This is a genomic window from Irregularibacter muris (genome assembly GCF_024622505.1).
In the GTDB taxonomy this organism is placed as follows: domain Bacteria; phylum Bacillota; class Clostridia; order Eubacteriales; family Garciellaceae; genus Irregularibacter; species Irregularibacter muris.
This window is the reverse complement of the sequence record NZ_JANKAS010000007.1, coordinates 1-57,671: the sequence shown is the minus strand read 5'-3', so window position 1 is coordinate 57,671 and position 57,671 is coordinate 1. Positions and strand designations below refer to the sequence as shown.

Annotated in this window: 50 protein-coding genes (1 of these 50 running past the window's edge); 2 read left to right on the top strand and 48 right to left on the bottom strand. The window is 34.2% G+C overall.

Going from position 1 to position 57,671, the window contains the following annotated elements; all coding sequences use genetic code 11:
* The 20 genes from NSA47_RS09050 to NSA47_RS08955 all read right to left on the bottom strand — a co-directional run.
* A protein-coding gene (locus NSA47_RS09050) for an HAD family hydrolase (protein ID WP_257531151.1) crosses the window boundary here: on the bottom strand, nucleotides 1-49 show its start. 749 nt of this gene lie to the left of the window's left edge; 49 of the gene's 798 nt are visible here — the first part of the coding sequence; it begins with the start codon at nucleotides 47-49; the stop codon falls past the left edge of the window.
* 175 nt (nucleotides 50-224) lie between these two features.
* Nucleotides 225-1,223: a Gfo/Idh/MocA family protein gene (locus tag NSA47_RS09045; protein WP_257531149.1), complete on the bottom strand. Its 999-nt coding sequence runs from the start codon at nucleotides 1,221-1,223 to the stop codon at nucleotides 225-227.
* Nucleotides 1,224-1,263: 40 nt separating this feature from the next.
* Nucleotides 1,264-2,166: a glycyl-radical enzyme activating protein gene (locus NSA47_RS09040; RefSeq protein ID WP_257531146.1), complete on the bottom strand. Its 903-nt coding sequence runs from the start codon at nucleotides 2,164-2,166 to the stop codon at nucleotides 1,264-1,266.
* 11 nt (nucleotides 2,167-2,177) lie between these two features.
* Nucleotides 2,178-4,457 (bottom strand): pyruvate formate lyase family protein, encoded by a 2,280-nt coding sequence (locus NSA47_RS09035; protein ID WP_257531144.1) that lies wholly within the window; start codon nucleotides 4,455-4,457, stop codon nucleotides 2,178-2,180.
* Nucleotides 4,458-4,831: 374 nt separating this feature from the next.
* Entirely contained in the window at nucleotides 4,832-5,950 is a 1,119-nt protein-coding gene (locus NSA47_RS09030; protein ID WP_257531142.1) for a mannitol dehydrogenase family protein, read from the bottom strand.
* Between the two features lie 14 nt (nucleotides 5,951-5,964).
* Nucleotides 5,965-6,735 carry a glucose-6-phosphate isomerase family protein gene (locus NSA47_RS09025; RefSeq protein ID WP_257531140.1) on the bottom strand — a complete coding sequence of 257 codons (771 nt, stop codon included), beginning with the start codon at nucleotides 6,733-6,735 and terminating at the stop codon, nucleotides 5,965-5,967.
* Between the two features lie 16 nt (nucleotides 6,736-6,751).
* The gene (locus tag NSA47_RS09020; RefSeq protein ID WP_257531138.1) at nucleotides 6,752-8,515 is read right to left on the bottom strand and encodes a class I mannose-6-phosphate isomerase; all 1,764 of its coding nucleotides are present in this window, start codon (nucleotides 8,513-8,515) and stop codon (nucleotides 6,752-6,754) included.
* Nucleotides 8,516-8,601: 86 nt separating this feature from the next.
* The gene (locus NSA47_RS09015) at nucleotides 8,602-9,618 is read right to left on the bottom strand and encodes a zinc-dependent alcohol dehydrogenase (RefSeq protein WP_257531136.1); all 1,017 of its coding nucleotides are present in this window, start codon (nucleotides 9,616-9,618) and stop codon (nucleotides 8,602-8,604) included.
* Between the two features lie 12 nt (nucleotides 9,619-9,630).
* The gene (locus NSA47_RS09010; RefSeq protein ID WP_257531369.1) at nucleotides 9,631-10,899 is read right to left on the bottom strand and encodes a PTS transporter subunit IIC; all 1,269 of its coding nucleotides are present in this window, start codon (nucleotides 10,897-10,899) and stop codon (nucleotides 9,631-9,633) included.
* Between the two features lie 111 nt (nucleotides 10,900-11,010).
* Nucleotides 11,011-11,307 carry a PTS sugar transporter subunit IIB gene (locus NSA47_RS09005; RefSeq protein WP_257531134.1) on the bottom strand — a complete coding sequence of 99 codons (297 nt, stop codon included), beginning with the start codon at nucleotides 11,305-11,307 and terminating at the stop codon, nucleotides 11,011-11,013.
* A complete protein-coding gene (locus NSA47_RS09000) occupies nucleotides 11,300-11,782 on the bottom strand; it encodes a PTS sugar transporter subunit IIA (RefSeq protein ID WP_257531132.1) in 483 nt (160 codons plus the stop codon). Before NSA47_RS09000 ends, NSA47_RS09005 begins: the two co-directional genes overlap by 8 nt.
* A gap of 56 nt (nucleotides 11,783-11,838) precedes the next feature.
* Entirely contained in the window at nucleotides 11,839-14,739 is a 2,901-nt protein-coding gene (locus NSA47_RS08995; protein WP_257531129.1) for a sigma 54-interacting transcriptional regulator, read from the bottom strand.
* A 783-nt stretch (nucleotides 14,740-15,522) separates the two neighbouring features.
* A complete protein-coding gene (gene dapA, locus NSA47_RS08990; protein WP_257531127.1) occupies nucleotides 15,523-16,416 on the bottom strand; it encodes a 4-hydroxy-tetrahydrodipicolinate synthase in 894 nt (297 codons plus the stop codon).
* A complete protein-coding gene (locus NSA47_RS08985) occupies nucleotides 16,409-17,350 on the bottom strand; it encodes a phosphoglycerate dehydrogenase (protein ID WP_257531125.1) in 942 nt (313 codons plus the stop codon). The genes dapA and NSA47_RS08985 overlap by 8 nt, the downstream gene beginning before the upstream one ends.
* Before the next feature lie 26 nt (nucleotides 17,351-17,376).
* The gene (locus NSA47_RS08980; protein WP_257531124.1) at nucleotides 17,377-18,219 is read right to left on the bottom strand and encodes a PTS system mannose/fructose/sorbose family transporter subunit IID; all 843 of its coding nucleotides are present in this window, start codon (nucleotides 18,217-18,219) and stop codon (nucleotides 17,377-17,379) included.
* A complete protein-coding gene (locus NSA47_RS08975; RefSeq protein ID WP_257531121.1) occupies nucleotides 18,219-18,980 on the bottom strand; it encodes a PTS mannose/fructose/sorbose/N-acetylgalactosamine transporter subunit IIC in 762 nt (253 codons plus the stop codon). Before NSA47_RS08975 ends, NSA47_RS08980 begins: the two co-directional genes overlap by 1 nt.
* Nucleotides 18,981-19,001: 21 nt before the next feature.
* Nucleotides 19,002-19,493: a PTS sugar transporter subunit IIB gene (locus NSA47_RS08970; RefSeq protein WP_257531119.1), complete on the bottom strand. Its 492-nt coding sequence runs from the start codon at nucleotides 19,491-19,493 to the stop codon at nucleotides 19,002-19,004.
* A 38-nt stretch (nucleotides 19,494-19,531) separates the two neighbouring features.
* On the bottom strand, nucleotides 19,532-19,942 hold the full coding sequence (locus NSA47_RS08965; RefSeq protein WP_257531117.1) for a PTS sugar transporter subunit IIA: 411 nt from the start codon (nucleotides 19,940-19,942) through the stop codon (nucleotides 19,532-19,534).
* Nucleotides 19,943-20,112: 170 nt separating this feature from the next.
* Nucleotides 20,113-22,959 carry a sigma-54-dependent transcriptional regulator gene (locus NSA47_RS08960; RefSeq protein ID WP_257531115.1) on the bottom strand — a complete coding sequence of 949 codons (2,847 nt, stop codon included), beginning with the start codon at nucleotides 22,957-22,959 and terminating at the stop codon, nucleotides 20,113-20,115.
* A gap of 221 nt (nucleotides 22,960-23,180) precedes the next feature.
* Nucleotides 23,181-23,867: a GntR family transcriptional regulator gene (locus NSA47_RS08955; protein ID WP_257531113.1), complete on the bottom strand. Its 687-nt coding sequence runs from the start codon at nucleotides 23,865-23,867 to the stop codon at nucleotides 23,181-23,183.
* Between the two features lie 182 nt (nucleotides 23,868-24,049).
* Here NSA47_RS08955 and NSA47_RS08950 point away from each other — a divergent pair, with 182 nt between their 5' ends.
* The gene (locus tag NSA47_RS08950; RefSeq protein WP_257531111.1) at nucleotides 24,050-25,984 is read left to right on the top strand and encodes a PTS fructose transporter subunit IIABC; all 1,935 of its coding nucleotides are present in this window, start codon (nucleotides 24,050-24,052) and stop codon (nucleotides 25,982-25,984) included.
* Between the two features lie 282 nt (nucleotides 25,985-26,266).
* On the opposite strand, the gene NSA47_RS08945 is transcribed toward NSA47_RS08950, so the two are convergent.
* The 23 genes from NSA47_RS08945 to ftsE all read right to left on the bottom strand — a co-directional run bounded on the left by NSA47_RS08945 (nucleotide 26,267) and on the right by ftsE (nucleotide 50,151).
* Nucleotides 26,267-26,695, bottom strand: a complete 429-nt coding sequence (locus NSA47_RS08945; protein ID WP_257531109.1) for a hypothetical protein — start codon at nucleotides 26,693-26,695, stop codon at nucleotides 26,267-26,269.
* A 98-nt stretch (nucleotides 26,696-26,793) separates the two neighbouring features.
* Nucleotides 26,794-27,435: a ribulose-phosphate 3-epimerase gene (gene rpe / locus NSA47_RS08940; protein WP_257531107.1), complete on the bottom strand. Its 642-nt coding sequence runs from the start codon at nucleotides 27,433-27,435 to the stop codon at nucleotides 26,794-26,796.
* A 4-nt stretch (nucleotides 27,436-27,439) separates the two neighbouring features.
* Nucleotides 27,440-28,780 carry a PTS galactitol transporter subunit IIC gene (locus NSA47_RS08935; protein ID WP_257531105.1) on the bottom strand — a complete coding sequence of 447 codons (1,341 nt, stop codon included), beginning with the start codon at nucleotides 28,778-28,780 and terminating at the stop codon, nucleotides 27,440-27,442.
* 12 nt (nucleotides 28,781-28,792) lie between these two features.
* Nucleotides 28,793-29,077, bottom strand: a complete 285-nt coding sequence (locus NSA47_RS08930) for a PTS sugar transporter subunit IIB (protein WP_257531103.1) — start codon at nucleotides 29,075-29,077, stop codon at nucleotides 28,793-28,795.
* Nucleotides 29,074-29,544 (bottom strand): PTS sugar transporter subunit IIA, encoded by a 471-nt coding sequence (locus NSA47_RS08925; protein ID WP_257531100.1) that lies wholly within the window; start codon nucleotides 29,542-29,544, stop codon nucleotides 29,074-29,076. The genes NSA47_RS08930 and NSA47_RS08925 overlap by 4 nt, the downstream gene beginning before the upstream one ends.
* Before the next feature lie 49 nt (nucleotides 29,545-29,593).
* Entirely contained in the window at nucleotides 29,594-31,558 is a 1,965-nt protein-coding gene (locus tag NSA47_RS08920) for a BglG family transcription antiterminator (protein WP_257531098.1), read from the bottom strand.
* A gap of 226 nt (nucleotides 31,559-31,784) precedes the next feature.
* Nucleotides 31,785-32,297, bottom strand: a complete 513-nt coding sequence (locus tag NSA47_RS08915) for a YjbQ family protein (RefSeq protein WP_257531096.1) — start codon at nucleotides 32,295-32,297, stop codon at nucleotides 31,785-31,787.
* 3 nt (nucleotides 32,298-32,300) lie between these two features.
* The gene (locus tag NSA47_RS08910; RefSeq protein WP_257531094.1) at nucleotides 32,301-32,996 is read right to left on the bottom strand and encodes a triose-phosphate isomerase; all 696 of its coding nucleotides are present in this window, start codon (nucleotides 32,994-32,996) and stop codon (nucleotides 32,301-32,303) included.
* Between the two features lie 42 nt (nucleotides 32,997-33,038).
* Nucleotides 33,039-33,869 (bottom strand): class II fructose-bisphosphate aldolase, encoded by an 831-nt coding sequence (locus tag NSA47_RS08905; RefSeq protein WP_257531092.1) that lies wholly within the window; start codon nucleotides 33,867-33,869, stop codon nucleotides 33,039-33,041.
* 263 nt (nucleotides 33,870-34,132) lie between these two features.
* On the bottom strand, nucleotides 34,133-34,864 hold the full coding sequence (locus NSA47_RS08900; protein ID WP_257531090.1) for a phosphatase: 732 nt from the start codon (nucleotides 34,862-34,864) through the stop codon (nucleotides 34,133-34,135).
* A gap of 109 nt (nucleotides 34,865-34,973) precedes the next feature.
* Nucleotides 34,974-36,083, bottom strand: a complete 1,110-nt coding sequence (locus NSA47_RS08895; protein ID WP_257531088.1) for a mannitol dehydrogenase family protein — start codon at nucleotides 36,081-36,083, stop codon at nucleotides 34,974-34,976.
* A 90-nt stretch (nucleotides 36,084-36,173) separates the two neighbouring features.
* Nucleotides 36,174-37,256 (bottom strand): PTS fructose transporter subunit IIC, encoded by a 1,083-nt coding sequence (locus NSA47_RS08890; protein ID WP_257531087.1) that lies wholly within the window; start codon nucleotides 37,254-37,256, stop codon nucleotides 36,174-36,176.
* Nucleotides 37,257-37,270: 14 nt separating this feature from the next.
* Nucleotides 37,271-37,591: a PTS fructose transporter subunit IIB gene (locus tag NSA47_RS08885; protein ID WP_257531084.1), complete on the bottom strand. Its 321-nt coding sequence runs from the start codon at nucleotides 37,589-37,591 to the stop codon at nucleotides 37,271-37,273.
* Nucleotides 37,588-38,052 (bottom strand): PTS sugar transporter subunit IIA, encoded by a 465-nt coding sequence (locus NSA47_RS08880; protein ID WP_257531082.1) that lies wholly within the window; start codon nucleotides 38,050-38,052, stop codon nucleotides 37,588-37,590. Before NSA47_RS08880 ends, NSA47_RS08885 begins: the two co-directional genes overlap by 4 nt.
* A gap of 160 nt (nucleotides 38,053-38,212) precedes the next feature.
* Nucleotides 38,213-38,827, bottom strand: coding sequence for a bifunctional 4-hydroxy-2-oxoglutarate aldolase/2-dehydro-3-deoxy-phosphogluconate aldolase (locus NSA47_RS08875; RefSeq protein WP_257531080.1), 615 nt, complete (start codon nucleotides 38,825-38,827; stop codon nucleotides 38,213-38,215).
* A gap of 79 nt (nucleotides 38,828-38,906) precedes the next feature.
* On the bottom strand, nucleotides 38,907-39,824 hold the full coding sequence (locus tag NSA47_RS08870) for a sugar phosphate isomerase/epimerase family protein (RefSeq protein ID WP_257531078.1): 918 nt from the start codon (nucleotides 39,822-39,824) through the stop codon (nucleotides 38,907-38,909).
* Between the two features lie 311 nt (nucleotides 39,825-40,135).
* Nucleotides 40,136-43,084, bottom strand: a complete 2,949-nt coding sequence (locus tag NSA47_RS08865) for a sigma 54-interacting transcriptional regulator (protein ID WP_257531076.1) — start codon at nucleotides 43,082-43,084, stop codon at nucleotides 40,136-40,138.
* 94 nt (nucleotides 43,085-43,178) lie between these two features.
* Complete coding sequence (locus NSA47_RS08860) at nucleotides 43,179-44,534, bottom strand: MATE family efflux transporter (protein WP_257531074.1); 1,356 nt, start codon at nucleotides 44,532-44,534, stop codon at nucleotides 43,179-43,181.
* Nucleotides 44,535-44,689: 155 nt separating this feature from the next.
* The gene (locus NSA47_RS08855; protein WP_257531072.1) at nucleotides 44,690-45,940 is read right to left on the bottom strand and encodes a PDZ domain-containing protein; all 1,251 of its coding nucleotides are present in this window, start codon (nucleotides 45,938-45,940) and stop codon (nucleotides 44,690-44,692) included.
* Nucleotides 45,941-45,951: 11 nt separating this feature from the next.
* On the bottom strand, nucleotides 45,952-47,166 hold the full coding sequence (locus NSA47_RS08850) for a S41 family peptidase (RefSeq protein ID WP_257531070.1): 1,215 nt from the start codon (nucleotides 47,164-47,166) through the stop codon (nucleotides 45,952-45,954).
* Nucleotides 47,167-47,336: 170 nt separating this feature from the next.
* Nucleotides 47,337-48,557 (bottom strand): murein hydrolase activator EnvC family protein, encoded by a 1,221-nt coding sequence (locus tag NSA47_RS08845; protein WP_257531068.1) that lies wholly within the window; start codon nucleotides 48,555-48,557, stop codon nucleotides 47,337-47,339.
* A gap of 21 nt (nucleotides 48,558-48,578) precedes the next feature.
* Entirely contained in the window at nucleotides 48,579-49,481 is a 903-nt protein-coding gene (gene ftsX / locus NSA47_RS08840) for a permease-like cell division protein FtsX (RefSeq protein ID WP_257531066.1), read from the bottom strand.
* The gene (ftsE, locus tag NSA47_RS08835) at nucleotides 49,465-50,151 is read right to left on the bottom strand and encodes a cell division ATP-binding protein FtsE (protein ID WP_257531064.1); all 687 of its coding nucleotides are present in this window, start codon (nucleotides 50,149-50,151) and stop codon (nucleotides 49,465-49,467) included. The genes ftsX and ftsE overlap by 17 nt, the downstream gene beginning before the upstream one ends.
* A gap of 391 nt (nucleotides 50,152-50,542) precedes the next feature.
* On the opposite strand from ftsE, the gene NSA47_RS08830 reads away from it, so the two are divergent.
* The gene (locus NSA47_RS08830; protein WP_257531063.1) at nucleotides 50,543-51,124 is read left to right on the top strand and encodes a 5-formyltetrahydrofolate cyclo-ligase; all 582 of its coding nucleotides are present in this window, start codon (nucleotides 50,543-50,545) and stop codon (nucleotides 51,122-51,124) included.
* A gap of 109 nt (nucleotides 51,125-51,233) precedes the next feature.
* On the opposite strand, the gene NSA47_RS08825 is transcribed toward NSA47_RS08830, so the two are convergent.
* The 5 genes from NSA47_RS08825 to NSA47_RS08805 form a co-directional block, all read right to left on the bottom strand.
* Nucleotides 51,234-53,660: a Lon protease family protein gene (locus NSA47_RS08825; protein ID WP_257531061.1), complete on the bottom strand. Its 2,427-nt coding sequence runs from the start codon at nucleotides 53,658-53,660 to the stop codon at nucleotides 51,234-51,236.
* A gap of 194 nt (nucleotides 53,661-53,854) precedes the next feature.
* On the bottom strand, nucleotides 53,855-54,514 hold the full coding sequence (locus NSA47_RS08820) for a peptidoglycan-binding protein (protein ID WP_257531059.1): 660 nt from the start codon (nucleotides 54,512-54,514) through the stop codon (nucleotides 53,855-53,857).
* A gap of 179 nt (nucleotides 54,515-54,693) precedes the next feature.
* Nucleotides 54,694-55,638 (bottom strand): transketolase family protein, encoded by a 945-nt coding sequence (locus NSA47_RS08815; protein ID WP_257531057.1) that lies wholly within the window; start codon nucleotides 55,636-55,638, stop codon nucleotides 54,694-54,696.
* Nucleotides 55,638-56,468, bottom strand: a complete 831-nt coding sequence (locus NSA47_RS08810; protein WP_257531055.1) for a transketolase — start codon at nucleotides 56,466-56,468, stop codon at nucleotides 55,638-55,640. Before NSA47_RS08810 ends, NSA47_RS08815 begins: the two co-directional genes overlap by 1 nt.
* Nucleotides 56,469-56,479: 11 nt before the next feature.
* Complete coding sequence (locus NSA47_RS08805) at nucleotides 56,480-57,313, bottom strand: YitT family protein (RefSeq protein ID WP_257531053.1); 834 nt, start codon at nucleotides 57,311-57,313, stop codon at nucleotides 56,480-56,482.
* Between the last annotated feature and the right edge of the window lie 358 nt (nucleotides 57,314-57,671).

Sequence of the window (57,671 nt, the reverse complement as noted above, 5' to 3'; positions counted from 1 at the left end):
CAGAATTTAGCAGGGTACCATCCAAATCCAATACAACCATCTTGTACATGAGAACACGCTCCTTATCCTTTTATTCGTTAACCTATATACCCCACTTCACTATAGTTCCTCAGTGATAACCTTTTCAAGTTTTTTAGATATAGAAAATATCAATAGATTGTTGCATCCCCAAAGTCAATATCTCTTTACCCATCCCATGAATTGTTTTTGATTATTTTCTATTCTCAAAGGCTTTTCTGTTCTATATCTGCGGGATATATAATTCCTACCTGTTTTCTAGCGCTATCTAGAACCTCCATAACCTGAAGGGATAAATGTAGAGTGTTCATTTCTGATTCTATATTCCTATTTTTTATAGACTCTATAAATTGATAGGTCTCATAGTACAGGATATCTTGACTTTGCGAAATAGTTATATCTTCACGTTCTCCATTTCTATAATTAATTATTATCTTTTCTGGGGTATGAATTTTATCTATAATCATATTGCCCTTTTCCCCTTGGATTTCAGCTTCAATGGAAGAATCAGTTATTTTAGAGTGAATGATCACTCCATTCATATCATCATATTGTAATAGAAGATTCCCTTCTCCATCTACTCCCGACTTCAATATTGTTCCACTGGCTTTAATATCCTTTGGTATTCCAAATAGAGTAATAAGGGGATATATACAGTAGATTCCTATATCCATGAGGGAACCATTAGAGAATTTCTTATCAAAGGTATTCGGATTCTCACCTGCCTTATAGAGGTCATATCGTGAAGAATACTGACAATAGCTAGCAAAATACTTGTGAATTTTCCCTATTTTACACAAATTATCCTTTATGGCCTTAAAATTTGGCAGATAAATACTCTTCATGGCCTCCATTAAAACTACATTATTTTCCCTAGCCGTGTTTATCATTTCAGTAAGTTCTGTTGTATTAGAGGCAATGGGTTTTTCACAAAGTGTATGTATATTGTTTTTTAAAAATAATATAGCCTGTTTACTATGATAGGAATTAGGACTGGCTATATAAACGGCCTCTAATACATTGCTGGCGGCCATTTCTTCTAGATCTGTAAATACATGTTTTATCCCATACTTCCCTGCAAATTCACTAGCCCTTTTTTCCGTCCTAGAATAGACAGCATTTAACTGAAAATCTTTTACTAAGGATGCACATCGAATGAATTCCTCTGTTATCCAGCTTGTACCAATTACTCCAAATCGTATCATCTTTATTCCCCCCTTTTACTTTAAAAGAGGACGACTTTCATCATCCCCTACCTATCTTTTGCAATCCCATTTCCTTTAATTTTTTAATCCAGCCCTCCACTTCCTGCTCTTCTGGCATATAGGCTTCACTAGCAGCATAACCGTCTCCTATTTGTTCAACTTTGCTCTCCCCCAGATTGTGGTAGGGCAATATCTCTACCATAACAATATTCTCATGAGCCTTTGCCAATTGGTAAATGGATTCTAGATGTTCATGGGATAGATTATAATTGGGAATAATGGGACACCTTAGAATAATTTTTGCTCCTTTGTAAAGCAATAAATTAAGATTTTTATCAATTAAACCTCTATCTACCCCTGTTAATTTCCTATGCAATTCATTTCCAGTCACCTTATAATCAAATAAAAACAGATCAATATAGGGTTCTATTTTATCAAAATCCTCACTTTTACCAAAACCACTGGTTTCTATTGTCACATGAATTTCTCTTTTCTTAGCAGACTTTGCTAACGCAAAAGTAAAGTCAAATTGACTCATTGCTTCTCCGCCTGAAATAGTCAGCCCTCCATTAGAATTATCATAGTAATTTTTATCCTTTATTACTATAGATAATACTTCTTCTACATTCATTTCTTTACCATATATTGATAAAGCCTTCGCGGGGCATGCCTCAACACACTTTTCACAAAGCACACATTTTTCATAATCTATTTTGTGTCCTTTCTCTGTGACCTCATGTACATCATATTCACAAACCTCTTGACACCTTCCACATAGAATGCAATGTTTTTTTATAAAGGAAAGTTGTGGTTTCAATTTTTTTGATTCAGGATTATGGCACCATAAACAATCCAATGGACATCCTTTTAAAAATACAGTAGTTCTAATTCCCGGTCCATCATTGATACAAAATCTTTGAATATCAAATACTGTCCCTTTCATAGGATTCCTCCCTAATCATTTAAAGTCCGTGCCAATACCTCTTCTTGCACATCCCTATCAAGATTCACAAATCTAGCACTAAATCCCCCCACTCTGACCAATAGATTTGGGTATCTTTCTGGATGACGGTAAGCCTCTTCTAATTCTTCTCTTCCCACAACAGAAACCATTAGCTGAGGCCCTCCATTAGCAAAATAAGTTTTGAAAAGTGCTTTAATAACTTCCCGTTTATTATTAAACATCCCCTTACTAAATTTAATGTTCTGAACAGAGCCGGCATGGATATCTGCTCTTAATTTTGCTAGAGAATTTAGCATGGCAGTGGGTCCATTTTTATCTGCCCCACTTTGAGGATTGTTCCCATTGCTCATATACATTCCCGTTAACCTTCCATCTGCTGAAGCACTAGTTCCTCTACCCCACTCGGTATTTACTTGATTATTAATCATCACTACAAGATAAGAATCTAAACCTACCTTTTGAGCTGCATTACTAACACCACTACATACATATTCATGCAACTCTACTGCGATAGAGTCCACATAATCCTCATCATTTCCATATTTAGGAGCATCCAATAATTTATTTCGTAGATCCTCATATCCCTTGAAGTTATGGTTCATAGCTTTCAAAACCTCTTTCAAGGAATATTTCCTATCTTCAAAGACAACCTTTTTAATGGCACTGAGGGAGTCTGCGGCATTAATATTTCCATAGGTTTCATTGGTTCCTCCAAGGTATCTTACCCCTCCATCTAATAAAGATCTTCCTCTCCCTAAACAATCCTTTGTCAGCAAACTGGTAAATAGAAAGGAACACTCTTGATTCATCACTTTATAGGAAAATGCCTGTGATTGAGCTGTTCTATCAATATAATAATCTAACAGCCTTTTATATTGATGAAAAACATCTTCAAATGTTTCCATTTGGTCATAGGAAAGCAATTGAATTTCTCCGCTTTTATCTAAGCCATCCCATGGATCAATACCAGCATTTAGTGAAATGTTTAAAATTTTTAATAGGTTAAGACAGGTATTAGGTGTGCCTACACTCATACCAGATAGAACGAATTCTCCACATCCAAATGGCACATAGTGCTGAGCGGTTTTCTCATCTTTTTTCATAGATTTCATTACTGCAGGAATATTAATATCATCATTATAGAGTACAGGATAGGTTGTTCCCTCTCCTATAGAATCTAATGCCGCATTGTAGATTTTGTCATTCATTCCTTCATAAATTCTCAAGGTAAATTGGGGTTCTGTATCTTTATTTTCCTTTACGGCCTGTATAGCCAATTTACAAAAAATATCAGCTATCTCTGGATTTCTTCTCCCCCTTCCTCCAATGACTACCCGACCATTAACGGTTGTTTTTCTTGCCTCTATTAATTTGAATAAGGATTTGATCATTTCCTTAGCCTTATTTTCAGTAATTCTCCCGATTTCAAGATCTTTTACCAGAAGCTCCCCTAGATAATCATCCATTCGTCCATAATTTACTACCGAGGAAAGCAAACTATAGAGCCAGGAAAGTTGCACTCCCTCCATGAAAGTTTTTGGTTTATCTTTTTTTATATTATTTAAGGTCTCTATCACTATACCCATTTCTTGTCTTCTTTTATCATTCCTTTTTTGTTCTTCTGTTGCAAGGTGGATATGATAATCAATGGTTTTTATTAATAGGTTTAGTACTTCCTCAAAGGCATGATATAGAATAAGAGACTTTTCATCCTGAATTTTTGTTTTATAATGATTTATTTCTTTCCTTAATCCAGGAATTCCTAAATCTATCAATTTGTTATAATCTAAATACATCCCGCTTAGTCTGGCTGTAATGATTGCAGGATATCTGTTATCTACAAATTTTCCTAAGGTTGTTCCCGTAAGCGTTTCCTTAAAGAAAATACTTCTTGTATCATGTATTTCCCAATATTCACGTAATTTTTCTACCCTCTGCCTCTTGGCTTCATCTGTTAGAGAATCTTTAAATTGATCCAATTTATTGAAGTTACAATAATGTCCCACTCCGCCAATGGATGTTACACACCCAAAACCTATAGGCAAAGCATCTAATCGTCCAATAACAAGATCACTCTCCTCTATTTTTCGAAAAAGTCTTGGATAGAGAACATTTAAACATCTAATTTCTCTTACTTCCCTAGGCGCATCTAAATTTTCTCTATGGACATTTGTATATTGTTCCATAATTTCCAATTGCTCATCAATTGCTTTCTCACATTCTATTTTTATATTTACTTCAACTTGTTCTGCATACACATTCTCCTCCATATAATCCCTCCAATGAAAATTTCTTACTTGCATAGTAACATACTATATATAATTTGTAAATACAAATATATAGGTACAATATTAGAAGGATGTATTTCTATTATAAGTAAAGATAAAGTCTATATGATTGTGTAAAAAAATGAGCCATAAGCTCATTCTCCTTGGTTAGAATATCTCTACTACACAAATACTAAACTAGGGAAAATAAATCATGACTCAATTTAATATTACTGACATTTTTATTGTCTTGTATGACTTAGAATCGGAGGAAGAGATAGCTTTCATAATTAGTGTGTTGGCACTTTATGCCTGTGGAGTGTCCGTTATAGTATATATACTTTACACCAAATCACTTAAGTCATATAACTGAATTTTTATATTTCATCTTTTAAAAGTTCTTGTGTCATCTTAAAAATATCTCTTCCATCTTCATTGCTTGCCCAGAGTTCTTTTAATTTATCTAAAAGATCTCTCCTAGAGAGTGGGCTATCTTTCATTTTGTTTTCCGTAAAAATAAGTTCTTTTAAGAAGGCTACTCCCTCTTCAATCTCAATTCCATTGTTTTTTGCTTGGATCAAGGGGGATAAAAAACGTTCTTCTAAAGATAATTTGGGGATAATATTTCGTGCAACAGTGTGTAAATCCCGTAAGATATTATTATTTGTAAGCCGATTACGATAACAATTTGCCCATTTATCTAATTCATCCTCATCAATTTTATATACATTCCTTAATAACGTCTTTAATAAAGTAATAAATGGCTTAACAATATCATTAATTTCATTACTTTTAGCAGCATCATGTAAATATTTTATGCCTTTGGATAAAGCAAAGAAACTAATTGCATCAGCATATGAATTCATTAAAAAACGTTTTCTTGCAAAATGAATATCAATATCTGAAACCGATGTTATATATTTAATTCCGGTGTTAGGTAATTGTTTTGCATCAACACTACATTCATAAAACATTTCACTTTTAATAAGATTTAAGTCATCTGTTGCTGAACAAATTCGATCAACAATAGTATCTGGAATACAAATTTGTGAAATTCGTGTTTTTTGCTCCATGGTAAGATCTTGTTTTAGAAGTAGTTCCTGAAAATATGAACTTACATGCTCTATATTTTCACAGCAAATCACTTTCTTATTGCTTATATCTTCATCTTTCCAGGCTTTTACTAATATTTTAGCTACATGCTTTAAATTTTCTCTACGTACTGACGTAGTTACAGTATCTACTTCTTGCAGAAGTGAAATTAATCGCTCTTCCTGTGAGGTACAAGATAAGACGTTTTGGACAAATATTTTTCGGTAACGATTTTTTTTCGCATCTGTAATGTCGAGAGTATAAGACATGTTTTCTTTGATGTTATGAAGAAGTGCTTCATTGGTATCCGCTAAAATAACCTCATATCCGCTTCCTACTATTAGTGGTATGACTAACCCTCTCCCTAATGCACCCCCACCAAAATGAATGATTGTATTGCTCATAAACTTGCTCCTTTCTAAGGACAAAATCCCTTCCAGATATCTCTAAATAATTGTGGCTGAGTTACAAATGAAAAAAGGTTATGGTTCTTCTCATATTGGGTATAGATTGGAATTCCTTGTTTTAGCTTAAACTCTGGATAATCTCTAGCTTCCTTAATTTCTAGAATAGTATCTGTGTATTTTGAATTTTGTTCAAATAGAATTTTTTCATTTCTTACCTTGGGATAAAATGCTATTCCATTATGTGCACGGATGTCCTTATATTCAAATCCATAGTCTCGGATGCACCATGCCCCAAACAACATTGGCTCATCTATAGAATCATTAATGGTACAATGGGCCCAACCAGGTGGCACAATTACAATTTGACCAGCTTGTGCATGTACTGCAAAGCATCTACCTGGATTATCTGTTGCATACTCTTGCATATAGATACAAGCCTCTCCAGACCATATCTCATATACTTCAGGAGTGGAACAATTACATGATTTAGAAATTGCATGAACATGTCCCTGACTTCGAATTGGTTCATCTCCTATTGTTCCACCTTGAAAAATCATTGCACCATATAACAAATTACGGTTTATTAGGTCTTCTCTATTCTCTTCTTTTCCAACATCCATCGCTACAGCATAAATAATCTCAGGTCCAGAAACATTTGGGTCGCTCAAACTCTCTCGAATATCATTAAGCTTTCTTTTTTCTGTTTTGGGTCCAAAAACACCATCTCCATAAATAAATTCTAGATTATCTAGATCTACTTGTATATTAAATCCTGTTTTCAAGTTTTCAACCTCCTTATTAGACTCTCACACGTGCCTGAATGACAGCTACTTTTTTCCCTAGAGATTTTCCATAAGGTGCTATTCCATATGCCTTTACACTTTCAGGGATAATAAAAGTTTCGGCATAATGAACAACAAATGGTTCAAAGTCTTCATTAGAAGATGTAATAATTGCTTCTTCACCCTCAACTAAATTCAACATATTGACCGATTCATGACAATTTATACATATTCTTTTATCAAACCAATACCTTCTTGTCTCGATAAACTCTAATTCATGAAGACCTGTTTTTTCAACCTTTTTATCCTCGTCCTCTTCCACAATGTCTACACGATTTAAAAGATTTTGTTTTACCCACTTCTCTGTACGATCAAATTGAATAGCCTTAGCCCCATGATTAATATTAATAGGTCTAGGCTTTCCATCCAAACCCACTCTTCCCCAGTCCCATAATTTCATTGTGAAAATATAGGGAGTAGCTGAAATTTCAAGTACCATAGCATTTTTACCTGAACAATGAATAGTTCCTGCAGGAATTAAAACATGGTCATGTTTCTTAATAGGAAATTTGTTGATATATTTTGTATCATCAAACTCCCCATTTTTCTGTGCTTCTTCCAGTGCAGGAATAAGCATTTCTTCTTTAATCCCCTCTTTTACACCTAGATATACACAAGCATCTTCTTTAGCGTCTAAAATATAATAACTTTCATCCTGGGTATAGTGCATTCCAAAATTATCTTGAATATATTCTGTAAGAGGATGTACCTGAAGACTTAGGTTCCCACCACCCATTGTGTCTAAAAAATCAAATCGGATAGGAAACTCTGTCCCAAAGCGCGCATGCACTTTTGCCCCAAGCAATAAGTCAGGTTCCCTTAATACAATATTAATACAAGGAATCTCCACTGTTACTTCATTAAATTTTAAATGTACCGCATTTTCTTCAGGAATTCCATCAAAGCACCAAGCAAGGTTGTTTTTGTCACGTTCTAAGTCACATACTTCTTCCATCCATCTACCGCCCCAAATACCTTCTTCAAAATAGGGTACCAATCGAAAGGGTTGTTTTGCTATTTGTTTAATGCCCTCCTGTAGTGCCATTCCAGTAATCATATTAGGACGATTATCTTTATTGGTGTCAATCAAATAATCAATATCTTCAAACATATCCATCTTGTGTCGATCAAATACTCTCCACTCAATGAAATATGCACGCTTATATTTTCTTAAATAGTCTTCTTCAAAATTTCTTACACCCCAATTATCCAGTTCATTCGTTTGATAACGTAATTCAATCTCCCTCCGTGACAAATCCCCATAAATTAAAATGTCTCCTCTAGTAACTAGTGATGCCCCCACGCCATATACTAAAACCAACTTGCCTTCTGCATTTTTAACTCTATTCTTTAATAACTCTAATTTTTCTAAATTAAAGAACTCCGATAGCTTATGGACAGATAGAACTCCAAATACTCTATCATCGGTTATATTTCTTTTTAATTTTGGATATAAAATGTTTTCTGGTAGCTTTGCATCCTCGCAGAAAATAATTTCATCCGGATTTAGTTGTTGTATCAAATTCTCCTCTATTTCAGCTTTTCGAACACCATGATAATAATCAATAACCATAACAACTTTATCTTTATTTTCTGCTTTGATTTGCTTTTTAAGTTCCATAACAATATTTGAATATCCATTAAATGCCTCATCATCATACCCATGAATTCTTGTATATGGAAATTTTTCATAGTTTGATTCTCTATTCTTGAAATACATGTAATCCTTCCTTTCTTTGTATTAATATTACTTCATCTCAAAAATGCAGGGATGAAACCCTAAGAATCCATCCCCTATACTTTATTTTATTTATCCATTATAATTGAAACTTTCATGCATCTTGGACTCTGAGCTATCTCAAAGGCTTTTTGTACATCACTCAGATGAAAATTATGCGTAATAATTTTAGCAATATTGTAGTCATCATTTTTTAATAGTGAAATTAATTTTGGATATGTGTTTGCATAGCGATAGCTCCCAATTATACATAGCCCCTTATATACGATTTGTTTAAAAGTCTGCTGTAATCGTTGATCTGTTACCCCCACCTGTACCAAAGTACCTCCATAACGCAAGTAATTCATAAAGGTGTTAACAACCTTTGTATTGCCTGTTGTATCAATTAGCGCATCCAAATCCAGAATATCTGAATTTTTGTATTCTCCTTGAATAAGAAATTGCTCCTTTTTTAATCCGAGTCTCTCTCCAAGTCTTTTCTTATCATTATGAAGATCTATTAAGCAAACCTTTTTTTGAGGATACATAATAGATATTAGTTTCCCAACAAGCATTCCAATAGAACCTGCGCCTATTATGGCAATGTTTGAACAGTTTTCTAATGGGAGCTTCTCCATGGCTGAATAAGCCACAGATAAAGGTTCTAAAAGAGCTCCCATCTTAAAGCTTAAATTATCTGGCAATTTAAACACAACTTTTGCTGGCCATGAAACATATTCTCTTAATGCTCCTGTTATTCCTTTACTGGCCATGAACGTCAACTTTTCACAAAAATTATAGCGTCCAGTCCGACAATAATAGCATTTACCACACCAGTTTGATGGTTCTATTGCAACACGATCTCCCACCTTTAAATGTGTAACCTTTCTACCTACCTGCCTCACCACCCCCGCTGCCTCATGTCCTAATACTAAGGGATAGGCTAAATGATGGGGTAGGTGTTGTGACTTAAAGTAATGAACATCCGAACCACAAATTGTGACTACTTTAATTTGAATTAGAACATGATCTTCGCTTTCTAGTGTTGCTTTATTAGCCTCTTCTACTGCTATTCTTTCAATGTCTTTCAATCGAGCTACTTTCATAACAGAGCCTTTTTAATATCCGAATAAATGTGCTATTTTTACTAAAAGCCACAGTAAAAAGTTTCCTCCTTCTTCCCAATTAGTAAATAATGCTCCATCTGCAATTTGATCAGTAAACAGTCCAGTTAATTGACTTGCTTCAGTGATAATACCTGCCATACTAGAAGCAATTAATGTAGTAGGTATAATCCATAGGGTGGCAACAATAACAGTGTGCACAACATTTCCTTTAGTATAAGGAACCATTCCACCAACCCAGTAAGGCATAGCCGCTAAAGATGCAACTGCAAGAAAATTACTCCCAGGAAGAATTGCTGTAACTAAAACAGAAATAGGAAACATAATAATTACAGTAGACATAACCGATGGATCACCTAACAGAATAGCGGGATCAACAGCAATCATTAATTCACGATCTGGAAATTTTTGTCTCATGAATTTTGATAATGCATTAGAAATAGGAATAATACCTTCTGCAATTAGAGACAACATTCTAGGTAAAATGACTAATACTGCGGCTAACTTTATAGATAACTGCAGGGTCTCAGTCACATTAAATCCACCTACAATACCCATTACGATACCCATAAGAGCTCCAACAACGGCCATCTCACCAAGGATACCAAATTTGTTTTTGATTTCTTCTGGAGATGCTTTAATATTCCTTAAACCTGGGATGCGTTCAATTCCTTTCATCACTATTTGTGCAAAAGATGCAGTGAAGGTTCCAGATGTTGCTACAACAGAGATCCCCTCAAGACCATTAAACTCTTGAATTCTTTCTGCATGATAATCAGCTAAAAACATGTTAATAAGTAGAAGAAGTAGACCGGATCCAACACCTATAGTTATGCTACCTGTAAGTGCCCACATTAAAGCAGCAATAAACTCACCATGCCAAATATTCCACATGTCAACCCACAATGTTTTTGTGAGCTTTAACAGTACACATACTAAATTAAGTGCAATGATCCCTAATATTACCCAAATAACTCCAGGCCAAGTCCAGGCAATAGATACATTTCCATAACCAATATCGATTACATTGTAGTTCACTCCTAATCTATCGGATAATGCAAGCGTTACAGGTGTCATAGCGTTAATAGATAAATCAATTATCAGATTTAATCCTGTAAGTCCAATACCAAAGAATATGGCGCTACGTATACTCCTAGATAAACCGCCTTTAAAGATCATACAAAGCGTAAACATAATAACAGGAACAAATACAGTTCCACCCAAACCAAAAAACCAATCAAAACCCGCTTTTATTGCATCCATCACGTTCATATATTTCCCCTCCCATACTTTAATTTTTAGGATTCAGATAATACGAAAAAAATCTATTGATAATTATAAGCCATTTTGCCATAGTTCTAATTATAATTTTTACTAATTATCCTTTAGAATATCTGCGACTTTATCAATTGCTTTTTCCATCCCATAGTCATCTCCTATTAAAAATGCAATGGCATTCACAACTGGAAATGAATATTGTTGACGAATATTCATCGTGGATACTAAAACTGAAATCTGATTTTGAAATCTTTCGATATCATCAATCCTTCCGGTCTTTACCTGGACCTCATTAACACCCCTTTTTTTTAACCCTTCTTCAATACCTTGTGATGCAATCACCGATGTTAGAGTCCCTGCACCACATACTACTAATACCAGTTTTTTACTCATCATCACTACCTCCTACCAAACATTGTTGTAAAACTTGCACAATTTCATGCTTGTTTTCTGTATGGACCAACTGTTGTATACTTGCTTCATTTTGGAAAATTTTGATTACATGTCTTAAAATTTCAATATGTTCGTGTCCACCAGCTGAAGCTAATAATACAACCAAAAATACATTTACAGAATCTTCAGGTTCATCCATTCTACGAAAATCTACCCCTTGCTGAAGCGTTGCTATTCCAATACATGATCTATTAACATGAATAGATTCTGTGTGAGGAATGGCAAAATTATATTGACCACATTTTAATCCTGTAGGAAAATCTTCTTCGCGCTTTAATACTGCTTCATAAAAAGTATCTTTAACATAGCCATATTTCTTCATCCTTTTACTTAATTCATACAATACCTGTTTACTATCTTTTGCATCCATGTGCGGTAGAATCAGATTTTCATTTATCTCAATATTGCCATTCAATTATGAATCACCCCCTTTTTTATCCATGCCATTAAATAAAGCAAAAACCGTACCAATTAAATGGACGGTTTTTTTATGTTCAATATTATTTCTTTTATCTCTTCCACTTTTGTTGCTTCTAGAAGCTGCTGATATACGTTTTTATCTGTACATACTTTAAATAAATCCCTCGTATATGTACTTGAATCTTCTTTTAATGCAGGCATAAAAATAATACGAGTTTCAAAGTCTTTTTCCCAAAGAATTGGCTCTTTCAACCGCACAATCGAAACGGCAGGTTTTGTGACATGTTCTGGAAACCCGTGGGGAATAGCAAAATACCCTAGCACAGTACCCTCCATAGCTTCTCGTTTATATACATCTAAAAGATATTGTTCCTCAACAAAACCTTGTTTTATCAAGGCCTGAACTTGTAAATCAATTATATTATTTTTAAATACTTTTTCTTCTTCACAAAAAATAAGTTCATCAAAGAGTAATTCTTTTAATCTGCTCTTAGTTAATTTTTCTTTTGAAAATTCTTGTAAGATTGTGCGAAGATCTTGATCATTTCCATAAATGATGTCTTTTAAAGGAAAGAAAGGTATACCTGAATGCTCTACATTGATGTTTCCAACAATAGCAATAACATTGTTTTTCCACTTTATTTTTCCCAAGTTTTTTTCTATTCCTTCCTCACTCATAGCACCAATTGGTATGACTTCTACCTTAGCGTTTTCTTCTTTAACAATTTCTTCTATTCTACCTTTTATAATTAGTGCACTTCCATGTCCTGTCATGCATGTTGTTATAATTACAGGCTTTAACGGTGATTCACTCTGTATATTTCTATGGAAATTAATCATTCTTTCTGCATTAAGAGCTTCCTCAAGATCATCTAAAGTCGTTTCAGAAATAATAGCTCTTCGAATTGCATCAATAACCATTACTGTATCAACACGGGAAATTGTTCTAACATCAATTCCAGTATTCTTACTAATCGTATCTCCGAATGTAACTAGGGAACCCATATCCGTTAGAATAAGACATCCCCGCCCCTCATCAAGTTGCTCAATGACATGTTGTGTCTTTATCAATGCATCCTTTGGTGACTCATCTAATGCTACTTTTATGGCTATCGCCATATTCACATTTAATAACTTATTGGCTACCTCCGCCATAGCAATTCCAACATCACCATGTGTAAGAACAATCACAACAATCCTTGACTCTGATTCTTCCTTTTTTTGAGAAAAAGTCTTTAAGTACATAGCAATAAATGCTATTTCCTCGTCCGGAAATTTGATATTCAAGTCACTTTCATATTGTAATGCCATTTTTTGGGCTGTCTTGAACTCTAAAGGATAATTATTTTTAATTTTTTCAAGTTGTGGATTGAATATTAACTTATTATTCTTAAGCCTCTCGAAGGCTGCACTAACATGAAGGCATAAGGGAGAATAGATACTTGTACTAAGATTATTAATGCTTTGCTTAGCAAGAATCATGGATTTACGCACGGTTCGAATAATCTGAGTTCCCACAATGTCATCAATATTTCTTTGATTTACATTTTTGTCCTCATATTTTTTAAATAAATGCTTAAGTTGCTTATTCATTTCTCCATCAATAAGTTCATAAATTTCATCTTTATAGTAACCACTTTCCATTAGCTCTTGATACCTATTTTCTATGACTTGATAAATATTGCTATCTTGAAGTGGTAACTCTAAATCCATCTTATTTTCAGTTTTAATATTAGATATAATTAAATCATTTTCTATATAGCAAGATATTCCCATATTTTTGGTATTTAAATTTGATGCTATATTTTTTACATAGCTAGGTAAATCCTCTACATCAATGGTTAACTCATATTTTTCTTCAGCAATATATTTCAGAAAGCTATGAGCACAAGCAACTTGAATATCGCTTCTTAGCTGTCCAATATTCCCCGGGCAAAGATAACATAATAAATATTTTAAAGCTTCTTTTTTCACAATAATTCTTCGATTAATACGCAGTGCTTCTTTCTTCAAAAATTGTTGTATAATCATAAGTCGCTCTGAAAGGGGACGCTGTGACAATGGTGGAATATCAATAACCATTGGAATTCTTCTTCGAAAAGTTATAAGTAGTGAAGAATCTAAATCTTCAGTTGTTGCAGCAATAAGCATAAAATTCATTTCATGGGAACTCTCTGTTTCACCTAATTTTCTATAAGATCCCTTATCAATCAAATAAAATAACATTTCCTGCCCTTCGCTAGGCAAACGATGTACTTCATCTAAAAATAAAACTCCATTATTTGCTTTTTCTACAATCCCCTCTTTGTCATCGTAAGCACCAGTAAATGCTCCTTTTTTGTAACCAAATAATTGTGACATTAGAAGTTGGGGATTATCAGCATAATCTGCACAGTTAAAAATAATAAATGGACTATCTCTCTCTAGTCTACCAACTGAAATTGCATAATCATACATAGCCTCAACAAGCTGATTTTTCCCTACACCACTAGGTCCATGAATTAAAGTGTGTAAACCATGGGGTGGATATAACATAGCAGCTTTTGCTTGGGATATTTGCATTTTGAGACTTCCATAACTACCAATAATCTCATCAAAACTAAAATGATCTTTTCTATCTGCATTCTCTTTGCTTTGTTTTTTCACTCTTTTATCTTCAATAAATATTTCTTTATTAATCGAAGATACTATATACCTCGATACTTGATATCCAAGTTCATTTAGCTTAACCGTCAACTTTCGTTCTGATATATTAGGATTTTTTTGCCGTATTGCCTCAATATCTTTGATTAATACATTCTTTCGTCGTTCCCTTGAATCTGAAATTCCCAATTTAAACCTTAAGCTACATACTTCTTCGCGGCTGATGGATAATAATTTGGAAATTTTCTCATCTGTTAATGGATTTCTCTTATCTTCTTGACCAATAATTTCAAGTATTTTCTCTTCCATTTCATCCTCCTTATCTATTAAATCTTAGTCTCTGAAGATATTATCCTCAAATTTTCAGATTTTCCTTGGAAAATACTATAACCTAAATTATTCACGATGGTATAAAAAAGTAAATTTACTCACTAACCTTAGTCTGACAGTTCAAATATTTGGATAGTAATGGTTTTATGCCCTAAAAAAGGACAAACTTCTTGCATAGAAACAGCAATCCTCGTTTTGAACTTATTAAAGAACGTTATCAATTGTTATTCCAGCTTAGGCTGTAATTTGCAGATGTTTCCTAGTTTCTCAAAAAACTTTTTTGCAAAGTTAATCGTCACAAAGCTTGAATATAGTATATTGGGCACTTCGTAATTCTTCTTTCATAATTCTATTGTATATATTTTGCTTATACACTACAATATAAGATTATAAAAAATGGGCATTCATCCCATGATTGAAACTACAAGCTTTTCACCCTGACACTGTAAACTTAAAATTACTATAGAACTAGTAGAGACAGTTGTGTCCTTACTAGAAAATCATCTGTCCTATAAAATCCATTTATGCCTCTAACTTACACAGAATACCACCAACAAGTTCCTTGATGTTTTAGTTTATAAAAAAAGCCACTCTATAATATTTGGTGTTGATTATAAAAACAGCATTATTTTTATGCATAAAATTGGATACAATATTAAGCATAAAAATACACCCTACAGTAAGTACTTACTGTAGGGTGTATTTTTTGTACTAATCTAATAGTATACCTGTTCGACAAAATGGGAGAAACTCTTATTGTATTTAAGCTTCATATTGAATATGATAATGTTCAATAATTTCTTTTATTTCTTCAATAATTTCTTCATTTGGTTCTCTAATAGGTAATCTTGGCTGTCCTGCTTTATAGCCTACTAAATTAAGCATTTTCTTCATGATTGAAGGGGCAACACCCTTTTTCAAAACCATTCTTAAGGGATTGATACTTTCTTGAGCCTTCTCAGCTCTTTCTATATCCCCATTTATAAAAGAATTATAGATATCTACATCGATCTCAGGTAATACATTTGAAGTAGCTGCGATTGCTCCAACAGTACCTATCTTTAAGGATTTCAGAATAAGTGAATCCGATCCAGAAAGAACAACAAAATCACTATCTTTTGTTACATCCAAATAAGCCTTTATATTGTCAATATTTCCACTACTATCCTTAACACCAATAATGTTTGGAATCTTTGCAAGTTCACGTACAGAATCTGGTTCAATATTAATTCCAGTATTTCCAGGAATATTATATAGTATGATTGGGATATCCACAGCTTCTGCTATTGCCTTATAGTGTTCTAATAAATCTGCTTGGGAAGGGGGTAAATAATATGGCGTAATAACAGATACTGCATCTGCTCCTAATTCCTTTATTCTTTTCGTAAGTTTAATCACTTCCCCAGTGCTATTTCCTCCGGTTCCTACATAAATAGGGATTTCATGATTTGCTTCATCAATTACAATCTTTGCAAATTGTACCTTCTCTTCTTCATTTAATAGATGAAATTCCCCATTGGTTCCGATAATAAATAACCCATGAACCCCCCTATCAATTAGCATACGTACCATTTTTCTTGTGGCCCCTTCATCAATCTCCTGATTATCATTCATTGGCGTTACCATTGCTGTAATAATTCCCTTTAATTCAAACATTATTATTATCCATCTCCTTCAATTTGTTTAAAAGATTAGCTGTTGATATTCTCATTGTATTTAATTCGGCTTCTTGAGTTACTGAAGCAATATGGGCAGTTAATAGATAGTTAGGTAAATTAACAATATCTCCTATTCTTCTATCCAAATTTACATCCTCTGCTGCCCCTGCAATTCTATTTGTGCGAAGAGCTTCTTTAAGATCCTCTTGATTAACAATCTCAGCACGTGCTGTATTTATTAAAAATGCTGATTTTTTCATATAGCCTATCGTTTCTTTGTTCATTAAGTTTTCGGTTTCTTCTGTATATGGAAGGTGTAAGCTTACAAAATCACTATTTTCTAGTACTTCCTTTAAGGGGAGGACAGAAAAATCGTATTTTTCTTTTAAGGGATCGTCCTTGAAATAGGGGTCATATACCAATACATCCATACCTATTCCCCTAGCCATACGACAAACTTCCCTTCCTATTGAGCCCAATCCAACAATGCCTACCGTTTTTCCAAAGAGTTCGCTTCCAACTATACGTTTGCTCGATCCTTTTTTTGCTTCTTGACTCATGGCAAGAAGTTTTTTTGAAAGAGCAAAGAAATAGGTTAAAGCCATCTCAGCAACAGAAGTAGAATTTGCCCCTATGGCCCTTTCCACAGTAATATCTAATTCTTTTGCTACTTTCAAATCAATATTATCCACACCAACGCCAAACCTTGAAACCACCTTTAAATTTTTAGCGTGTCGTAAAAGCTTTTCATCAAATTTATCATCGCCAATAATAACCCCCGCTACATCGGTCACTAATTCATAAAGTTCATTTCTTTTAAAACGTCTACCTGTGGTATTAAATATTGCTTTATATCCTGCCCTTTCTATCCTTCTGATTTCATTTAATCCGGATTTGGCAAAGGGTCTAGGTGTTACAAGTACTTTTTTCATCTTTATCTACCTTCCCACTTATTTTTCTAGAATAATCCAATAGCAGCTCCTAATAAACTTACAGCTAAAACAATTCCTACAACTTTTAAATAATTAGCTCCCGTCTTCTTAAGATATAGGTAAATTGCAAACACAACAGCAAAGGGTAATAGGTTTGGAACGATACCATCTAGCATGCTTTGAATCTCAATTGGATTTGCTCCTTCTGTTGAGATTACAAGAGGTGTGCTAAGAGATATAAATGTTGCAGATAAAGCTCCCATCATAAACATACCCAAAACCCCTGCACCACTAATGATTTGTTGAATTTTACCAGAGCTTAGAAGGCTAGTAATAGATTCTTTCCCAGTTGAATAACCCTTATGAATCATAAACAATCCTACAATAGCCATATATAATATTTGTCCCACAAGGGGTACGAATGCAGCAAATACAGAACCCTTTAATGCAAAGGGAATACTTATGCCCATTAGGATTGGTCGTATAGTACCAAAGTCCAGCGAATCACCAATCCCAGCAATTGGTCCCATTAAGCCTGTTTTAATTCCAGTAATAAGTTCCTCGCTTTCCTCTTTGTTTTCAGTTTCTTGTGATGCCTTTTCTTCCAATGCAATGGTAATTCCATTTATAACGGATCCCCAGTTAGCCTGTGTGTTAAACATTGTTAAGTGTTTTTTTAAAGCTCGGGATAAATCCTCTTTCTTTTTATATAGTTTCTCTAATATACCTGTCATGGATGCGCAAAATGCTAGTGCTTGTAATCTTTCAAAGTTAGCCGATACTTCTGCATAAGCATGCCATCGAATCCATGAGATAGTTATATCTCTCTTTGTAATCTTTTCTTGATTATTTTTAGTTACTTGGTCCATTATAAGTTCCCTCCTTCAGCTTGACTTTTATTAGCTGCTTTATTAGATGTCATATAAAGATAAGCAATACATAGACCAAATATGGAAACGCCAATAATACTTAAGCCTGAATAAGCTACGATAAAAAATCCAATAATAAAAAATGGAATATATTTGGTTTTTCCAATGGTAATCATTGTCAGTGCAAAGCCTAGAGCTGGTAAAATACCACCTGCTATTGTTAATCCATGAGTAACCCACCCTGGAACAGCATCCATAAATGTTTGCACTGCTGCAGGTCCGTATATACTTGCGAAGAAAACTGGTAAAAATCTTAAGGGGAATGAAACGAGCAATGGATATAAAAAAGCTGCTCTTCTTACTCCCTTTGCATTACCTTCATCTGCATATTTATCTGCAAGATGAACAAAACCGGTATTGATTGTCTTTCTAATATTATCTATAAATGTACCTAATAGTCCAACAGGTACTGCGATAGATACTGCAACCTCCGGAGATATTCCTGCTTGTATTGCCATTGGAATAGCTATGCAGGCAGCAATTCCTTCATCTGCTGGGTGATTCCCACCTGATGCAATGGAGCCAATATAGATCATCTGCAAAGTTGCTCCAGTTACTAAAGCAGTTTCCATATCACCAAAAATTAATCCGATGATTGGTGCTAAACATATTGGCATTCTCATATTTGAGAAACCATACCATACTTTATTCTGTGAAATCCAATAGATAACACCTAATAATATTGCTTGAATAATACTCATGTATAATTCCTCCTTTTTTGACTACTCCTTCATCTTTTTGAGTATTTTATCTAAACTACCAAATTTCTCTTCAGGAACCGTTTGGAAAATTACCTTTGTTCCATTCTCAGAAATCTTTTGTAGTTTTTCTGCATCAGCCTTATCTAAAGTAATTTGATTATGAACCACTTTTCTTCCCACATCTGCACCTAAACCTCCAATTTGCAAGGTATGGATTGGAAAACCTTTTTGTTGAGCCTCAAAGGCTGATTTTACCCTTTTAAATAAAATTAATAAATTTCCATTTCCCAATTCATTACTCTTCCAAGCGGCTGCTGCTTCATCAGTGGATATGATTTCAACATTTACTCCTGCAGGTGCTGCCATTACATACACTTGACTCATAAAAGGATCTTTAGAAAGCAAATCGTCAATAATAATAATTCGATTTGCCTCTATTTGTTTTAACCATCGTGCAATGACTTGACCATGAATCAAACGAAAATCAACCCTTGCTAATTTAATCTCTGCCATTTTAAACATCATTCCTTTCTGTCATATTTATAGAATGTCTACATATTGCATTCAAGTTTTTCTACAATTCGACAGGCTTTTTCTCCAGCTTTTTGAACTGCTTCTAATAACTCATAATCTGACAAACTTTTTCTTAAAATATCTGCTTCCAACAGCATTGCTAAGTTTAACCCTGCAAGTATAAAGAAATTATAATCCTTCGAAAGCGCCCTGGCACAATTAGAAGGAGTCCCACCATATAAATCAGTTATCCCTAATATTGTTGCTCCCTTAGGCACCTCATCTAAACTACTCTTAACCTCTTGTATATAACTTTCTAGGGAAACTCCAGGTAAAAGCGAAAATGTTTTGACATTCTTCATTTCTCCAGTAATCATTTGAGCACTTTTTAAAAGTTCTTCACCTGCTTTCCCATGGGTTAAGATAAAAATATAATTTTCTAATCCCATTTCAGTTTCACTCCTTATGTCATTTGAGATCTCAATACTATTTTAATAGCAAGATCCATGCCAAGAAAGTATCAATAAAGATTTAAAAACGAAAAATGCTGAAAGATAAGTATATTTCAGTTACTATCTTTCAGCATTTTCAAACAAAAAGTATAAGATTTTTATTAATATCATAGTGTATCAATCATCTCAACCAAGTATCCTATTTCGGTATTAGGGATTTTGATACTAAATATCTCTTCCACCTTTTTAAAGGATTGTCGAATTACATTATAAAGATCAGAGTGTTGCTGTATATAAGTCGCTATATCCTTATAAGGTAAAGGCTCTTTTTTTATCACTCGTTCCAGCATATAGGAACCATGTAATAGAAATCTAATATAAAGACCATCGGTATTATCTATTTTTAACTTATTTAAAATTTCCTGTAATGTAATCTCAAGTATTTCATAGGTTTTTTCTGGATTTAAAAAACTTAAAGATTCTTCAATTAATCGCATGCTTAAATTTGCAAAATGATAGTTATTTGGCACATCAAATCCAAGTTCAGCAATCATATTATTTATTTTATCCAACCCATCCTTTACTAAAATTTCATCCGTTGATATATATGGAATACTTTCTATTTTGAGATTTACACTTCCAATTAATGCAATAATATTCCCATATTCCTCTTGGCTTATTTTTTTTACTTTTTCAAGAGACATAGTGATGATTTCAATATTATTATAAGCTATGCTCGGTATGTTTTCTCTTAATAATTGAGCAAGCTTCTGGGAAGTCCCATCCTGTGTCAAACAAAAAGTGATAATACAATATTTACCTTCAATAGTTTTTTGGTTAAAATTATCCTTTTTGTTATCCATAATCTTGCTCTTAGTCTCCTCATCATTCCATTCTAAAGCTAGTTGTTCTAAAGTCATTCCTGGCAGAAGGGCTTTACTTACAGCCTTTAACACTAGAGGAGTTGATACCTTATCTATTGTCAATGTTTTAATCCCTGTTTTTTTCTCAACCAACTCACCAAACGAAACTAACGAGCCCATATCTACTAATAGAAGAATCCCCTTACCTTCATTAATATTCTTTGCTAAAATACTCGCCTTTTCAAGGGTATCATCAATTTTCATATCCAAACTCATATCAATTGCTTTGCAATGGGTTGTCATTAACATTTCATTGCAGACACTAGCCATACTCGACGCTGTTTTACTCCCATGACCAATTATCATTACTCCAATTTTTTTACTTTTTTGAATACTGGTTACAGAGGAAATCAACATGGTGATAATACCCACTTCATATTCAGAAATATAAATATTAAGTTCTTGGTCAATATTCATCCTAATTTTTCTAGCAATAAAGTACTCCTTAGGATAACTTACAGAAATTTCTTGCAATCTCATTGGAAAGATATGATTTTTTTCATCTTTATTTTCTATTATTTCATTAATATGCAAAGAAAGTGCAATGGTAAGTTTTTCAATTTCATTTTTATTAGAAATTTCACTTCCAAACTCTAATATCGTTTTACCCACCGTATTATATATCTTAGGATCTACAATTTTAAAAAGCTTTTCTTTTTCTGGACTAATCTCATAATTATTAATATCCATTTTTGATAATAGTTGCTGCAAATACTTATCGATACTTATTTGTAAAAGCTTCTTTATTTTATTATTAGAATATCCTCTTTTTGTGTATATTTCGAAGACCTCTCCAATTTTTTTATATAATTCTTCGGAAAAGTCATCTTTATCATTATAAAATCTTTGTTTTTTGTTTTCTGAAGAAAAGTCATAATAATCTCTATTATTTATATTAAAAAAATTTAAAATCTCTTTTCGTTTCTCTTGCATTTTTAATAATCCATTATACACATGGTTAGGAAGTGTAGAAGCATCCAACTCAATTTGATTCTTGGATTTTGTTTTGTAATCCAAAAATCCTCTAGCACAAATAATTTGAATATCATTTTTAAGTTGTCCAACATTTCCCTTACAATCATATAAGAGTAATGCCTTCATGACAGATTTATTTACACGAATATTCGCATTTATGATTTTTGATTGATTTAGGAAAAATTCGTATATTAATTCATAACGCTCATTTAACAATCTTTCCTCAAGGGAGGGCATGGTAATGACCATAGGAAACCGTCTTAAAAAAGTTGTCAATAAAACAGAATTAATATCCTCTGTAGTTGCCGCAATTAAAAGTACCTTTGCAGTTCGATCTATATCCGTTTCTCCAAGTCGACGATAAATATTCTTATCTATTAACAAAAAAAGCATCTCTTGAGCTTGAGGGGGTAATCTGTGGACCTCATCTAGAAAAAATATCCCACCATTTGCCTTTTCAACAAGACCCATAGAATCACTAGTTGCTCCTGTATATGCACCCTTTTTATGACCGAACAATTGCGATAAAAGTAATTGTGGATTATTCGCATATTCTGCACAATTAAAAATAACAAAATTAGCCTCTGGTTCCACTAAATTATTGTCAAGCGCATATTTATATATTATTTCGGCAAACATGGATTTGCCACTTCCAGTGGGGCCAATTAATAGCATATTTAATCCATTTGGTGGATACGAAATGGCGGCCTTTGCCTGAAGAATTGGCACCTTAAGACTACTTTCAAATCCAATGATGCTATGAAAAATATCAGTATCGGTATCTTCATTTATGAAATCTATTCCTTTTTCTTCATTAGTTGTCGCTATGATGCTTCTTAAGGATTCTACCTCTAAATTTTCAGCATCCAAAATTTTTCCTAAAAGTTCATTCATTTTTTGATATACAAAATAATAGGTTGGTCGACCTACTACCTTTATGACTTTACCTTCCCTTGTTAGTTGATTTAGTTCCTTACTTACATTATTTCTTATAAAGCCAGTTTTTTTACTAATTATTCGTGTTTCAAATCCAAGAAAACCTTCTTCAATCTCTTCAAGAGTAGTACTGTTGCATAAGTTTATTAGGCAATCATATATTATTTGTTTTCTACTCATAGTTCTTCCTCCTTGATTATTCAATAATCACTAAGCATCAACCCTAAGATGAAGACTATATAAATTAATATACTATAGTTTGTTTGTATGGAGTAATATAATTGTCCATTAGATGCAAAAGTAGTTCTCCACATTTTCTATAATTTCATAGCTGCTATAACACTCCTCTGACAATCTAACCGTAAAAATTAAATTTGTACTTTACACCATTGCTTATACATTTATCTTACAGCAACAAAACGAATATTATTTTTTGTTTGTATCTCCAAAGTGTATTGTGCCAATATGGATTTGTTAAGATAAACCTTATGCTGAATTTGTAAAGTGGCAGATCCCTCTTCCATATTTAGCAATTGAGCTAATTCTTTATCCACATTAATTGCCTTAATATTTTTAATATCATGGCTAATGGTGTAATGACAATCCTTTTCAATATATTTAGATACTGATTTTTTTATAATATCTTTATTGAAATCCTTAAATAAATAATAAGGCATATAGGTTTTTTCAAGTACATTATGGGAATCAACTATTTTTCTCACTCTGGTATAATAAAACAGCTTGCTTCCAATACTTAAGTTAAATATTTCAGAAAGCTCTTCATCAGCTTCAATGGTCTTAAAATCCAAAACAGTGGTTTCTATATTTTCAGTCTTATCTATTCTCTCTGATATGGTTGTTAAACTCTTTTCTTCATAAAATTCCGGCGGATTGACAAAAATCCCTGAACCTTGTCTTGAATGTACATACCCATCCTGCTTTAATTTGGCTATAGCTTTTCTGATGGTAGTTCTACTTAAACCATACATTTCACAAAAAATTTCCTCGCCTTCCAAAGTAGCCCCTGGCGGATAGATTCCTTTTAAAATTTTTCCTTTTATATCTTTATAGACATTTATGTATTTCAAAACTGGACCCTCCAAATCCCTACTGAATTTATGATTATTTATCCATCATAACCAATTTATTATATCAATAAAATATCCCTTTTACAAACAGAACATTATAAATTTAACATTACAAATTTGTATTTACATTTTATTTATTCTATGTTATTCTTTACATATAAAATTAATAGTGAGGTGATTACATGTTAAAAGATGGTATTTTCTCAAAGAGCTTAATCACTACTTCATTGAAAACGACTACAAAGAAGGATATCATAAGAGAACTCTCAGAATTTTTAGTTGCTGAGGGTAGAATCACAAACAAAGAAGAATTTATCCAAGATGTTTTTAAGAGAGAAGCCCAAATACCCACAGCATTAGAAGAGGGAATTGCTATCCCCCATGCTAAATCTAAGACAGTAAAGCAAGCTTCTATAGTTGTTGGCATTAGTAAAAAAGGAGTGGACTTTGGGGCCACGGATCACAAACTTTCTAAGATTTTTTTCCTTATTGCCACGCCTGAAAATACAAACGATTTACATATTAAGGCATTATCAGATATTGCTTCAAAGGTATTAGATAAATCTTTTAGAGAAAAGCTATTGAATGCCCAGAGTAATGAAGAGATTTTCCAACTGTTAATGCAAAGTAATGAACCCACAAAGGATTCCATGCTGAACAGTAGTGGCAGATTTTTCATTGGAATTACGGGATGTCCTGTGGGTGTAGCCCACACCTATCTTGCAGCTAAGTCGTTGCAAAATGCTGCAAATGAATTAGGCGTGGACATTAAGGTTGAAACCAATGGTTCAATAGGGGTTGAAAATGCTCCTACTCAAGAGGAAATTGATAAGGCAGAAGCCATTATTATTGCATGTGATAAAGAGGTAGATTTAGAGCGTTTCCATGGTAAGAAAGTAATCTTTACCGGAACTAAAGAGGCTATTGACAAGCCAAAAGAGCTTATTCAAAAAGTGATGAATGCACATATACCCATTTACTTACCAAAAACTAAAAATCTGTCCAACACAACTGAAAAAAATGCCCCAAAACAATCTGTTGGTTTATATAAATATTTAATGAATGGCGTATCTTTTATGATCCCCTTTGTGGTAACAGGTGGTTTACTCATTGCTCTTTCCCTTACTTTAGGTGGTGAACCTACACCTGGTGGTTTACAGATTCCTGCAGGTAGTTTTTGGGATAAAATAAGCCAAATTGGTGTAACTGCATTTACCTTAATGATCCCTATTCTAGCTGGTTATATTGCATATGCTATTGGGGATAGGGCTGCCCTAGCACCTGGAATGGTCGGTGGTTGGATTGCAAATAATGGTTCTTTTTATGGTGCTGAAGCTGGAACTGGTTTTATCGGTGCCATAGTAGCAGGATTAATCGTTGGATATCTAGTCAAATGGATGAAATCTCTTAACTATCCAAAAGCTGTACAAGCATTGGTTCCTATTATGATTATCCCTATTATCGGCTCAGTCGCAATTGGAATTATATTTATATATGGAATTGGTGCTCCTATCTCTTCATTAATGGATTCATTAAATGCAATGTTACAATCTTTATCTTCTGGAAGTTTTATTTTAATTGGTCTTGTGATGGGACTTATGCAAGGTTTTGATATGGGAGGTCCCTTTGGAAAGGTTGTATTTATGTTTAGCGTTGGCTTAATTGGTACAGGACAAACTCAATTTATGGGAGCACAAGCTGTTGCTATTCCTGTAGCACCATTGGGTATGGCTATCGCAACTTTTGTTGGAAAAAAATATTTTGATAAAGAGGAAATTGCAAATGGCAAAGCGGCTTTGGCAATGGGCCTAGTAGGAATATCAGAAGGAGCTATTCCCTTCGCTGCCAGTGATCCATTAGCTGTTATTCCTGCAAATATGATTGGTAGTGCCGTAGCTTGTATATTAGGATTTTTATGGGGCATTACAGATAGTGTAGCCCATGGCGGTCCAATTGTTGCCCTATTGGGAGCGATGAATAAGCCTATAATGGCATTGTTCGCTATGCTCATTGGTTCATGTGTAACTGCAGCTATTGTAATATTTTTTAAAAAATCCATAACTAGAAAACCCAAGATAAGTTCAATGGATAAAAACAGTGAAGTGAAATATGCATAGGCCAATACATAAATAGCACAAAAGATGCTCCTAAAAAAGACAAATTTTACCTTATGATACTCTTTTAGGTAAAAGTTATCTTTTGCATGCGGATGCGGATATATTATATTCATCTGCTATAGAATATTGTTCAAAAATATCATTAAAAGCAGCCTAAGGTTTATTCCCTTAGGCTGCTGGGTTATATTTTATTTAAGGTTAGTCATTTTTATTTAGTCTTTTGATTTTACATCAATTATTTCCTGACCTGCAATCATTGCTTTTTTATGAAATTAAAAAATCTTATTCTGGAATCTTAATCTCAATTCCAAAATCTGTCTTCTGCTCCGTTCCTGATTTATCTATTATCTCAAATTTTAAGTATTTGCTGTCTTTAAAGTCATTTCTGTCCATCGTCAGCAAGACATTTTCTACATCTAATTCTTCATTATAACTATGAATTACATCGGGTCCTATGCTCTTCATCCCTGTGCTTACCATAATTTCATAAGAACTATTATTAAACCATTCGTGATCGTCAATTGCTATAAATGCTAAAGCATTATAAGGGGTAAATATTATGGAGTCAAAATAGATACTTTTTTCATCGATATGTATTTTTTTATCCATATCTATCTGTTTATAGAATTCACTCTTTTCCTGCTGGTCCAATGTCATCTTTGGAGTCTGTTCTGTAGTATAATCTTTTATAATTTCAAAGCTTAAATACATTCTATCAGGAGGTCTCTTGTTTAACTCACTATGCAACATTTTCTTCTCTTGATAAAGAAACAGGATATCGAGATTAGTCGATATCCTGTTCAAAGAATTTATACTTTTTTTAATACTTCAATAGCGGTTTTTATATCCTTTCCAAAAACATACGAGCCAGCTACTAAAATATCTGCTCCTGCTTCTTTGCATAACTTCCCAGTTTCAGGTCCAATTCCTCCATCTACTTCAATTTTAAAGGTTAGGTTGTGTTCTTGTCGCCATTTAGCTATTTGGGAAATCTTTCTTAGAGAAAGAAGTTGAAAATTTTGCCCTCCAAAACCTTCATCACACGTCAGTAAAAGAACAATATCAACTAAATCTAAACAATATTTTATCATCTCAACTGGTGTTTCTAATTTTAAAGCGACTCCCACCTTAGCCCCATATTTTTTTATCTTCAATAAACTTTTTCGTAAAAATACAGTGCTTTCTGGATGAATAGTAATAATATCTGCCTTTGTTGCTAAATAATGCTCTATTAATCTTTCTGGTTGATTAATCATAAGATGAACATCCAAGGGTAAGGTGGTAATCTGCCGAATAGCAGTTACAGTGGATGGTCCCCAGGTAGAATTAGCAACAAATACCCCATCCATGATATCAATATGGATAAAGTCCGCCCCATTTTTTTCTAAAAGCTTAATATCTCTTTCTAAGTTTAAAAAGTCAGCACTCAAAATAGAAGGGGATACAATCACTAGCTTAATTCACTTTCTCTTTATAAATTTTTTCTTTTTCAGAGGATACTTTTTTAACATAAAGACCAAGAGGAATTGTACCAATGATTAAAATACCAATCCCAATGGCTCCCATACCACCCAGCTTGGCAATAATAAAATCAAATACATTACCATTCCAAAGGGCTGTTGTTTGACTTTGAATACTAACTGCACCGCTCTTAGCAGCAAGTTCACTGAAATATGGGGCAAACCAGCTTGCAATATAAAGAATACCAACCATATTAATAATACCACTTAAAATTGTCTTTAAAATATTCCCCTTATGAATGATGGTAGCCATACAGGTAAAGAAAGCAGCAAATGCTAAATCCCCTAAGGGCAATACTTTGTTACCGGGCAAGATTACAGCTAAAATTAAAGTAATAGGAATCAACATCGTTCCCACAATTTGAGTTGTTGGTAGTCCCAAAGTTAATGCAGAGTCTAAACCAATGTAAACTTCCTTTCCTTGAAAATGTTTATTAAAGAAGCTCTTTGCTGAATTTGAGATAGGAAGTAATCCTTCTACAATGATTTTTACCATCCGTGGGAACAAGATCATAATGGCAACTACTCCCATGACTAAGTTTGTGCCCTCAGCAAAGTTATAACCTGCTAACAAGGCTAATATTGCTCCTAAAGCCGCTCCAATGATGGTAGGGTCTCCAAACATTCCAATGCGTCCCTGTAGATAAGACAAGTCTAATTTTGAATCTCGTAAAAGGGGAATACGATCGTAAATTTTATCCAAAATAGTGAAAAGTGGAACAGTACTTGAGGCATATCCTTGGGGAATAGAAATCCCCTCAACACCAACTGCTTCTTGTACTTGCTTTGCAGAATAATCCGCTGATAAAAGGGACCAGGTGGCTTGAATTAAACTAGCAGCAATACCTAAGGGAATACTGCCAGTCATTAGATGAACTACAGCACCTGTAAAAGCATAATGGGAATAGTTGAAAATATCAATGTTCATCGTTTTAGTAAAACCAACTAATAACAAAATGACATTTAGTATGAACACTGCCGGAATGATAAGTGCACCAATAACCGTAGAGAAAGCTACTCCCGCAGCAGCTCCTGAACCGATATCTAATACTGTTAAATTAAAGGAAAAACGTTCTACAATTTGATTAACTGCTGGTTCCAAAGTATTAGAAATTAGAGAAATTGCTAAGTTTAATCCAATAAATCCAATTCCTACAGTAATGCCACTTCTAACGGCTCTCAATATTCCTTGGCCTAGAATGATACCAATTAAAATTAATACAAGGGGTACAAAAACAGTGGATCCTAAAGATAAAAAATAATCAATAATGACCATAATGATTCCTCCTTATTTTAAAAGTATCTGAATGATTTTTTCTTTTGTTTCTTCTTCATTAATCCCAACTAAAAAAGGTGTTCCGACTACAATTGGCGTCTTGTATTTTTTTTCATCAAGCTTCATTGAGGTAACAAATAAATCTGCCTTTCCATCATAGGAATTTAATTCATAAATCTGTGACTGACTAATGGAATAATTAATTCCTGTACCCTCCAAGGTCTCATTGATCTTTTCTACAATCATAGTGGAAGTAGCTAATCCAGCTCCGCAAGCAACTATAATCTGCTTTTTCATAGGCTATTATCCTCCTTTTCATTAAAATATTGTTGCATTAAAGAGACTAATTCCCTTTGGGAATTTACTTCTTGAATATCTTGAATAATTTCATTATCTTGTAGTAACTGACCAATTCTTTGTAAAACCTCTAAATGTTTTTGACTATCCTTTAAGATTAAACCAAAAACTAAATTCACTTCTAGCGGTTTCAGATCCTCAATATTTTTAAATGTTACAGACTGTTCAGGTTTTATTACTACAAGTTTTTCTGTTTTTGAAAAAATTGCTTCTGTATGAACTATAGCTATATTCATGCCTTTGAGTTTTAATCCCGTGGGAAATTCCTCTTCTCGTTTTTTAACGGCTTCTCTAAAACCTTTAGTCACATAATTTTTCTTTTCCAATTTATCTGCCATAAAATCCAGGATTTGGTTTTGGTTAACTAAAGGTTCATTATAGAAAACTAAGTCTTTTTCTATATACATGCTGCTTCCTCCAATATTGTTAAATGTTTTATGATAATGGATATTTATTTTACTTTGAAAAAAACGCTATCAAATCTTCAGGTTGCTTTATGGACTGCACAAAATTGCTTTTTTCTAGACTCTCCGACTTTAAAATAACTTTATAGATATGGCTTAAGAGTTTGCGAATATTTACAATGTCTTCTTCAGCTACTGCTAATAATATGATTAAGGAGACATAAGATTCATTATCCCATTTGATAGGTTTTTGAGGAATCATCATAGCAATCTTAGTTTCATTAACCGTTGACTGTAAAGCATGGGGGACAGCAACCCAGCTACGGACTAATGTATCTCCTATTCTCTCTCTTTCATACACCGAAGCCCTGAAAGATTCTTTCACAATTCCATCCCTTTCAAATAAATCAATCATTTTTTCTAAACACTTTTCCTTTGTTGACAACTTTTCATTTAAAAATACATATCGGCTATTTAAATAAGATGAAATCATATTTAGATTTAGTTTATTATCCTCCTTTTTTCTTAAGGTAGAGGAGTGTTTTAAATAACAAGAATAAATATTTATTAAATCTGTATCATTTACGAATGAAGATACATAAACAACCGGTCTTTCTATATCTTTCAAATGAACTGAAGAAATAATAAAATCAACTTTAGTTAAATCTTCATTCTTTAAATAGGGCTTTGCAATTAACTTAAACTGTATATTAGCAGGTAATAGTTTTTTAATACGATTAATAATTAAATCTGATGTTACAAGCCCTGTTTGGCATACAACTAGAATCTGAGACATCTGTTCTTTGCGTTCTATAGCGGCTTGAAAGTGGATTGTAATGAAAGCAATATCATCGTCTGTTAGGGTTACCCCGTATTTTTTCTCAAACTTCTCCATAACATACCAAATGATTTTGAAAAGAATGCCATAATCATTTTTTATCTCCTCTAATAAGGGATTAGTGACAATAATATCTGATTTTAATCGATAAATTAAAGGGAACATATGATATATAAGCGCATCCCAAAGTTTTTTATCGGCAGTCAAATCAATGGCCATTGCTTCAGTGACGTCAGCAATAATCTGCTTAATATCAGGAGCAAGAAGATTCTCAATATATTTATTGTTTACTTTCATCTCTACTCGATGAGCAAATAATTGATTGCTTACATATTTATATTCTAATTCTGTAAATGTAAAAGACAGATCGGTAGAAATATTATTACAGATTTGAACTGCTAAGGGATAATTGGTTAAGTACTCTGTCTCTTTCATATTTACATTAAGCAAATGATTTAAATGATTTCCTTGGTAAGAACGTTCTGTAAGGATTAATAGAGATATAAAAAGTGACTTCATATATTGCTCAGAAATACCACGATCCACTGCTAAAATTAATTCGTGCATGGAGTGTTGCACACTATCTATAACCCCTTTGCTAAATAAAGGCTCTAAAATTTTTCCATAGGAAGCCAAAGAGTAGTTATGCATGGATTGTTCTATTAAATAATAAAGGAAACGTTTGAGTGATTTTTGAATTCCTATTTCCGTTCCTACAACTCGTGTTCCCTTGACGTCTGATATTAGTTTTATATCTTCATCCATAAAGTTCTTAATCTGCTCCATATCCTTAATAATAGAAGTACTACTAACATACAAATCAAAAGACAAAGACTGGTAAGTGATCGTTTTATTTTCTATTAAAAGCCATTTTATGATAAATATTTGGCGTTCTAAAGCAGAATATTTTATAGAATCTTCTAGATTGGTTTGCTTAATGATATGCTGAATAAAGCTTTCTGAAGATGTAATATCTCCCAAAAGCTTGATACCATGATTTCGTTTTCTATCTACTTTAATATTAAGAGTATCAAGCAAACCTTTTAAATTGGATAAATCATTAAAAATCGTCCGTTCTGACACGTTTAAATAATTGGCATAATATTTAGTCGGTAAATATTCTTTTTGCCTAGCAAGAATTTCAATGAGCTTGGCTTGACGACTTGTAATATCCAACAATCATAACTCCTCCCCTTTAAATCGAGTAGCATTTGCATAATTTTCCAATACTTTATTATAAATTATGCTAATAAATATATTGAGCCCTACGAAAATCACCTATTCTGTTTCATTGTATAAAAATATATAATAATAATTTATGTTAAATTTATAGTTTTTTTATTAGAGTGTAATCTTTCTAATAGATACTTAGTCGGTCTTAAATGAGGAGTAGTATAACCCTGCATTATTCTCCAATAATTTTGATATGACAAGTACGTTCTCGTTTACGAAGTTGATCCCAATCAATAAAATAGATATAACCTACTAAACCAATTTTTAATTCTCCTTCTTCAATTACAAAAGTTTCACTGGTTCCAAGAAGCGTGCTTCTCAAATGGGCATCTGTATTTAACATGGTGTAAGCATCAGGGCTAATTTCCCCTTTAAAATCTTCTAAACCTACCTTAATATGTTTTGGTCCTGGATGATAATACTGCCCCTCTGTCTTACATTGAGGAATTAATCCTTCAAGTAGGTTATTTAAATCTACCTGTAAATAATCATAACCATAATAGTTGGTATCATAGGATAGTTCTTCAAAAATAACCGAACAAGTTGTATGGGGTGAGGCAACAACACAAATCCCCTCTTTGATTCCACTTTTATGCACATGCTCTTTTACTTGTTCTGTAACTTCATGATAAGTAACCCGATTACCATGGGATGTAAGGGTAAGTTTTCCAGAATAAACAGTCATAAATTACTTCCTTTCCTTTTGGTAAGCTGCTACAGCTAAAACCATCTTTTTCATCATTTCCTTAGGTTGATGAGCTTTAATAATTCCACTAGTCAACCCAACACCATCTGCTCCTAATCCCAGTAATTCTTCTACATCTTTTTCAGTGCGAATGCCAGCCCCTTGTTCCACTAAAACCTTAGGGTTTATTTTTTTGATTTCTTTAATCGTCGAGGTCACATAATCTCGATTACTGATTTGAGTCTTTCCAATAAGGTCTGTTGGCTCTGCTAAGAGAATATCGGGTTCTAAAATTGCTATCCCTTGGCCTTCTTGAACTGAGTCAGCACAGACAATGGTTTGTAGTCCTACTTCTTTTGCCCTCTCAATAGTTTTTCTAAGAATTGCTAAAGATAGGGGATTATCACTATGATTTAGGACAACCGCCTGAACACCCACTTGTCTTAAAGATTCTGGCAAAACCCGCCCCATTGAGTCTCCAGGTTCAACAGCATCCATATGTTGAGCAGTGATAATTAGGTTGGGGCATTCCTTTACCACAAGAGCTAATTCTGTTAAGGGAGCCGTAAATAATATATCAATCTTATATTCCTTAGCTAGTTGATTAGCATACCGAGCTAGATCCATTAGAGATTCTCCATACAAGAAATTTTTAGGATTTATCACAAAAAAGGGTGCTTCAATTTTTTTATCCGCCAATATTCCTCTCCTCCTTTCCTGTTAATAAACACTCTTAAAGCATTAAATACTTTGAGTATTAAATACATTGTAGTAATGATTAAGACACGATTTCATTCCTGAGCGTAATTGTTCTTGAACTTTAAAATAATCCTGTCCTTTAACCTTCAAATCTTTTACGGCAGAATTCATTAAATCTGTAAAAATATTGATTTTTACAATTCCATTTAAAGCACATCGGTTTAGGTTTTTATCTCCCGATGAAGACCCCCCGTGTAATACTAGAGGAACTGGAACGGCATCCCGAATTTCCCTTAGCCTTTCCAAGTTAATCTTTGGGGTTCCAACATAATTTCCATGGGCCGTGCCAATAGAAATTGCCAGCGAGTCTACTTTTGTTTCCTTATAAAAGATTTTTGCCTCTTCTAGAGAAGTGTAAACTGAATCACTATGTTCATGATTTTCGTAATTATCTCCTGATCCTACATGACCTATCTCCGCCTCCACAACCACACCTTTTGCATGAGCATAATCAATAATATCTTTTGTCTTTCTTATATTCTCTGCCAAAAAATCCTGGGAAGCATCTATCATTACGGAAGAGAACCCTAGATCAATTGCTCTTTTGATGAAATCTATATTTTGACCATGATCTAGGTGAAGCACTATAGGCACACTAGATTTTTGTGCATAATATCTTCCAAATAAAGAAGCTTCTTCTAAAGACATCACTTCCTCATGGGCTTGAGCAAAGGCTATAATAAGAGGTAACTGTCGGCTTTCAGCTACGGATATATAGGCCCGTAATGTGTTTTGATCAACAAAGTTGGTAGCAGGAATAGCAAACTTTTTTCTTAAAGCAATAATAAATAATTCCTTAGAGGATACCAGCATAGTTATTGTTCACCTCCTTTACTCTTATAAGATTATTTTAAATACAGCGTATCATGTAAACGCTTACTCTTCATTTCTTTTTCCTTCCATAGTAATGTTGAAAAAAAAATTGTTTCGTCATTATAATCAAAAATAAACTTCTCCACAAGGTAAGGAGAAGTTTATTTTTTGCTCTGTTTCAACGAACTGAGCAGTAGTAATGAAAGTAAAGAAACTCTACTCAATATTATTCATACACTTTTCTAACGCATTTTTAACAAGATTTACATTTGTCGGGCAATTGTAGACCTTTTACCACCTAGATAATTTTCAAAACCATCTATACATGTATTAATAATCAAATCCTCCTGCATTTCAATATCTTTTACCAGCTTTATTGCTTCATCAAATTTGCCTACATCGAAGGAAATATGACTATCACTATTTATGATGATTGGAACTCTATGTTTTTTACATAACATGGCTATTTCATAACAATTTTTTTCACTGCCTTTTCTACTATTTATAAAAGAACTATTGTTTATTTCCACTAAGGTATTTGTTTTTTTCGCACCCATTACAAATTTTTTCTTATCAATGGGGAAAATTGGATTGCCAGGATGAGATATAATGTCTACATGTTCATTTTCCATAGTATTTAAAAGAGCTCTGGTATTCCCCTCCATATTCCAAGGTTCAGTACATGCCTCATGTAATCCTGCAATTACTATATCTAAGGTTTCCAGAATACTTTCAGGTACATCCAAATTTCCCCCTTGATCTAATATATTGGCCTCCACACCCCTTAGAATTTTTACCCCGTATAATTCTTTGGGCATAACTTTTAAATTCCTTATATAAGATAGCGGTGGACCGCCTGGAGTTTTAGGTCCATGATCTGTAATGGCGATATGTGTTAACCCCTTTTTGCTAGCCTCTAGGGCTATCTCTTGAATCGTACTATAGGCATGACCACTGGCCATTGTATGATTATGCATATCCATCAATAATTTCATTCATCTTCTCCTCATAGAACAAATTTATAGATTACTAATTTAATGGTAATTCTACTTTTATAATCCCCTCATAAATTATTAACACGAATTTGAAAGAGTTAATCTAAGATTAGAAAATTAAACTACTTATTATTTTTGATAATGGCTCACCAATACTCAGCTGTTTATACAATTGAGTAATTTTATTAACCATCTCCATAGGTAAGTGTTGTTCTAAATGTTCAAAAATTAGCTTTTCCTCCTTCATTTTATTATCCGATTGTTTGCCACCATAATAAACTGCACATGCAATAACTATTTCCATTAAATTTGTAGAAAAATTATATTTTTTCATAAGGAGTATCGGCCTAATCATTCGTTCATTTTTTCCTAACTTACGTTGAACATCTCCTACATTTCTCTCAATTGTATCCACAATTTTTTCATTTCTAAATTTTTTTAAGGCCATAAGTGTGAATTGCTCTTGTTCATCATAGTCTACATTAAATTCACGGGAAATACTTGAATTTAATTTTTCTGCAATTGAATCGGTTATTTTTAAAATATCTTTATCATTTGCTGCATTCGCATAATTTGTATAGCCTTTATAATATCCAGGATAGGCAATAGAAGCACTTAGGCAATTATAGGTATAGATCTTACGTTGGATTAAATCCCTAAAATTATTAACTGGAGTCATTCCATGATAATGCAGTTGAGTTGACAACGGCTCTAAATCATAAGGTAGATAATTTACATTTTCCGATAGGATATCTAAACAACCTTTATTTTTTACTAATGTTGTGCAAAAAATTATTGATTCTGATAGTTCAACTTGATTCTCTAATTTAGATAATCTTAATTTGGGGGAGGTCCCATTCTCACAAGTCATAATGATCATTTTATTTACTTTTTTTCTTACACTTAATGATTTATTGATTAAGGGTATAAGTTTATCCAAATTTTGTTCCCCAATAGCAGTAAAAACCATATCTGCATCGCTTAAAACTGTTATGGCTTGTTTATCCTCTGTATGGAATGCTGTAAAACCATCTATTTCAATTGATTTCTGCGTAGAATCATAAAATGAAACTTTATATTGCTTTTCTTTATTTAATAAATCTACTAATTCTTTATTCCTATCGATAAAATCAAAGGATTGTTTAGATTGCTTTAATAGACGAGCTATAAATCCACGTCCCGTTTGTCCTGCACCAATAATCACTATTTTTTTTCCCATATGAATTCCCCCTTTAAACTTTTTCTTTTTTCTGTACAACATAATTATAAGCAGCCCACTTTAAAAATATGGACTGCTTGTATAATTAATTTAGACTATAAGTTTCTTGCTCTTGTTCGCTGTATTGTCTGCTTTATCAATTGATGGTTTTAACAATCCAAGTAATACGGCTGTAACAATAGTACCAACAACTATTGCTACAACAAACCAGATTTTGCCTTCTACAGCTGGTAAAGTAATAAAACTTCCATGTGGGACAGGAGATTTAACCTTTCCAATTGCTGCAATTACAGCTGCTACAGCCGTTCCAATCATTGTGGATGGCAAAACCCGTTTAATGTCAGCTACTGCAAATGGAATAGCCCCTTCAGTTATTCCCATAAAGCCCATTAACCCAGCTGTTTTAGCAGCAGTACGATCTGCATCTGTCCATTTATTTCTAAATAACATGGTTGACAAGAAAATCCCCATTGGTGGTACCCCTGGACAAACACGATAGATGCCGTTTGGTTCATAAATCCCTTCACTCATTAAGGCAATAGTGAACATTGTTATGGTCTTTGTAATAGGTCCACCCATATCAAAAGCATTCATACATCCAATAACAATTGCTAGTAAAATAGAATTTGTACCACTTAGATTACCTAAAAATTGAAATAATGCATTTGTAAGCGAAGTTAATGGGACTGCAATAATATATATATACAGTAATCCAATAATCCCTGTTGAAAGTATTGGCATAATTAAAATTGGCATAATGGATCTTACTGCTGAATGAACTTTCCACGACTTCATCCATTTTACAAAATATCCAGCTATAATTCCTAATAACAATGCACCTAGAAATCCAGTCTTAGCCCCTGTTTCACCAATAGTGTTATTGGCAATATACCCCAAAACTATACCGGGCGTTAAACCTGGACGACCTGCAATTGAGTAAGCTATATATCCTCCCAGCACAGGGACCATCATTGCTAATGCCGATTTTCCAATTTCACTAATGTTCAACATAAATTGATTGGTAACCACAAATCCTTCTGAAGTTGCCTCACCGGTTGCAAAGGAAATAGCTAATAAGATACCGCCCACAACAACTACTGGCATCATATATGAAACACCAGTTAGCAAAGCCCTTTGAATATTCTTTGCTTCGCTTTTAAGTTTGCTCATCATTTATCCTTCCTTTCTTAATTTTTATTTGTATTATAAAAATCTAAGGCTTTATCAATGACTAATTCAGGATTAGATACAGCATCATTTACATTTGCATAATAAATCAACTTATCTTCAAATCTTTCTTCTTCTTCAATTGAAATGCTTACTGCCAAGATGACTAAGTCAGCTTCATCTACTTCTTCTTGTGAAAGTTCATTTTCAATACCAATGCTGCCTTGGGTTTCAAAGTGATGCTCAAACCCACGTTTTTCACACTCTTTTTCAAGAGATTCTTGTGCCATATAAGTATGGGCAATTCCTGTTGGACATGCTGTTACTCCTACTATTTTCATATTGTCTCCTTTCTAATATCACCATTAATTTGGTCTAATAACTGATAGGTTTCATCTCTGTTCTTGCATTCATCTAAACTTTTTCTAAAATCTTCATTCATTAAATTTTTACTAATTTTTGATAAAAATCGAAGGTGTGGGATGTTTTTCTCATGTTCTGCTACTCCAATCATGAATATTGTATCTACCTCATGATCATCTTTTTCATTCCATTTAAATTTCCTTGCTGTTTTTAAATATACAATAAATGATTGAGTAACTGTATTTGATTTCCCATGGGGTATAGCAAAGTTGTGACCTATAGCCGTTGAAAATTCCTCCTCTCTTTTTAATACTGCTTTAATAAATTCTTCTTTGCTTTTAAGCCAACCCATTTTATACACTTCATCTGTAAGTTTTTCAATCACTTCCTTTTGAGTATTTAGGGGTTCATTAACAAATACAAGCTCTTTTTGTATCAATTTCATTCCTCCATTCCTTGAAAAACATATACCAACTGTAATCATTGCTTGAGATATCAATTATTTATTGTTTCCACTTCGTTGACTAGTGGATATTTTATAACCCTAATTTATATGGATTTAAATCCTCTTGAGATAAATAACCATAAAAACAATGAATTTAATCTTCGCTAATAATCTGAGCTTCAAATAGTTTAAGGGATTTTTTTAATCCATCAATATTTTTTGATTTTATATCTTCTTTTTTGAATATCCCTCCTGCAGTACCTACATATTCATATCCAGAGGATAAAATCTCCTTAACATTTGATGCATTTACTCCTCCTACAGCCATCAGAGGTAAAGAACCTAATGGTTCACAGACCTTTCTGGCATAATTATGAGATAATTCATTGGCAGGAAAAACTTTAATAATATCGGCACCTAATTCAATTTGATTGTAAATCTCAGTTGGAGTAAATGCAGCTGGTATTGAGATTACCTTTTGCTGCTTACAATAGTCAATCATTTCCTTATTAAAGGAAATAGGAGATAAAACAAACTTGGCTCCCGCTTGTATCGAATCAACTAAATCCTTATACGATATGACTGTACCTGCGCCAATGAATAATTCTTCCCCAAATTCTTTATTTATTTCACGAATAATTTCTAATGAATTTTCAGTATTCATTGTAATTTCAATATTTCTAATCGAACTGTTGATTAATGTTTGCGCAACTGTTTTCACTTGCTTATAATTATATCCCCTCAAAATTACAGTTACTTTACCGATCATAATTTACCTTCTTTCTTTAAATTTTTTTAACTCCTCCATTTACAGGAAAAAGCTTTCCTTCTCATAAATATTGTTTGCTCTATTTATTGTAGGCCCCTCTAATTGCCGATTCCACAAAACGATAGCTATACTCCTCTAAATTCCAAACATTACTTGCATCATGTTCTCTAATTTCAACAGCAACATAGATTTCCTCTTGATGAACTTTAGTTTTAATAATCTGTCTTAAAATAGAAGATGCAACATGTTCATTCATAAAACCTTTTTGGTCAAAATTTCTATGCCAATCTCCATAGGCTTCATTGTCTTTATCTAATATAGCGTCAGCAAAATGTACTCTAGAAATATAGGGGGCAATCTTATTAATTGAATAATTAAATTCTTCTTCATTTAAAGCAAAATGTGCACTATCCCAACAAATTGATAGCTGATTTGCTTTCATTATGTCCTTTGGAAAACGATTTAAAAATTCATAGACCTCATCGGTTTTCCCTAATACATTTTTTTTGTGAGCAAATACGTCTAAAGGTTCAAATACTACCTTCATTGAATAGCTTTTTTCTTGAATATACTCAAGAATTTCTAAAATGGTTTTTTGAAATTGGTCAATTTGATCATATCTTTTATTTTCATCTTCACAAGGGCCACTAGCTATGCCTATAAAATCGCATTTAGTCAAAGAAGCCAGATCAATCATTCTCTTTATTTCATTAACCGCCTTAACTCTTAAAGTTTCATCCATACTCGAAGGATTTAATTTGGCTCTAGATATTTCTCCCGTTATCCAATAAGTTGTATTCCATTGGTTCTTGGATTTTATGGATTTAAACTTGTTTATTAGATGCTCGTCCCTAATCAACCTTGTTTCAATACTTTGATATCTTAATGGTTTTGATAAATCATCATATAGTTTTTCTAAAGTTTTAGTATCATGGGTGAGCGGATCAAAAATATTTGAAACAAGTAAAGAATGCTTAAATACATTTTTATTGACCATTGTTAATCCTCCTCCATCTTTATTTCTTGTTCTATTATAAAAGCAAAAAGCATGCCATTATCAAATAATGACATGCTTTTTCATATTATTTATAATGATATTTTTTCTATCCGTGATTTTCAATCCCTGAGTAAAACCTCGTTCTACCGCCATTCCTCTATATTCATTGAAAAACTTTGTTGAGTTTTCTTTATATCGTTTTTAAAAATTATTTTTCCTCTTCCTCAGGTATTTCCACATAAAATGACATTTTTTGCATTGAAGAATAAACCTGACAGGTTTTGTGATAAATCCAGTCCTGTGAATATTTATCATACATCAACATGTCTTAAAATTATATTTTTGATTTCAGCTTCGCTGTCCGTTTGCTTTATTTTCTTTAAAACTTCCCCATTCAATAAAACCTTATAAAAGTCTTGAAAATATTTCTTGGAATCTTTTCTATATACAATCATAAAAATAGCGTCAACTGTTTTTCCTTCTCCCCAAAATATGGGTTTTTTTAATGTAATAATATTTACAATAGGTTTTTTGACATATTGCGGTAATCCATGGGGAATTGCGATATCCCCTTTCATAGAAGTAGAATTGATCATTTCTCTTTTATACACACTTAAAAGGAATTTTTCATCTACATACCCTTGATGCACAAGTTTATCTACCATGTAATCTATTGCTTGGTTCTTGTTTTCAAATTCTAAGTTACATTCTATCAATTTCTCGTCTAAAATTTTCCCAACATTATTTTCTACATCTTTTTTTGTTGAATTTGTTATTAAATTATTAAGTTGATTAATTCCCTGATTACTTAATATACTCTGAATAGAAATAAAGGGTATATCTTTTATTTCTGGATCTATAGTCCCTACAAAACATAATATATGATAATTTTGACTTATTTTCTTTATTTCTAGATCAAGATTAATGGGGGAAAATAGTCCTACTGGAATAACTTTTATATTTTTTTCCGATTTTTCAGCATATTCTTCTATATAATGTTTAATTTTTTCTGCTGTTCCTTCACCTGTTATACATGTGGTGACAATAGCCTTTGGCAATAATGTATTTGCATTTATTGCTTTATTTGTGTCGATTTCCTTATTAGGAATTCCATCATTTTTAATGGATTTTACTATATCCTCCAAAGTTGATTGGGGGAAGATTGCTCTTCTTGTTACCTCTAAAGCCATAATGGTGTCCACTCGTTCTACTACTCTTACATATATTCCCGTTTCTCTAGTTATTATGTCGCCAAAGGTCACTAAAGAACCCATATCGACTAATAGTAGACATCCTTTTCCCTGATCTACTTTTTTAATGATATCAATGGTTTTCGCTAGGGTATCCTTTGGATTTTCACTCAGGGGCATTTCAATTCCTATGGCGTGTTGTGTATTGAGTAATGTATTTGTTACCTCAACAATGGCCTTACCAACTTTTCCGTGGGTTAGCACTATAACCCCCACTCGTTTTTGGTCAGCATCATAAGCCTCAGAAAAGTTTTTTATATACATTGCTATAAATCCTATTTCTTCTTCAGGTAATTCAATCATTAATTCCCCATTGATTTTCTCTGCTATTTTTTTTGCTACCTCATATTCCCCATGATATTTGCTCTTGATCTTCCTTAGTTCAGGGTTGATAATTTCTTTTCCCTTTAATATCCTTTCATAGGTAGCACTTAAATGAATTGCCAATGAATAATAAAAATCATCTTCTAATTTATCATAGTAAACTTTTGCAAGTTTATAGCATTGATCCACTAATTCTAATATTTTTGATCCCACTAGGTTTTTAAGTTCAATTTTATTCAGGGTATTTTTAATATTGCTATTTTTAACAAAGTTTTCTAGCTCAGTTTGAACTTCTCTACCAATTACTAAATTTATCTCTTCTGAATTTAATCCTTGGTTTTCAAGCTCAATAGAACGTTTTTCAATAAATTGATAAATCTTATTTGGCATAATATATCTATTGGATTCATCTAAAGAGTGTTTTGAATGGTCTACATCAAATACTAAATGATTGCTTATATAGCTTTCTATTTCTTGAGATTTACGATCAATATTCAATATCCCTCGCCTGACATGACTGGCCAAATCCGATATTTTTATTTTTAAAGTCTCTTTTTTTTCTAGAACAGCATTTAATAAAGCTTTAGCGCAGGCAACCTGTATATCACTTTTTAGCTGTCCTATATTTCCCGGACAATCATAAAGCATCAATAATCGGATAGCATCAATGTCTACAGTTATTTTCTTATTAATTCTTTTTGCTTCTTTGTCAAAAAAAACTTTTATAATTTCTAATCTTTCACTATAGGTTCTTTTATTTAAAGAAGGGAGTTCGATAATCATAGGTATTCTTCTTCTCAAAGTTAAAAGCAGAGATGAATCTGGATCTTCTGTAGTTGCCGCAATAATCATTAAATTAACCTTATGGTTACTTTCAGTTTCCCCTAACCTTCTATATTCCCCTTTATCCAGTATACTAAATAAAATTTCCTGTCCTTCATTGGGCAATCTATGTATCTCATCGAGAAACAAGATGCCTCCGTCGGCTTTAGCAACAAGACCATCTTGATCACTATCGGCACCTGTAAAAGTTCCTTTTTTGTATCCAAAAATATTCGATAATAATAATTGTGGATTATCGGCATAATCAGCACAGTTAAACAAAATGAAGGGAGCTTTTTCCTCAAAATTACTTGTGGTAACAGCATAGCTATGCATAGATTCAGCAAGTTGGCTTTTTCCCACTCCTGATGGTCCTAATATTAATGTATGAAGTCCCTTAGGTGGATATAAAATAGCAGCTTGTGCCTGTCTTATTTGCAATTTTATACTTTCTTCTGCTCCGATAATCTCACGAAAGGATTTCCCCTCAACCTCCTCAGTTTTAGATTGGCTTTCTCTATTTATTAAAGGTTTCTCCTTGCTGTTTCCTGGGTCCATGGAATGGTTCTTATGGCTTATTTCTTTGATTAATGCTAGTGATTTATGTCTTGATATGGAAAAACCTATGCTATTCAATCTTGACATAAGTTCTCTATGGGAAATACTTGGTTCTTGATGAATAATGTCTTTAGCATAGGTAAAGATAACTAAATCTAATCTTTCTCTAGAGTTTGGAATATTTAATTCTTTTCTCAACTGTGTTACTCTATCTCTTGTTGTATTTAAAAGCTCAGCAATTTCTTGATCTGTTAAGGGCTTATATTTATCTTCATTTTCTATAATATTTTCTACTTTAAGCCTCATCAGAATCACCCCTTTTAAATATCATAATTTGAACATTTTAGCTAATTATGTTAGTAGGTAGGAAGGGTTAAGATTGTGCATAACCAGTCTTCTCTTATCTAATCTCAATCTCTTTCCACTTTCCTCTTTTAAACCGAAAAAATAGCAAAGAAGATTCTACTACGAATTGTATAGCCGTTACTACCCAGACATAGACTACACTTAATTTTAATACAAAGACCACCAAAATGATGAGGGGAATTCTCACTCCCCAATTGGTAATGGCGCTGATAAGAAAAGGCCCTCTGGTGTCTCCTGCTCCCCTCAGAGCACCGGATAATACCATGGCTAGTCCAATAGTAATTTGCTCAAAGGCGGCTACTTTTAGACATAGAGCTCCCAATTGTCTAGCCTCTGCATGGTCGGTAAAGAAGGACATCAAGATATGAGGAATAAAGAAAAATATTAATCCTATTGCCCCCATAAGAATGACGGTCAGAATGGCTGCAATCCAACCGTTTTTTTCTGCCTCTTTTTTATTCCCCGCTCCAAGACTTTGTCCTACTAGAGTAGTGGCCGCTATGGAAAAACCATAGCCTGGCATAAAGGATATGGACTCTGCGGAAACCGCTACTTGATTGGCTGCAAAGGGGATTGTCCCCAATTGGATAATAATAAAAGAAGAAAGTAGCCTGCTGCCATTGTCCATGAGTTCTTGTCCCCCTGCAGGCAAACTTAATTTTAGCAGTTGTTTAAGGTTCTCAAAGTTCCAGGTTTTTAAATCTTTCATGTGGACTTTTATTCTAATTTTTCCACTAAGGATAATCAATAAAGACAAAATTCCTCCAATAATCAATGCTCCTGCGGTGGCTATAGCTGCTCCTTGGACACCCATTTTAGGAAAACCAAATTTTCCAAAGATCAGCACATAATCTCCTACTAAATTGATTATGTTTATCACTGCAGCTACCACTAGAGGAGCTTTGGTATTCCCTGCTCCCCGAATAATTCCGCTAATTACTGTTGTGGGGATGGCAAACAAAAAGCCCCATAGAACGATCTTCATATATTGGGTACCCAGCCTAACGACCTCGCCTTCAGCATTCACAGCGATTAATATTTTCTCTGCAAATATCCATCCTAAACTGCAAACCACAATACTAATGATTAGGGAAAGTTTTAGCGCTTGAGCTGCTGTTTTTTCAGCTTTATGAAATTCCTTTGCTCCATAGTATCTGGCAATGATGGCCGCTGCTCCAATGCCAATAGCCCCTAAAATGTTTAGAACGGTATATACCATCTGGCTGCTTAGACTGGTAGCCGTAACTGCAATAGCCCCCACGCCTTTTCCAATCATAGCGGTATCAAATACCCAAACCATCATATTGAGCATCATTTCTAATACAGCAGGCCAAGCCAAATGTAGAATTTGTTTTACTTTCTGTGAGTGATCCATCATAAACTGGGTCATTTTTCATCATTCCTGTTCTTTTATTTTACATAAATTGAACCACCTATTGTAGTCATTAAATCTGAACTGGTTGTAAGATCTAGACTCAAGATCTTTCGCCATGGCTCAGGATGAAAATAAAGCACTTTGGGGTGTCCTCTACCTGAGGTGGTTCACTATCGATTATTTTTATTTTTTATTTTATTCCATAGTCTTTTCATTATACTTTCTTTTTCCTTGGCTGTATAGACTATTTCTGAGTATTGAGGAAGAGGAAGAACGCCTAAGGCTCTTAAACCATAGGGATAAGCTTTCAATTCTTTAGTATATCCTTCTCCCTTATAATCCTCACCCTTCACCCATACAAAGGTAGGAAATTGGCTTAAAAGTTGAAGGATATCCTCCTCACAATTGATGGGAAAATTATTAATAGAATGAATAATATCGCCTCTTTGAATTCCCATTTTGTGCGCTGCCGATCCCTCTAAAACCTCTAGCACCCGAAGTCCTCTTTGGGGAATAGTAAATAATGGAACACCCTCTTGTTCTTCTTTCCTTCCCTGCCAAATCAAAAACTCATGGGCAGCAGGAGCGAAGAAAGCAGCAATCCATTGCACCTCATAAACTCTAGAGGATAGGATAGATAAGATCAGGAGGATAACACTATAAGCTCCTAATTTAATCGCTGATTTTTTCACTTTAACCTTTGGGGGTTGGGTAAGGGCGATATCCCCATAGCCCAAGGCAGCAACAACGGTTAGTATAAGGAAAATCAAATCCTCTCTAAATTGCAATTCTCCCATAGGCTTAATGATGGGCCACCAATCCGGCATTTGAATTTGGCCGGGAGAGGGAATTTGATTACTGATCATTATGGTCATGATGATAATGGGAATGGGCCAAAAACGATGCAAACTATAGCCTCCTATATGTTTCCCATCTCCCCTATCTAAAATGATCGGCAGGCTATCCTCACTTCCATTGGTATAAATTAAAATGCTTTCTACAAAATGTAATATAGCCACTAAAGCCATCAATCCTGGTACATCTATTTGAGGAAAACCAAAAATGAGACTAAATAAAGATAATAGTCCCCCTGCATAGGAAAAACATAGATAACGAGCATTGATCATAAATAAAATTAAGGCAATAGGCCACAAGTACTTCAAACCCTCTTGCCGAATAGAAACTCCTATAATAATCATGAGTGTACTTCCTAAAAGACCTCCTATTAATCCATGAAAGGTGGAGTTAACGGTCTTCATTAGGGCACTTCTTCTTATCACTCCTAGCATCTTTATTTCCCTAGGGGTTTGTTTTTTATATTGGGTGTACACTAAAAAAAGTACCACCCAAAAGATTGGATGGAAAATAATCCGAGTAAGGGATGTCATTCCCATCCAAAGGGCATCAATTATGGGCTTCATATTTTACCCTCCTATTGAGTGGATATTTTAGATTTTAGTACCTCTATCGCTTTTTTCAATTGAGGATCTTCACTTTGATCTGTTTTGCCCTCTTCACTTAAAGCTTCAGGCATTTCTATAACAATATCAGGTTCGATACCTTTTCCATGGATATTTATGCCATTGGGAGTGAAATATTCAGCAGCTGTATATTTCATTCCTGAACCATCAGATAGGCTTTCCACATCCTGTACAAGGCCTTTTCCAAAGGTGGTGGTCCCAACTAATGTCCCAGAATTGGTATCCTTCACTGCTCCTGATAATATCTCTGAAGCACTAGCACTGCCACCATCTACCAATAGGACCAAGGGAATATCCAGTTTGTGTTTTTTATCAGAAAATTCCTCTCTCTTATTCCCCGCTCTATCCTCTGTATAGACGATAAGCTGTTCATCTAATATTTCATCTGCAATCTTGACTACCTCATTTAATAAACCTCCAGGATTCCCCCTTAAATCAATGATCAAGCCTTTTATATTTTTCCCCTTTAGGGTATTTAATTGGCTGATAAAGTCTTCAGAGGTTTTTCGATCAAACATACTAATTCGGACATAGCCTAAATCCCCATTAATGGTATTGCTTTTTACTGTTTTTATCCGAATAATCTCCCGGGTAATTTCTTTTTCAATATTATCTTTTTGTCCTTCTCTAGCGATGGTAAGAATTACCTTTGTACCTGGTTCGCCCTTCATTTTATCTACTACCTTGTCTAGCTCTACACCGATGACATCTTCTCCATTGACTTTGACGATTTTGTCTCCGCTTTTTAAACCTGCCTTTTCCCCCGGAGTATCCTCAATAGGGGCAATAACAGTGATTAGACCCTTTTCATCTATGGTCACTTGAATACCGATTCCTCCAAAGGATCCTTCCGTTTCTGTCATAAAATTATTATATTCCCTTGGGGTCATATATACCGTATAGGGATCACCGATGGAGTCAAACATGCCTTTTAGGGCACCCTCCATTAAGGCATCATCCTCTAAGGGTTGATAATAATTCTTTTCCAAAAAATCCTTGAGCATAACCATTTTTTTTAATCCAATTGCTGTATCCTGGCTATCTGTTGTCAAGAGTACTTTATTTCCAAAGGCCAGAGACAAAGTATTGGAAAATAAAAAAGTAGCTGTATTCGTAATAATCAAAAGTAAAATAACAGCCAACCAAAGTTTTTTCTTGTTTTTCATTTACGCCACCTCATTAAAAGTTTAGAATAATTGGGTTTTCTATAATTATATGTTCTACCGTTTATTTTTATTAACTATCTTTCATTATAACATCACTATAAACTTTTTCAAAAAATAAGCTCTCGATCTCAAAGAAAAAGCAAGCCATTTTTGGCTTGCTTTTATTATCATTACCTTAAATATGGAATTGGATTGGTGTGATTTCCATTTAATCTAACTTCGAAGTGAGAGTGAGGTCCTGTGGAGTTTCCTGTAGAACCAACTTTGGCAATCACTTGTCCTTTGGACACTTTTTGTCCTGCACTAACTAAAAGTCTACTATTGTGAGCGCCCAATACTGATTTACCTCCACCGATATCCACGATGACGGTGTTCCCATATCCTCCTAAATATCCTGAGTGAAGAACTACTCCATCCGCAGGGGCAAGTAAATTATGACCAGTAGGTGCAGGAATATCAATACCGGTATGGAAGCTTTTTACTTTATTTATGGGATGGATTCTCCAGCCATAAGGGGAGCTTATGTTGGTGCGTCCCGGTACAGGCCATAGTAAGGCTCCTCCGGTATACTGTCCGCCGCCCCCGCTATTATTACTTGAGCCACCACTGTTACTTGAACCACGATTATTCCCTGCATTATTAGATTGGTTTTGCTTTGCTTGTTCTCTTTGCATTGCTGCTTGTATGATTCTTTTAGCAGAGGCAGCATCTGCTTCTAACTGTTTAACTTGTTTTTCATACTCATTAATATCGGTATTCATTTTGCTTAAGTAATTTTCTCTAGATACTTGTAAGTTTTTTACCTCTTGGGCTTTGCTTTCCAATTGGTTTTTTAGAGTAATCATTCTTTGTTGTTCTTTTTCAATTTGCTCTTTTTTTGTTTCTACTTCGTTGCGCTTTGTTTCCAAAGAAGTTAATAATTCATAATCATAATTCATTACTGTTTTGATCACATCAAAGCGGGAAAAGAAATCTGAAAAGCTTTTTGAATCTAATAATACTTCCAAATAACCTATATTCCCATTTTTGTACATTACCCGCACTCGTTCAGCTAGGGTTTCATTTTGTTCTTCTAGTTTTTCCTCGGCCTCAGATAATTCTTTTTTCGTCTTCTCCAAGGATTGATTGGTAACTGCTAGATCAGCTTGTGTTTTTTCCAATTTGCTATTGGCATCTTGTAATTTATTATTGATGGTTGCCAATTCATTTTTTACTTCCTTTTTTTCCTCTTGCTTTTCCTTTAGCTTGTTTTGTACCTCTTTTTTGTCCTTATTTGCATTATCAAGCTGTTGTTGACCTTTTTTGATGTCATTGGTCGCCATAGCCATAGGTGGCAAAACTGCTGCAATAAAAAGAATCATCATTAAAACAATACTTATTTTCCTTTTCATCTGTATCCCCCTTGATTTCCATTATACTTTTAAGAACTTTCTTATCGATAAAATACTTCCTAAGGCTCCAATAATAATACCCATGATGATAAAGAAGAAAGTTAGCTGTGTCATCAGGGCACTAGCAGGTATTAAGGAATCAGAAAGCACTGAAATCATTGTGTTGCTGGTCAAGCCTGTAAAATAATAATAGCCATATCCCAACACCAGTGTCGAAAACAATGCACCAATGAGACCCAATAAAGCTCCTTCCATTAAAAATGGCCATCGCACATACCAATTTGTGGCACCTACATATTTCATGATGTTAATTTCTCTCTGTCTTGCAAATACCGTTAGTTTTATGGTATTGGATATAATAAATATGGAAACAGCTGTTAAAATAATTGTAAGGATCAAAGTAATCAAGCGAGCAAAGTATGTAGATTGCAATAGCTTGTCCACAATTTCCTCTCCATATTTAACCTCTTCCACACCCTCTATGTCCTCAAGAAATTCTGATACCGCTTCTGCATCCTTTGGATCCTTTAGTTTTAATATAAAAGAGTTTGGCAGGGGGTTATTTTCCTCCAACCCTTTCATTAAGTCTTCTCTTTGTCCTATTTGCTCTGAGAAGTTTTTTAAAGCCTGTTCCTTTGTCTCTAATTCTACACCTCCAATCTGCTTATTTGTTTTTATGTTTTCTTCTATAGCCTTTATTTGATCTTGCTCTAACTCATCTTCTAAGTATGCTTTTAATTCAATCGTTGATTCAACGGTATCCGCTAGGTATTGAATATTCATCATAAATACCAAAAATACTCCCATCAGTACCAAAACAGCAATAACAGAACCAACGGAGGCTAGGCTCATTAAGGAGTTTCGCCGTATATTATTGACTACATCCCTGGCAAAAAATCCAAAGGTCCTAATTTTCATGGTCATACACACCCTTCTGTTGATCACTGACTATTTCTCCATTGCTTAGGATAACCACTCTTTTCTTTGCCTCATTAACAATTTCTTTGGCATGGGTAGCCATGATAATGGTGGTTCCACTATAATTAATTTTATATAATACATCCATAATCCCCTGAGCTGTTTTAGGGTCTAGGTTTCCTGTAGGCTCATCACAAATCAAAAATTTGGGTTTATTTACTATGGCTCTGGCTAAGGCAACTCTTTGTTGTTCTCCCCCAGATAATTGGTCAGGATAATTATTAGCTCTTTCACTAAGTCCTACCATGCTCAATATCATGGGCACCTGTTTACTAATATTTTTCGGATGTTCTTCAATAATTTCCATAGCAAAGGCTATATTCTCATAAACTGTTTTATTGGGTAGTAACCTAAAATCTTGAAAAACAACCCCTATGTTTCTTCTTAAATAAGGAATTTCCCTTTGTCTGAGGTAGGTAATATCGCGGTCATCCAATAAAATTTTACCCGCTGTAGGATTTTCCTCCTTTAATAATAATTTAATAAAAGTGGATTTGCCGGCCCCACTGGCACCTACTATAAATACAAATTCACCTTTTTCTATATAAATATTAATATTTTTTAAAGCTTTATGTCCATTTTTATATTCCTTGGAAATATCTATCATTTCAATCACTGGCATCACTCCTGTATCTCATCACCTATTTACATTTCTTGGGCTTTGTAAATAAAATGTATCAAATGTTAACTATATTATAACAAAAACTTGTCCATATACATAATCCATTTATTTCTTTTTTTACAAAAAATACATTCTGTTTTTTGTGTTCTTACAATAAAACCTCTTTATTCCCTTTGTTTCCAGCCTATTCTAGGTAGATACCCCTATTTAAATTTTTTTCTGCCCCTTTTAGTATTCGTCAAATATATACAAAATCCTTTTATCATTTTTCTACAATTTCTTTAGATTAGCTCTTTATTAAGTCAATGGATATAATATAATGGATTAACTCATGGATTTATCCTATAATAAAAATAATTACTTTATAAAATAAGGAGTCCAAGTGATGAATAAATCAGATATTCGTAAGGAAATACATATCAAAATAAATGCATTATCCCCTCAAGAAATACAGGAAAAGAGTGAGAGAATGTTTGAAAAATTATATTCTCTACCTATATACAAAAACTCTACGACCATTATGACCTATGTGAGTATTAGAAATGAAGTGGATACCCATGTTTTTATTAAAGAATCTATTCATCGAGGTAAAAATATCATTGTTCCCATGTGTAAGCCCGATACCAAAGAGCTTATTTTGTCAAAACTGTTGGATTTAGATCTGGACCTAGAAAGAGGCTTTTACGGGTTATTGGAACCTAAGGCTAATTGTATTCGCCCTGTAGAAGCCAAGAATTTAGATATGATTGTGGTGCCGGGCTTAGCCTTTACAGAAAAAGGCCAACGTTTAGGACAGGGGGCAGGGTATTATGATCGGTTTTTGTCTTCCCTATCAGAGCATGTACCTACCATTGCTCCCACCTTTGAACTTCAGCTTGTTGATGCCCTCCCCACAGACTCCCATGATGTACCTGTGGATTATATTTTGACGGAGAATAGGTTGATTTCATGTGCAGAAAAAAAATAGTATCATAGTAGAGGTAGAGGATCCTCTGCCCTTACTATGATGCTATTTTATCTTGCTCTTTTGTCTATGGTCTAGATGGATATTCATCTTTCTTGATTATTTTGTTTTATTATTTTTCTTTCCCATAATTTTTTACACTTTCTAAAAAGCCCCTTAGTTTTTTTACCACTTCACAATAGGCCGTGCCCTCTTGATACTCTCCTTGGTCATCTAGCACGCCTGCAGGAATACCTGTTAATAGTTCAATGCCTTCTTCTATTGTTTTGACCCCATAGATATGAAATTGGCCTTCTCTTACCGCTTCTATCACTTGGTCTTTAAGCATCAAGTTTTTTATGTTTTGGTGGGGAATTAAAACTCCTTGCTCCCCTGTCAATCCCTCTATCTGACAGACATCAAAAAAGCCTTCTATTTTTTCATTGACTCCTCCAATGGGCTGAATCTCTCCCCGTTGGTTTACAGAACCTGTCACGGCTAGACCTTGTTGAATGGGGAGGCCTGATAGGCTGGATAGCAGGGCGTATAGTTCTGTACTGGAAGCACTATCCCCATCAATGCCTCCATAGGATTGTTCAAAGGTAAGATGAGCTGAAAGGGCTAAAGGACTTTTTTGGGCAAATTGGGCTCCTAGGTATCCGCTTAAAATATATACCCCCTTATTATGAATATCTCCCCCCATGTTACTTTCTCTCTCAATATTCACAATTCCTTTTTGCCCTACAAAGGTAGTTGCTGTTATTCTAGAGGGTCTCCCAAATCTATATTTCCCCAGTTGATAGATTGCTAAGCCATTTACCTGGCCTATCTTTTCTCCTTGAGTATCAATGAGAATATCTCCCTGTTTTATCGCTTGTTGTAATCTTTCCTGGTAAAGATTTGATCTATACTTTCTTTCATGAATGGCTTTTTGTATATGCTCCTCTGTTATGACCTCTTCCTCCATGAGCTCAGCCCAGGTATCTGCTTCATATAGTATTTCTACTAGAGGGTTAAATCTTGTGGATAATTTATATTGGTTCTCGGCCAATCGACCACTGTATTCTACCATTTTGGCAACGGCTGTTTTATCAAAGGGTTTTAATCCATCATCCTCACAATGGGTGCGAATAAAGCTAGCCAATTTGCTCATATTTTCTATATCTCGGTTCATTTCTACATCAAAGTCTGCCTTTATTTTAAACAATTTGCGAAAATCTTCATCATAATAATAAAGCAATTGATAGATATCCGGATTTCCGATAAGGATTACTTTAATATCTAAAGGCATGGCATCGGGCTTGATGGATGAGTTGGCTATTAAACCCAATTGTTCTCCTATGTTTTCTATGATAATTTTTGATGTCTTTAATGCTCTTTTTAAAGCCTCCCATGCATAGTTATTACTTAAAATATCCATAGCTTGAATAATGATATATCCCCCATTGGCTTGATGTAAATATCCTGGTTTTATCTTTGTAAAGTCAGTGGTCAAAACTCCCATCTTATTTTCATATTCCACCTTGCCCATGAGATTGTAAAAGGTAGGATTCTCGGCTGTCACTATAGGAGCTCCTGTGGTTTGGCTATTATCCACCAAAAGATTTACGGCATATTTCTTGATTACATCTTCTTCTGCACCTATTGTCAAAACTTCTAAGGGACTGGATCCTTCCTCCTCTTCTACCCCCTTGAAATCATCTATATTTCCCAATATATCCTCTTGCACCGACTCCAGATACTTTGTAATATCCTTACATTTTTTATATTTTTCCTTTAATTCTTCTATACGATAGCCTACAACCATCAGAGCCGTTTTGTTATCTAAATCTTCCAAAGCGCCCTTGGCTTCCTTTTCTAAATTATAAATTTTATGGGAAATCTCTACAGCCTTTTCCTGCAACAAGGTAGATTTTTTCTCCATTTCTACTAATTGAGTGGAGTCAAGTTCTTCATATTCCTCATCCTCCATGGGTTTATCATCCACTATGGGGACACTGATAAATCCTCCCCCCGATTGTTTGATGATAAAACCATGGTCTTTTGCAATATCATTTAATCTTTCAATGACTTTGCCACTTCTCTCTTGAAACTCCCGGAGGATAAAAGCACGCTCCTTTTGATAACTCTCCTCATTAAAAGCCTTGGGAATATCTATTTTTAAATCCTCCACAAAGTCTTTCATATCTTTTTGAAAAACTTTTCCTACCCCCACTGGAAGCTGTAACAATTTAGAGCTGTATTTATTTTCAAAGTTATAAACATAGCACCAATCGTATAACTTACCTTCTCCCTTGGCATTCTTTTTTACAATGGAATTTGTGTAACTGGTTTTCCCCGTTCCTGCCATACCTGCCACATAAATGTTATAACCATTTTTTTTCACATTTAATCCAAATTCCATGGCCCTTCTTCCCCGCTCCTGGCCTACTATTCCTTCCAGTCTAGGGATTTCCTCTGTAGTTTCAAATTCAAACTTTGTAGGGTCTACAGTATTCTTCAAGGATTTATATGGAATCCTTGCCCTTTCTTGCAAGGATCTTTTATTATTTTGCGCCATAGCTTTCCCCCCATGATTTATGATGTTTTCTTTGCCTCTTACTTTTACTTACTCATTGATTACCCTTATTTTCCTTTTAAAAATATATTCTTCCTATTATCTATATTACGATTTGCTTTTTTTGTTCATGACATATAATCATAGGGACAGCAAAAAACGTGGGTGCGGCCCACGTTTTTGAAAAAATAATCTTATTAATTTTTTTCTGGAATTTTTATTACTTGCCCCAATTGGAGCACAGAAGATTCAGAGAGATTGTTTGCTTGTAGAATATCTTTTACAGGGATTCCATATTTTTCTCCGATTACGTAGATGCTGTCCCCTGATTGTACTGTATGTTCACGGCTATTGGTCTTCTGTCCATTTTCAGAGGATGAGGTTTCTGTCTTCCCTCCCTCTTTCTTCGCTGACCGAAGAGAGGACATGGTTTTTTTGTCTAGCTTTCCTGTAGCTTCCAACTTATTTTCCTCTTGATATTTTAGTATTGCATTATAAGTCATGGAACCAAAGGCACCGTCAGGCTTGGATTGTAGGTAGCCCAATTGACTTAAAACAGTCTGGTATTCCTTAATTTCGGCCCCCGCATCACCCTTTTGAAATTCCTTGCTTTGTCCATCTTCCTCCTCTTCCTCAGAAAGATCTTGGGCTGCATCATCTTTAGATTTATCCTTTTCAGCGATCTTTTGGTCCTTAGGTAGATCGGTGCCATTAAGTACAACTTGCATTCGTGTAATATCACTACCGGTTAAGCCTATTAAATCATTTTTACCCATAAATTGTTTTGCTACAAAGGTAGAAGTAAGTCCAATAATTATAGTAAAGGCAATGAAATATATTATAGTATGTTTTAGCATTTTTAGATTCAACCCTATCTCCCCTTTTTCTGACAAAATACGCTTATGTGTTTATCAGTATTATTCTATCATAGGCAAGATGAATTTCAAATATTTTGGGGATATTTGTCCTAGGAATTTTTTCTATTCTTTATAGAAAAGCATGATATCCTAGGATATCATGCCTTTGATAAACTTTATTATTTTGTTTTTCTTTCTATAACCGCTTTTGCTTTTGCTACGATGTTTTGTGCAGTTAGTCCATATTTCTCCAATAGGGCATCAGGCGTCCCAGACTCTCCGAAAGTATCCATAACTCCCACTCTTTGTACGGGCACCAATGTATTCTCTATAATCACTTCGGCTACTGCACTGCCCAATCCTCCAATAATGGAATGTTCCTCTGCCGTAACAATAGCTCCCGTCTCCTCAGCTGCCTTTAGGATAGCCTCAGCATCTAGAGGTTTTATCGTAGGCATATTGATCACTCTTGCGGATATCCCTTCTTCAGCCAAAATATCTTTAGCCTTTAAGGCTTCAAATAACATAATTCCCGTTGCAACAAGGGTTACATCTGTCCCCTCCGTCATTTGTATGGCTTTTCCTATTTCAAAGGTATACTCTTCATCAAATACTATAGGTAATCCAGGTCGTCCTAGACGTATGTATACTGGTCCTTTATACTCAGCAGCAGCATTTACGGCGGCCATGGCTTCTATTCCATCAGATGGGCACAATACCACCATGTTGGGAAGGGATCTCATAATCGCTAAGTCTTCGATAGATTGGTGAGTTGCTCCATCTTCTCCTACGGTCAGCCCCGCATGGGTAGCTGCTACTTTTACATTTAATTTTGGATAACATATAGAATTTCTAATGATTTCAAAGGCTCTTCCAGTAGCAAATACGGCAAAAGTGCTGGCAAAGGGTATTTTCCCTGCTGCAGCAAGACCTGCTGCTGTGCCCATTAAGTTTTGTTCTGCTATCCCCATGTTGAAAAATCGATCTGGGTACAGTTCTCGAAAGTTTGCTGTTTTTGTAGAACCCGAAAGGTCTGCATCTAAAACAACGATATCTTTATTTGTCTCTCCTAGTTTGGCTAGGGCCTTGCCATAAGCATCTCTAGTGGCCATTTTTTGTGACATTATCTAACCCCTCCTAACTCTTCATAGGCTTGTTGTGTCTGCTGTTCATTAGGTGCCTTTCCGTGCCATCCAGCTTGGTTTTCCATGTAAGAAATGCCTTTTCCTTTAATGGTTTCGGCTACAATCACTGTGGGTTTCCCCTTATATTCTACAGCTTGTTTCAAGGCCTTTAGTACCTGATCAAAATCATGTCCGTCTTCTACTTCCATGACATTCCAACCAAAGGCTGCAAATTTTTCTGCGATAGGTTCAGGATTCAATACATCTCTTATACAACCATCAATTTGTAATCCGTTGTGGTCTACAATAGCGATTAGATTATCTGTTTTATAATGCCCGGCCGCCATAGCCGCTTCCCAAATCATTCCCTCTTGAATTTCTCCATCTCCTAAAAGGGCAAATACATGATAATCTTTGTTGTCTAATCTAGCAGCTAATGCCATACCATGTGCCGCAGATAGGCCCTGTCCTAGGGAACCTGTAGACATATCTACTCCCGCTACATCCTTCATATCAGGATGTCCTTGTAATTTACAATCTATTCTTCTAAAATCACAAAGTTCATCCTTAGAAAAAAATCCTTTTTCCGCTAAGGTTGCGTAAAGTAAGGGAGAAGCATGTCCTTTAGATAATACAAATCTATCCCTATCTGAATTTTTATCATCCTTAGGATCAATATTCATGATTTCAAAATACAGTGATGTTAAAATTTCTACTGAGGATAGGGATCCCCCTGGATGCCCTGATTGGGCACTGGATGTTTGTTCAATAATACTGTGCCTAATGTTTCTAGCTTTTTCCTGCAAAAACTCCTTAGATGCGACTGTCATTTTTTTCCCTCCTATTTATGATTGGTATAATCTTTAAATCCTTCTCCAAGTACTTCTCGTACTTCAGAGAGAATGACAAAAGCCCTTTGATCTACTGAATGTACAATTTCTTTCATTTTATTTACCTGCGCCCTATTCACTACACAAAGCAATACATTCCTATCTTCCTGAGTATACATCCCTTGGGCCCTTAGGGCAGTTACTCCCCTATCCAATTCCTTCATAATCTCCTGGGCAATTTCCTCGGGATGATTAGAAATAATATAGAAAGCCTTTGCATATCCTATACCTTCTTGGGTAAAATCCAACATTTTTACTGAAGCATATAAACAGATTAAAGAATATAATGAAACTTCCGGTTGTCTAAAAACTAATCCTGCTGCTACAACAACGCAAAAATCAATGACCATAAGTATAGCTCCCACCGTAAACCCGGGAATAAATTTATGTACAATGGCAGCCGCTAAATCTGTTCCTCCTGTCGTACCTCCATAGCGGAATACAAAGCCCAATCCAATTCCCATGACAATCCCCCCAAAGATTGCTGCCAAAAATAAATCGCTAGTAAAGTTTGGGAGTACAATAACATAGTCCACTAGAACGGATAAAACAATTGTACCATATAGGGTTTTTATTGCAGCCTCTTTCCCAAGACTTTTTATCCCCCAAATGAATAAAGGTACATTTAAAGCCAACATTGTCGCTCCTACAGGTAGGTTAAACAAATAGTGTATTACAGTTGCCAGTCCCCCCACACCACCGGGAGCAATTTTATTGGGAACACTAAAAGCATTTAGGGATATGGCCATGATGACACATCCTAAGGTAATGCCTGCATACTCCACAAAAGTTTTGTATATTTGTATTAATTTTTCTTTTTTTTTCTTCTTCCATTAGATCACCTCAACTATCCTTGTAACCTCATATATTATAGCATAAAATAAGCTCTTGTCCCATGACTATTGTTAGTTTGCCCTAATTATTTATAGGATATCGATAGAAAACAAAAGATAGATCTAGAATCTATTCCATTGGCACGATCATTCTCTAAAAAGCTTCCAAACCTTTGTTTATTTGTAAGCGTCCAATAATCTCATGGATTTAAAATCAATAAAAGGCATGAGACAATAGACTTCAAAAGAGTACTTTTATAGTTCACCGAGTACTCGGTGAACTATAAAAGCTTGAAAGGAGAGATCTCAT

Excerpts from the sequence above, each read along its gene's own strand:
- NSA47_RS08830 (WP_257531063.1), top strand. The coding sequence starts at position 50,543 with ATGAATAAATCAGATATTCGTAAGGAAATACATATCAAAATAAATGCA.
- NSA47_RS08820 (WP_257531059.1), bottom strand. The coding sequence starts at position 54,514 with ATGCTAAAACATACTATAATATATTTCATTGCCTTTACTATAATTATT.
- NSA47_RS08970 (WP_257531119.1), bottom strand. The coding sequence starts at position 19,493 with ATGGCAGAGATTAAATTAGCAAGGGTTGATTTTCGTTTGATTCATGGT.
- dapA (WP_257531127.1), bottom strand. The coding sequence starts at position 16,416 with ATGTTTGAATTAAAGGGAATTATTACAGCAATGGTAACGCCAATGAAT.
- NSA47_RS09040 (WP_257531146.1), bottom strand. The coding sequence starts at position 2,166 with ATGAAAGGGACAGTATTTGATATTCAAAGATTTTGTATCAATGATGGA.
- NSA47_RS09035 (WP_257531144.1), bottom strand. The coding sequence starts at position 4,457 with ATGGAGGAGAATGTGTATGCAGAACAAGTTGAAGTAAATATAAAAATA.
- NSA47_RS08965 (WP_257531117.1), bottom strand. The coding sequence starts at position 19,942 with ATGGGATTAGAAAATTATATTTTTATCTTAACCCATGGGAAAGCAGGT.
- NSA47_RS08825 (WP_257531061.1), bottom strand. The coding sequence starts at position 53,660 with ATGGCGCAAAATAATAAAAGATCCTTGCAAGAAAGGGCAAGGATTCCA.
- NSA47_RS08885 (WP_257531084.1), bottom strand. The coding sequence starts at position 37,591 with ATGAAAATAGTAGGAGTAACAGCATGTCCAACAGGAATTGCCCATACT.
- NSA47_RS08895 (WP_257531088.1), bottom strand. The coding sequence starts at position 36,083 with ATGGGAAAAAAAATAGTGATTATTGGTGCAGGACAAACGGGACGTGGA.
- NSA47_RS08985 (WP_257531125.1), bottom strand. The coding sequence starts at position 17,350 with ATGAAAAAAGTACTTGTAACACCTAGACCCTTTGCCAAATCCGGATTA.
- ftsX (WP_257531066.1), bottom strand. The coding sequence starts at position 49,481 with ATGACCATGAAAATTAGGACCTTTGGATTTTTTGCCAGGGATGTAGTC.
- NSA47_RS08900 (WP_257531090.1), bottom strand. The coding sequence starts at position 34,864 with ATGAAATTATTGATGGATATGCATAATCATACAATGGCCAGTGGTCAT.
- NSA47_RS08975 (WP_257531121.1), bottom strand. The coding sequence starts at position 18,980 with ATGAGTATTATTCAAGCAATATTATTAGGTGTTATCTATTGGATTTCA.
- NSA47_RS08860 (WP_257531074.1), bottom strand. The coding sequence starts at position 44,534 with ATGACCCAGTTTATGATGGATCACTCACAGAAAGTAAAACAAATTCTA.
- NSA47_RS08815 (WP_257531057.1), bottom strand. The coding sequence starts at position 55,638 with ATGTCACAAAAAATGGCCACTAGAGATGCTTATGGCAAGGCCCTAGCC.
- NSA47_RS09015 (WP_257531136.1), bottom strand. The coding sequence starts at position 9,618 with ATGAAAGTAGCTCGATTGAAAGACATTGAAAGAATAGCAGTAGAAGAG.
- NSA47_RS09020 (WP_257531138.1), bottom strand. The coding sequence starts at position 8,515 with ATGTATTTCAAGAATAGAGAATCAAACTATGAAAAATTTCCATATACA.
- NSA47_RS08925 (WP_257531100.1), bottom strand. The coding sequence starts at position 29,544 with ATGTATATAGAAAAAGACTTAGTTTTCTATAATGAACCTTTAGTTAAC.
- NSA47_RS08945 (WP_257531109.1), bottom strand. The coding sequence starts at position 26,695 with ATGTATTTAAGCTTTGAAATTATAAAAGATTATACTACAGAACAGACT.
- NSA47_RS08870 (WP_257531078.1), bottom strand. The coding sequence starts at position 39,824 with ATGGTCAATAAAAATGTATTTAAGCATTCTTTACTTGTTTCAAATATT.
- NSA47_RS08875 (WP_257531080.1), bottom strand. The coding sequence starts at position 38,827 with ATGATCGGTAAAGTAACTGTAATTTTGAGGGGATATAATTATAAGCAA.
- NSA47_RS08865 (WP_257531076.1), bottom strand. The coding sequence starts at position 43,084 with ATGAGGCTTAAAGTAGAAAATATTATAGAAAATGAAGATAAATATAAG.
- NSA47_RS09005 (WP_257531134.1), bottom strand. The coding sequence starts at position 11,307 with ATGAGTAAAAAACTGGTATTAGTAGTATGTGGTGCAGGGACTCTAACA.
- NSA47_RS08980 (WP_257531124.1), bottom strand. The coding sequence starts at position 18,219 with ATGGACCAAGTAACTAAAAATAATCAAGAAAAGATTACAAAGAGAGAT.
- NSA47_RS08915 (WP_257531096.1), bottom strand. The coding sequence starts at position 32,297 with ATGACTGTTTATTCTGGAAAACTTACCCTTACATCCCATGGTAATCGG.
- NSA47_RS08850 (WP_257531070.1), bottom strand. The coding sequence starts at position 47,166 with ATGAAAAACAAGAAAAAACTTTGGTTGGCTGTTATTTTACTTTTGATT.
- NSA47_RS08855 (WP_257531072.1), bottom strand. The coding sequence starts at position 45,940 with ATGAAGCCCATAATTGATGCCCTTTGGATGGGAATGACATCCCTTACT.
- NSA47_RS09010 (WP_257531369.1), bottom strand. The coding sequence starts at position 10,899 with ATGGATGCAATAAAAGCGGGTTTTGATTGGTTTTTTGGTTTGGGTGGA.
- NSA47_RS08935 (WP_257531105.1), bottom strand. The coding sequence starts at position 28,780 with ATGGTCATTATTGATTATTTTTTATCTTTAGGATCCACTGTTTTTGTA.
- NSA47_RS08995 (WP_257531129.1), bottom strand. The coding sequence starts at position 14,739 with ATGGAAGAGAAAATACTTGAAATTATTGGTCAAGAAGATAAGAGAAAT.
- NSA47_RS08960 (WP_257531115.1), bottom strand. The coding sequence starts at position 22,959 with ATGAGTAGAAAACAAATAATATATGATTGCCTAATAAACTTATGCAAC.
- NSA47_RS08810 (WP_257531055.1), bottom strand. The coding sequence starts at position 56,468 with ATGACAGTCGCATCTAAGGAGTTTTTGCAGGAAAAAGCTAGAAACATT.
- NSA47_RS08930 (WP_257531103.1), bottom strand. The coding sequence starts at position 29,077 with ATGAAAAAGCAGATTATAGTTGCTTGCGGAGCTGGATTAGCTACTTCC.
- NSA47_RS08905 (WP_257531092.1), bottom strand. The coding sequence starts at position 33,869 with ATGCTGGTATCCTCTAAGGAATTATTTATTATTGCTTTAAGAAAAAAG.
- NSA47_RS08950 (WP_257531111.1), top strand. The coding sequence starts at position 24,050 with ATGTTAAAAGATGGTATTTTCTCAAAGAGCTTAATCACTACTTCATTG.
- NSA47_RS08890 (WP_257531087.1), bottom strand. The coding sequence starts at position 37,256 with ATGATGAGCAAACTTAAAAGCGAAGCAAAGAATATTCAAAGGGCTTTG.
- NSA47_RS09030 (WP_257531142.1), bottom strand. The coding sequence starts at position 5,950 with ATGAGCAATACAATCATTCATTTTGGTGGGGGTGCATTAGGGAGAGGG.
- NSA47_RS08845 (WP_257531068.1), bottom strand. The coding sequence starts at position 48,557 with ATGAAAAGGAAAATAAGTATTGTTTTAATGATGATTCTTTTTATTGCA.
- NSA47_RS09045 (WP_257531149.1), bottom strand. The coding sequence starts at position 1,223 with ATGATACGATTTGGAGTAATTGGTACAAGCTGGATAACAGAGGAATTC.